This window comes from Saprospiraceae bacterium (assembly GCA_016709995.1).
Classification (GTDB): domain Bacteria; phylum Bacteroidota; class Bacteroidia; order Chitinophagales; family Saprospiraceae; genus JADJLQ01.
The window spans coordinates 1,315,757-1,373,427 of record JADJLQ010000001.1 but is presented as its reverse complement, the minus strand read 5'-3'; the positions used below and the strand labels follow the sequence as shown (position 1 = coordinate 1,373,427).

Genomic DNA, 57,671 nt, shown 5'->3' with positions numbered 1-57,671 from the left:
TGAGATCATTATCATAAAAGCGTTGAGCTTCGTTCTTGCTACTGTTAGCACTCAGGTGGGTAAGGTCGAAACCGACTTTAGTGCGTTCGTCATTTTTAAAACTATAGGAGAGGCGACCATATGCCTCTTTTGGAAAACCATAGCCGGCTTTAAGGTAAAAAGGATATACTGGCACAGGTTCAGCTGATTTCATTGCTAAAGGCCTGATCTGGGGTGCACTATAATTGAGTGCCTGCACACCAGGATTGACCTGGTATTGGTATTTGATCGGACTGGCATCTGTAGGGGTGACTTCAGGATTGACTTTTATTTTTTCAGCTTCAATCAGCCTGGCGTCGAAATCTTTTACGACCTGGATTACATCTACGGGCAGATCTTGCTGTCCAAAAGAAAATATCCGGTAGAAAATGACCAATAAAATTATACTTATTTTTTTCATGCGCTTACTATTAATGGGTCACTTAGTTATTGTCAAAAAATGAATTGATTTTCAGACTATCTTGTTTGAGTTTGCTTCCGGAAGCTTGTTTAGATTTGACAGCATCCAGCTTAGTCTGTGCCACTTTGGTAAGGGCCGGGTCCTCTTTAAAATTCTCCAGTACTGCTTCTAAAGCTGCTCTTGCATTAAACAAATCATTTTTATCCACAAAAATATCGGACAGCAGGATCATACTTTTTGCTACCCAATAGGGATAATCTGAGTTTTGAGAAATTGCATTGCGGGTGGATGTTTCAGCAGCCGCTGTAGATTTTTGTAAGTAGAGGATTTCTGCGAGCAGGTAACGGGCTTCTGCAGTTTGCTCGTTGTCACTAAGGTCCACGACCGCTTTGAGGTATTCATTCGCTTTGGCATAATTTTTTTGATCGTATGCTATTTTGCCCAGGTAAAACCCGGCCGTAGATTTTTGATCATTATTTACTCTAGGAGACTTGTAGACTTTGTCTCCATATAAGGTCACATCATTGGTGCGACCAAGACGGTACGCTGTACGCATAGCACCAAGTTGTGATTCGAACAAAGTGTTTTCATCCAATCCTCCGCCATTATTAGCCAATTCGCCATAGTATTTTAATGCTTTATCAAAATTTTGTTGAAAATTATAAGCCAGGGTAGCTGCTTTAAAAAGGGATTTATCATAAAATTCACTTCGCCCTTTTTGTATCACAGATTCGTAATCTGCGAGTGCAGGATCATATTTTTTGAGCAATACATTGGATTCGGCTCGTTTATACAAGGCAGGTATCAGACTCAGTCCCCGGGGGAATTTCTGCATATAATCTGTAAAAGCCGTTATGGCTCTTTCATACTGACCATCTTCATAATACCGAAGTGCAACTCCATAGTTGAGGGAATCTCTGGAGTAATTGGTGAGATTGTACCCGGGGATAGATTCCACAAATTTGATATACTCATCCGGCTGGCCCAGGTCGTCGACATAGATCTCCTGAATGGCAGTCATGGCTTCCTGAGATTCCTGAGGCGTAGGGTTGTGTTTGAATACCTCTTTATAATCATTGAGGGCCTCGGTTTTGTTTCCTTCATTATAAGTCATCAATCCTAATTGGATGAGGGTGCGGTTGTAGATATTAGTGCCGGGATAATCTTTGAGTAATTTTTTTAGACTGGCGATGGCTTCATTGGTCTGATTTTGCTCAGAATAAGTGAGGGCTATTTCATACAAGGCGTCATCAGCAAATTTTGAAGTAGCTTGTTTTTTGATCAGATCATCCAATAACCTGATTTTCTCTTTATTGTTATTTTTTAAGCCCTGGATGATGGCAGTCTGGTATTGTGCATAGTCGTTGCCGGTAGATTTATTCTTAATCACCTGATTGTATAAACCGATAGCCTCATCATACCTGTTTCGTTTAAATGAGCAGTCTGCACTGCGTAAATAGGCATCTGCCAATAAGGTGCTTGATGCTCCCGTACTGTTTTTTTTCAATTTGTCGATTGCTGCATTGAACTGTTCGCCGGCTGGTAGAAAAGCTTCTTTCTTTAATTGATTATACCCTTGCAGATAATTAGCCATCGGCAGTAGCATCGGATCTTTTAAATCTTTGCCTGTGCCAGCCGCATTAGTGAATTTGTCTACAAGCTGTGCACTGAGGTTGAAATCTCCCTGGCGATGTGCGAGGTCAGCTTGCCAATACATCGCTGATAGACTTATATTTTTATCAAATGAGGGTTCAATAGCTTTGGAGAGCAGTACACGGGCTTCGCCAGGACGATCTTCATTGATCAATTGCAATGCCCTTCGGTACGCCAGTTGTTGATAAGCAGCTTTTAATCGCTGGGACGGATTTTTAATGGACTCTATCGTGCGTATAGCATTGTCGTAGTCTTTGGTTCTATCCAGCACATCGCCAATGATATTTTGTGCTTCATCGTAATACTTTGACTCCGGGCCAAAACCGTTGAGCGCTGTGATGCTCTCTCGCTCAAAACCTAATTCTGCAGATAATTTGCCATAATTGAACAGCGCTTCTTCCCGGATATTGTCCTGGTAGGGTAGTTTACTAACATTGTAAAATGCAGTCCTGGCGCTCAAAGTATTACCACTTCTCAAATAACAATCAGCAAGGTAATAATTTGAATTCTGGCCTATTTGGCTTTGTTGTGCACTCAAGGTGCTGAAGTAAGGGATTGCTTTCTCATACAAACCGGATACATAATTGCAATATCCAAGGGCATAATAATCTGCTTCTTCCAAAGTCTGCCCGTTTTTTTCAAAAGTGCTCAAATGGACCAGCGCTTTGGCATAATCTTGTTTGAGAAAATAGGCATGTCCTACCATCCTTCTGATGAGTTCGACTTTGTCTACTTTCTGGGTCCCATCCAATATTGGCTGCGCATACGATATAAGTTTATCATATTGTTTTTGTGAGAAGTAGATTTGAGTTACGTAGTAAGGGATGAGATCGGAGTATTTTTTGGACTTGGCAGCTACCGCAAAACTTGCGATCGCCTGATCATATTTGCCATTAAAATAATGACTCATCCCCAGGTAATAATTGGTAGGGTAATAATATTCTCCTTTAGTATCTTTTACCAGGGTGAAAGAAGTGCTGGCATTTTTAAAATCTTTTTTTGCAAAATAGGAGTAGCCTTCTTTGAACTTGACTTCACTCAGGGTCGATGCAGGCATACCGCGGGTATCCATTAATTTATAGTAGATCAAAGCATCTGTATAATTCTTTTGATCAAAATGATAATTGGCAACTTCCAGGTTAGCTTTTTCGGCTATCGGGTCAGGGCGATTCTTTTTAATGAATTCTGTCACCATGAGGTCAGCATCTTCCAATTTTAATCTCAATGCCGAAATGGCGCTATAATATTCGGCATACAGGTGAAGGGTCTTATACTCAGGTTCGAAGCTTAACCTTTGCTCTTTAAGCACTGTTTCAAATTCTTTCCTTGCAGCTACATAGACTCCCTCTGAAAACAGCCGGAGTCCTTCTTTATAATGAGCATTGATCTCAGAAAAAACAGAAGTCTCCTGACTGAAAATCACACCACAAGAAAGAAAAGATATCAATACAATAAATAAATGCCTCATTATAAAATTTTTGGTGATATAAAAATACTACTTTATAACTCAACTTAGCACCTATATATGTGTAAGTCAGCGACAAATTTATGAAAAAATTAACTCATATGATAACTCACACTGATATCTGCCAGGATCAGTTTTAAATATTAGCCAGGACGGTGGATTACATTAAATTCTGAGGGAACCGGCTCTACGCCTACGCTCTGATTATTAGACCAATCGTGACCAGAAATTATCAACCTTAACAGGAGACCTTACTGTTTTATTGGCTGATCTCTGGCTATTTATTATTTATTAACTAACACATCCTGCTAGGCTATAGCCATATGCAGCATCATCACTTGTTTGATGATGTCCATCGCTTCTTGCAACTCTGTTGGACTGATGGTCAAGGGAGGAGCCAGTCGGATGATATTGCCTCGGGTAGGTTTAGCCAATAAGCCCTGCCGAGCCATCGCGACGCATATATTCCACCCAGCTTTGCTTTCTTTATCATCATCGAGCTCGATAGCATGGAGAAGGCCTTTTCCTCGAGTGGCTGATATCCAACTGCAATCTGCCTTCAATATCTGGAGTTGAGTAGCCATCTCTTGTCCGAGAATCATAGCCTGCTGATCCAATTTTTCATCAATGAGTACATCCAGTGCCACACAGGCTACCCTTGCTGCCAATGGATTGCCGCCATAAGTGGAACCATGCTGACCGGGTTTGATCACCTCCATGATATTTTTGTCTGCCAAAACCACAGATACCGGCAGCATTCCACCGGAAATGGCTTTTCCTAACAGAACCATGTCAGCTCTGATACCATCATGATCACAACAAAGCATTTTGCCAGTCCTCCCCAGGCCGGACTGAATCTCATCAGCTATAAAGAGAATATTATTATCCAAACATAGCTGTCTTAAAGCCTTTAAATAACCTGGAGGAGGTAGAATCACCCCTGCTTCACCCTGGATCGGTTCGATAATAATACCTGCGATAGTGGGGTCACTGGTGATATATTCTTGCGCTGAATCAAGATCCCCGTAGGGAGCGACGATGATGCCGGGTAAGTATGGGCCAAACCCTCCAGTACTGCTCGCTTCTGTCGAAGCAGAAATGGCTCCCATGGTCCGACCATGAAAATTAGATTCAAAAAACATGATTTTAGCCTGGTTTGGTTTGATCCCTTTTACCTCATAGGCCCATTTTCTGCAAATTTTTATGGCAGACTCTACCGCTTCTGCGCCGGTATTCATTGGTAGGGCCATATCATAGCCAAATATATCATGTAGCTTTTTTTCAAACAGTCCCAGCTGATCATTATAAAAAGCTCGTGAGGTCAGAGTAAGTGTCTCTGCTTGTTCTTTAAGTGCAGCGACAATTCTTGGATGACAATGACCTTGGTTTACTGCAGAATAGGCGGATAAAAAATCATAATATCGTTTACCAGACACATCCCAGACATGGACTCCTTTGCCCCTGGTGAGGACGACAGGCAGTGGATGATAATTGTGAGAGCCGTATGCTTCTTCCAAAGCGATATAGTCATTTGCAGTCATAGCTTATATTTAACTACAAAGGTACTTCAGAAAGCCTGATTAGTTCATGATGGATCTTATACACCTGGGGGATGATAGGGTTTTGGCCATCATTTAATATAGTGAAGTCAGCATATTTTAGCTTTTCTTCCTGGGGCATTTGACTATTGATTTTCTTTAAACTTAATTCCCTGGAGATATCATCCCGATGCATCAATCGTTCAATCCTTATTTCCAGAGGAGCATCTACTACTATCATCTTGTCCAGACGAATATGGTTTTTACTCTCAATCAGGAGAGCTGATTCCTTAAGGGCATATGCAGATCCCGCTTCATCACAAGCTTGGTACCAATCAAAAGAGTGCTGTAATACCAGAGGATGGATGAGGTCATTCAGCTCTTTTTTAGCAACAGAATCATTGAATACGATCGAGGAAATATATTTGGTATTGTAATGTCCATGTTGATCATAGGTTTGAGTTCCAAACCTGGAGATCAATCTCTTTTTTAAAGCTGGATTGTTTTCGATAATCAATTTTGCTTCGAGGTCGGCATTGTAGACAGGTACTCCTAAATACTTAAATATCGTGCATACAAATGATTTGCCGGTAGCTATGCCGCCGGTGATACCTACTTTTAGCATGTTAATTTCGTTTTATCAGATACTGGACAGGTTTAAATTTTGATTATTACTAGTTCAAACTTAGAGATTTCAATTAAATTTGAGGCATACTTTTTATAAGGTTGTTTTCACGAAAATTATTCAATATCAAGCAATTATAATATATTTTTAGTTAATGAGAATTTCCTTGATTTGCTTCGTTGTTGGATTTTGGATGTCATCACCAGTTTACGGACAGTTGGCCGCTGATTTTGAAGCAGAACAGACCTCAGGATGCGGTGTATTTCAAGCCAAATTTAAGAATTTATCCATTGGCCATATAGCCTCTTATCTGTGGGACTTTGGCAATGGCTCCACATCAAAACAAGCCACACCTTCTAAAGTATATGTCACTCCGGGATTTTACACTGTTTGTCTTTCGGTGACAGATTCTTTAGGCGTGACTGACAAAAAATGCAAAGACAATTACATAGAGGTGAAATCAAGTTTTGTAGCAGATTTTATTGTTTCCGACACCTTAATATGTGCTGGATCTACCGCAAGATTTGAAGACCTGACAGTATCACCCAATGGGAATATTGTAGATTGGATTTGGGACCTCAGCGGATCTGTAGGGGTCACGCAGCAGTCTGTTAAATCACCTGTAACCAGCCGGTATGATGTTGGAGGCCAATATTCGATTACACTGAGTACCAGGGATAATAAGGGGTGTGTTTCTACAGTGACAAAGCCGTTGTTGAAAGTACTGGATAAGCCTGTAATAAATGTAGATTTTGGCGGAGGGGTAGTCTGTAATGCCCCAGGGGCTTTGAATTTTACCAATTTAGGGCAAAACTTGCCAGAACTGACCTATCAATGGGATTTTGGCAATGGTAGTTCGTTTGCCGGGTTTAATCCACCTCCGGTGCAGTATGTCTTGCCGGGCGTATTTGATGTAAGTATAAAAGTTTTAAATGCTGCCTTGGGTTGCACTTCTGAAAGGGTATTCCCCAAAGCTGTAGTCGCAGATAATCTCTCTTATTTTACTCAAGATAAAAATCAAATATGTAGCGGCGAAGCCATCCAGTTTACTTCAACCAAAACAGTGACACCTGATGCGCAATCCTGGGATTTTGGTGACGGTAATACTTCCGTGGAAGCTGATCCACGCCATACTTATACCACTCAGGGTTGTTATTTTGTGAAACATGTAGCTATTTACAAAGGTTGCCAGTCTGAGATTATCTCCAGTGCCTGTATCAATGTGTCCACAGCGCCTATAGCGGACTATGCATTGGATAGAAATAACGGGTGCAAATTTCCATTCGATATCAATGTAACCAATCGATCTACCAATGCCACCAGTTATAGTTGGACGCTCAATGGCAATGTAGTATCTACCGGACCTCAACCATCCATTAGAATCCTGAGTGATGGTCAATACAAAATCGGTTTGACTGCCACTAATCAGCTTGGATGTTCCGCCTATATCGAAAAAGAGACTATCAGTGGCTATAAAATCAAGCCGGTTATATCGTCATCATCATTCAGTGGATGTGCTCCATTGCTTATTCCTTTCGAGCAAAAATCTATTAGTGCTGATCCAATTACTTCAGCAAGGTGGACTGTTTTTACTCCTGTCCCAAAAGTGATCAATGGACTGACCGGATCATTGTTCTTGCCTGATGTTGGGAATTTTAACGTTAGATTGGTCGTAGAAAATTCGGCCGGTTGTATAGACTCTTTGGATTTTCCTGATTGGATTCGACTTGGGGCCAAGCCCAAAGTCGGTATAGATCTGCCGGATGAATTGTGCTTTGGTACTCCTATTACAGCAAAAGACAATACCAATGATAATGTGACAAGTTATAGTTGGAGATTTTTGGCTACAGGGGCAACCTTTACTTCAAAAGATATTACTATTGACCAATATGACAAACCCGGCACTTATAAAATAGGTCATCGGGCTTTGTATAATGGATGTCCAGGGGATGAGGTCATTGATAGTGTTAAGATCTTAGGTATTAAAGCGGATTTTGATATTCAAATGAATTGTGATTTACCCTTGTCGCGCGTATTTGTCAATAGATCTCCTGATCTTGATTCGCTTCATTGGGATTTTGGCAGTACGGATACCTTGGTGATCAGTCGAAAGGATTCTACGGAATACACTTTTCCCGGCACAGGAGATTATAAAGCCCGGTTGATAGCGATCAGTCAGAATAATACTTGTGCTGATACCATAGAGAAAAAGATATCTGTCAGAGAACTCAAACCTGCCTTTGACTTGTCGGGAATTGAAGGATGTGCCCCTCTTACCATCCAGATTTTAAATAGGTCGGTGGACGCAGCCATTTATGAGTATATTTTTCCTGGCTCCCAGGAAAAAGTCTCTGCAAATGAGGCTCCGGGATTTACATTCACCACTCCCGGATCAAGTACAGGGGTGTTGATAGCCACGGATGAATTTGGTTGCAGGGATACGGTATATTCAGATACCATTATGGTACATCAATTGAAGGCAGATTTTGATTATGCCGGTGGTCGTTTTTGCCAGGACTCCACGATCTTTTTTAAAAATAAATCCTCTGCAATGAATGATCAAATCACTGAAACAACCTGGCGTTTTGGTGGTCAATCGTATACCAATATAGATACAGTTTTGGTTAAGTTGGATCAAAATAGCACATTTAACATCAAATTGAATCTAAAATCAGCTTTTGGATGCAGCTCCGAAAAATCGTTGGATATACCTGTCAATAAAATCGGCGCAGAGATCCGTACTGACTCCTTGATATGCTCTGTTGAAGCTGCTGTTTTTACTCCTACACTGTCAGGGCAGTGGACTGATTTGGTATGGGACTTTGGTAGCAGTCAGTCTACCGATTTTAGCCCAAGTCATCGATATACTGCTGACGGGAGCTATGATGTAAAGTTGTTAGTCAGAGATTCTGTATCAGGTTGTAGTGTTCCTTTTTTGTTTTCTAATGTGGTTAGAATTTCAGATCCGAAAGCAGATTTTTCTTTAATCGGGGGAGCAATCAATTGTGTGCCATTTATTGGAAAATTTAACAACAAAAGCATTAATGCCGATAATTTTTTCTGGACTTTTGGTGATGCTTCCAATGGCTCAAGGGAAATTAATTCCTCACATTTATATACAGAAAAAGGCTTTTTTACTGTTTCTCTTATCGCAACATCCAGTCTTAAATGTAAAGATACCACAGTGATGGATTCACTGGTTTTTGTGGATGGGCCTACCGTGTTTAGTGGCGCTCAAATAGACAATTCAGTCTGTGCTCCTGCTATCGCTTCTTACCAGGCCACTTTTGCAGGTGCCGAAGATGTGCTGATAGAGTGGGGTGATGGCGCCCAGGATGCTTTAAAAAACAGTGACAGTACATTAATTGTATCTCATGTGTTCAATGAGTCAGGGGTTTTTTTCCCAGTCATTGTCGTCACTGATAATAATGGCTGCCAGGATTTTGCCATCATGGATACCGCAGTGATTCATGAAGCTACCGCCGATGTAAAAGTGAAAGATCGATTGCTCTGTGGATTTGATGGTCTTTTCCAATTTATTGATTCCAGCATCTCTTCTTCACGGATTTCAGGATTTAAGTTTAGGATTACCGGTGATTTTACAGATACCACTTTCGCGCAAGTGCCTTCGACATTTTATACCGACCAACCCGGAAAATATTCGCTCCAATACATTTTGTCTAATCAGTATTGTTCAGATACCTTATTAGCTACCGATTTATTCCAACTGGCATATAAACCTGTGGCAGATTTTACCATCAACCAAACTGATTTTTGTCAGGGTGATAAAATCAAGCTTAGTAATAGAAGTTTGTCCATAGGCTTGCCGATCGATTCAGTGCGCTGGATTTATGACAACAAACCTTTTTTGAATGATACCTCAGGTCTGGTGGTAGATAGAGGCAGCCATACTATTCAGCTCATAGTAAGTGATGAGACTACTTGTGCCGATACTTCTGTGCAATCCATTGAAGTAAAGTCTTCTATTTCGGCAGATATCAGCCCGGTAGCTCAGGTATGTGCCGGATCTATGATCAAGTTGTCTGCCAAAATAAATGATCCTGTAGCCGGCATGATCACAAGATGGTATACTAATGCCGATACCCTATGCGAGGATTGTGTAGAATATTCGATTAGACCGTTAGGATCTACTTTATACCATTTTGAGACCGTAGATCCCAGCGGTTGTATCCTCAGGTTTGACCAATCCGTGATCACTACACCCAATCGTATTGGGCCTATCACGATCTCCCAGGACACTTCAATATGCCAGAAGGAAGGGTTGCCGCTTTCTGCAAGCACGATCAATGATATCTACGCATACTCCTGGGATACGACGAGACCCGGGCTGACTTGTTATCAATTTTGTAGAAACCCGATCGCCCAGCCTGGTGTGTCCACCACTTACGTAGTAACTGTCTCAGATGGGTCTGGTTGCGAAAGGTTGGATTCAGTGACCATAACAGTTGTGCCTTCCGGTGTGATTGACCTGGGTCCGGATAGAACTATTTGTGCCAAAGACAGCTTTCAGATTTCGTTGCCTGGTCTTACAAATGCCAGATGGACTGGGGCATCAGGCATATCCTGCACTAACTGTACGGACCCCATTCTCCGGCCCCTGGGATCATCTGCTTATTTTTTAGAAGCACTTAGCCAGGGATGTCCGGTATCTGATACGATTCGAATCAATGTGCTTTCTGCCAGGATCGTTGCCGGCCCGGCAGATACTACAATTTGTATTGGCTCACAAGTCAGGTTAAAATCTAATTACCCTATGGTCAGATGGGGACCGGGTGATTTTCTGGATAATCAGGGCGCTGATGAGCCTTTGTCTATTCCGGATAAGTCTATCACCTATACTGTGACCCATCAGGAGGACCTTTGTATGGTGACTGATACTTTCAGAATAAATGTATTATTAACTACTTCCATAGACGGGCCGGATCGCACAGTCTGTCCCAATGATATCGTGTCATTAGGTGTGATCGGCGAAGCCGATAGCTACCAGTGGAAAGGTCCTAATATTGTTTCCGGCCAAAATACCTCCACCATTGAAGTATTGGCCAAACAATCAGGTCTGTATCAAGTCATTGCCCGCAATAAAACCTGTCAAGCGGATACGCAGCAAATCCAATTGAATGTAATAGACTTTGTAAACATCAAGGACACCATTCGTTTCAATGCCATTGCCAACCTTCCTGTTAAAATCAATAGAAATTTTAATCCGGGCACGCAATATGTCTATACTTGGTTTCCGGGCACAGACTTGTCTTGCACAGATTGTCCGGGTCCTGTTTTTTTCGGCGATAGCAGCCACCAATATGTTTTCACGATTCTGGATCCCGCGACAGCATGCATACTCGAACAAACTGTCTGGGTAGATATCGTGGAGTCTTGCGTTGTCTCTGATTTTTTTGCAGTGCCTAATGTATTCACCCCAAATCAGGATGGCATCAACGATATTTTATATGTCATCCCTAAGGCAGCTGATCAAATCCTTTCATTTAAGATTTTTGATCGGGTAGGGGATCTTGTATTTGAAACCTATGATTTGGATATTGGCTGGGATGGTTCTTTTCATAACCAGGTTGCACCCAATGGCGTCTATGTTTACCTGATAGAAGCCGAATGTCCCCAGACCTTAGAGAAAATATATTTGCATGGTGACATTACTTTGATTCGTTAGTGTCGATCTTCTCTTAGGTATTCACACTGTATTTGTTCAGGCCATTGATACTCTGTGTGATGTCGGTCCAAAGAGGGTAAAATCATTTCTTTTGTTGAAATCGGAAAGCATATTACAGAACTAATTTGTTCAGCATATGCTTTTTCCAAAGCCAGACCATCCATTTTTGTTATCCAGGAAACCAGATATTTTTCCATTGGATAAGAATAGGTCAATTTAAAATAGACATTGCGGGATAAGGTGATGATTTCACCATGTTGAGTGGCATCCAATGCAGCTGATTTGTAAGCCGTGCCCAATCCTGAAGCACCCAGCAGCGTACCGCCAAAATACCTCACTACTGCCAGGAGTACATTTTCTAATTGATGGCTTCTGATTTGGCCGAGGATAGGTTTGCCGGCGGTACCACTCGGTTCTCCATCGTCCTGGTGACGGGTGTAATCCGGGTCAGGTCCCCACTGATAAGCATAACATATATGTCGGGCTTTTGCATGTTCTTTTTTTAATTCAGCGAGTATGGGTTTTGTTTTTGACTCATCCAACAAAGGATAAATATAGCTGATGAATGAACTGCCTTTTTCTTTATAGATTCCGGTAGCGGGAAGATGGATCGTTTTAAAGGTATCAGAGGGTATCATGGTCGGATAAAGATAAATCATGTGGCACGACCGACTCGTTAAATAATTATTTTTTTTAGAACCAAACCTGGCTATGTTTGTTTGAATATTTATGCTGCTCATCATACATGGAACCAACCGCCAGGCCAGTCAAAGTAAACCTATCAGCGACTTTGTATTTGAATACAGTAAATCTCGCTACGAGGAAAAGGTTGAACTGCTGGACTTGACTAATATAAAAATGAATGCGTTTGAATCTGTATCGATGTATGAAAAGGATACGATTTCAGCGGAGATCACTCATATAAAAGATACTTTGCTGATCCCTTCTACCAAAATGGTGTTTATCGCCCCTGAATACAACGGCAGTTTCCCCGGCATCCTTAAGTTATTTATTGATGCATGCTCTGTAAAAGATGCCAGGGATTCATTTTATCACAAAAAAGCCTGCCTGATTGGGGTCGCTTCTGGTAGAGCAGGCAATCTTCGGGGCATGGACCATCTGACCAGTATCCTGATGTATATGAATATGATCGTTTTTCCAAATCGCCTCCCAATCTCAAAAATCGAATCCTTGCTCAATGCTCAGAATCAGCTTGTGGACCCCACTACCCAGCATACCTTGGGTACTTTGTTAGATGATTTCATCCGATTTTGACAGCCACTCATCCAGAGACATTGTATTGGACACAAAGAATTTTCCGGCAGCACTTTTATTGACGATGCCGACTTCGTTATGTACATCATGTTCAAAAAATAATGCAATGTTTTCCTCGTATACCCTTTCTAATACTTTTTCTTTTTCCATGAGGGTGACGAGTGGCTGCATATCATAAGCCATGATAAAGGGTAGGTGGACATGATGAGTCGATGGGAAAAGATCGGCGGTATATAAAATCTTTTTGTTTTGGTCAAGATGGATCAACGGCAATATCATGCCCTCCGTGTGGCCATCTACCCGAACAAATTCTATATTTTTGAAATTTTGGGTTCCATTAATAAATTTGATTATTTCAGAAAGGGGTCGAATATTTTCCGAAAGAAATGAAGCCTTTTCTCTCTGATTGGGTTGGAGCGCATTCAACCATTGAGCTTCGAGCACCCAGTGATTGGCATTTTTAAATACGAGCTGGAGTTGATGATCTGCTGTCCTGGAGACAGCACCGCCTACGTGATCAAAGTGCAAATGAGTTAAAATGACATCGGTGATTTCATCAGGTGAAATCCCATTTTTTCGCAATGCATCCGAAATCAAAATATCTCCAGCAGGTTCATAATGCGCTAAAAACTTTGGATCTTGCTTGTTCCCTAAACCGGTATCGACTAGTATTTTTTTCCCATCATCTTCGATGTACAGGCAGCGCATCGACCAGGTACATAGATTTTGATCGTCAGGAGGCATGAGTTTGCTCCAAATTTTTTTGGGCACTACCCCAAACATTGCACCTCCATCTAATTTAAGTGTACCTGCCAGGATGGGCTTAAGCATCATATTTTTTCATTAAAATAAGCCATGTGCAAAGCTGCCAATGCGGCCTCAGCGCCTTTATTTCCGTGTTCACCCCCGGCACGGTCCATAGCTTGATCCATATTGTTTGTAGTCAATACTCCAAATATCACGGGTACTCCTTTGTCAATATTCAGCTGCATGATGCCTTGAGATACTGCTTCACTGAGGTATATATCATGTGGGGTTTCGCCTTTGATGATGCAGCCCAGGCAGATGACGGCATGTGGATCCAGCGCTTTGATCACTCTTTTGGCAGCAAATACCAATTCGAAAGCTCCGGGTACGGTCACGACAGAGATATCATTTTTCAAAACCTTAGCTTTTAACAAGGTTTTGATTGCCGCCACTTCCAGCTTTTCAGTGATTTTCCTGTTCCAGGCAGTATTGACAATGACGATACGGTAACCCTCCATTTCCGGGAGTTCTGGTAATACTTCTGAAGTATGATTTGATTTATGGCTCATTTGAACTATTTTTTACAATTAAGAATTCCATTCCCAAAGTACGATTTCCCATATCTCTGCGTCATCTCCTTCATGCTGCATGATCGGTCTAAATCCTACTTTTTGATGTGCTTGCAAAGATCGGATGTTTTGAGTGGATATTTCAGTTACACAATACGTATACCGAACATTGAGTTTCTGCATATGCCGATAAAGTCGGCTCATGAGGTTTTGGCCACGATAAGCTTTTGCAATACAAATTTGGCCACAAGCTATATAAGTTTGCTCCCCAAGGCTCTGACCATTAACTACCAGGTGGTCCAGCTGTTCAAAAAACAACTTTAGTTCGGGTACCTGTTGAGAAAAAATTTTGTTCATACAGATTGCATAGCCCACCAGATCCTGCCCATCATAGGCTACGACGGGTGCCTCTTCGCTGCAAATCTTCGAAAGGGTGCCAAAGTCATGCTCCACAAATACAAATCCCTGGGATGCAGCTTCTGCCTGGCTCAGGTTTTTCCTTAAGTTTTTTCTTTGCAGCTCGAGGATTTTCCTGACAGTTTCCTCTTCCCGGTCAAACCTGATATCCAATATTGCCATCATGTAGTTGCCTGCAATATTATGAAATGAGCTTGATTTTAGTCGGCTTAAAATTTTTTACAGTTCAATCTCCGATGTAAAAGTGAAGTCTGCATTCGCAATACAAGCTAAAAGTCTTAGATTTGCAGCGAAAATAGGAGGCTCCGTAGTTCAATGGATAGAATACTTGAATTCGGATCAAGTGGTAGGGGTTCGATTCCCTTCGGAGCTACTTTTGTTTTTGTATAAATGCCTGTAAATGAGATATTTGCAGGTTTTTTTATTTGTAGGAGTGGCTAAGGAATAACACAAAATACCTTTTTATCATTCTTTGTGATGAGTTTAAATTGCTTAAGGTACCCTGCTTTGAACCAATGGACTTCCAATGGTCCTTTTCGCTAAAAACCAGGCTGAAATTTGGATTAATTGCTTTATAATCATGGCGACAGTAACTACTATCCTAAAATGGGCTTCCTATCAGCCTCATCTAAAATCGTTAAAGGCTTTTTATCACGCTTACCTCCGGGTGTCCCAGGCATAGGACAAACTCACCTCATGCGTATTGCCAAATGGGTTGGCTATGGCATTGAACCCGTCTTCATAGGAATAGCTGATGCGAATAGGGGTTTCCAACCCAATATTGGAATATAACACTACCCCTGCCTCGAGGTGAATGACTTTTGAATTGGAGGCTCCTACTCCCAGCCATAAAGTTTGATCCAATTGATATTTTAAGTTGGCATCGATATGGATGGGTACATTCTGAATATATCTCACCCACCCGGTAGTCTCCAAAAAACTATAATCGTTGAGATATTTGATGTACCCTACCATGCCATAATAATGCGGAAGTGCAGTGATATTGGCATTGGTTGTTGAATTTAACCCATTGATTGAAAAAAGTTGTGGCATGGATAAGCCGGTATAGAAATTGTCTTCATTGGCCAGGCGGGCGTGATAATAAATGCCAATACCTATGTCTGGAGTGTAGCTCTTGAACACATCTATAGAAGCCAGGATCTCCGGAAGGTTTTGGGCCCGGAGTTTATCTTTCTGGATATTCATCTGTTTCAATCCAATCGTCAAGGCGGCCGAAAATCCACCATATAAGGGATCCTCGGAAAAAAGCACTCCTATCTTGGCATTCATACCCAAATAATTTATAGGGCCGGTTTTATCAAATATCAGGTTTCCTCCCAAGGTCAGTTTTGTAGTGCTTTGATCACCGATATACGTACCATGCAATATGCCTGTGACCGGTGAACCGTCACCAAATCTATTCCATTGGCTACGGTAGGAGAGCCCGATCTGAGCGTTAAGGTCTTCCCTAAAATAATCATGGGGCAGGGAGGCCGGGTTTAGAAAGGATTGATATTCACGGTATAATCCAAAATCGGGCAGCTGTTGTGACAAACAAATAGATGCCGATAGTGCCAGAATTACCAATAAAAGGTGTTTCATCTAATACAATCTCTGGTATAAATATAGTAACTATTGGAAGATAAACGGCCTCTAATAGTTTGCTCATCAAATACCGCTTGTGATCCTTTTCATTTTTTTACGGTATAGAACACCTGATCCCTGGTAGCAGGATTTTTGATAGACAATATTCCCCCTGACCACCGCATTCCCCTGTTATCAAGGGCTTTGAGTGGAGCACATTGTAAGCGGTTGACTACTGACACCATTGCAAATTCGGTCGAAGAAGATGGCGTTACTATCTTATATGCTTCTCGATTCCAATATAAATCAATCGTATCGAGGCGAATTTTTTTCTGCTGCAAAAGAGGATCGTTGAATCCAACAGGTTTCTCAACAATCTCCGGGTAGCAAGCTGGTGAAGGATTGGGTATAATACCTAAGTTCCTATTGATTAATTCCTTCAGCCAGGCCGATTCTATACCTTTAAACTTCCTGACAGCCTCATTTCGTTTATTTTCAATCAATAATATCGTTCCCGATAACATTTGGAGTTGTTCTCTTTCTCTTTTTGAGGCAAACTTGACTTCAATTTCTTTGATCATCTGTTTTGCAAACTCCAGCTCATCTGCCAGTATTTTCAGGCAAATGAGATTGTTCCAAAGGGTAAAGGAATTTGGATTATACTCCAGGGATTTTTTGAGTTGTATATCAGCTTTTTTGAATAAAAGTTCTCTTTTTCTGATCATTTCCGGCTCATAGTCCTTTTGTCCGGGATCAAGTCCTGGTTTTTCAAGGCGAAGATTCCAACTGACTTCAATGGGCAGGGAATACTTAAAATAATTATATGCCCCGAGATTTATGGCCTCCAGGATATAAGAGACTGCAATATTGGAGTTGACTTCTGGTGAGGGATAGTATTGGGATATTTTTTCAAAAATTGATCCCGCGCTTGAATAGTGTTCGGCCAATAATAATAAGTTGGCAGCTTTAAAAAGTGCTATCAGGGATTCAACTTGCTCTCGCACCAACAAAACAGACTCGATGCGTTCTGACTTATCTGGGTATCCTTTTAGTTGCGGACTCAGGTGATATTGACTGTACAATACTTCAATGGTCTCGGCAATCAAGGGGAGACAATTATAGCCGGAAATATAGGCTAGAAACGCGCCCTGAATATCAGCATTTTGTTCGTTGAGATACGTGGCCCCCTGCGATTGGTCATAAGCAAGAAAATGAGTATCATGTCTATCTTTTTCAAGTGCATGGCAAAGCTCATGACCCACGACAAAGGCGATGGCATTTGATTCCAGTTCTTTAAAAGCAGTAAAACTTTCTAACAACTTTTTATCAATGCTGATGGTGTGGGATAGTTTTGAATAAGAAGCTCCAGTACCAGTTTCGTTTTTAATAACCAGTCTGGGTCTTCTTCCTTCAGGTACTTCTAGTTCAGCACACATTCTATTGAATATTTCGGTGACCAAAGCCTGTTTACTCGTTTGACCAAAAGCGATAAAAGGAATGATAAAGAATACTGGAAATATAGTACAGGCTCTCATAATGATAGCTGGCTCAGAATCGAAGTTACGATTTCAGAAGATTGACAGGCTGGGTTTTGTTTTACATCATTTATAACATCTCGGGTGGCTTTATTATGCTCACCTTGTGTAAATGCTGAAAGTAGTCGACACAAACATCGATCCCCAAGCTGTTCACCTTTGTCAAAAGCCTTTTTTGCACTTTTGATATCCCCGGCTTTGTAATCGATGAGTCCCTCACTGAGGTAAAACCCAGCATCCTTCGGTATATCCAGGTAATACTCCAGGTTTGCTCGCCGGGCGCTGTCAAATTGGTGCTGATCTATCAAATCAAACACCCTTCTTTGGTGTGTTCTGATAGATTGATTAGGATCTGCCAGGCCAGCAGTATTGGAGCCTAACCTGATGGATTCATAAGCCTTGCTCATGGCCACCCCCCAGCTGGAGTCTTGAGAAATGCGTTTATTGACAAAGTAAATCCCCAGGCTGAGTATGAGCAAAATAGAGGCGGCAATAGAGAGGGACCTACATGCTCGGAGTGAAATTATTTTAGCCTGGGGACTACCTATCACTTTTTCCTCAGAATCGACCCTGGTGCCAGCCAATCCTTTAGTAGCCTGTTGGATTTCTTTACGTATTGCTTCTTGATTTTTAAGTTGTAGTGACCTGGAAAGATCTGATTCAAAATTTAACTCCGAGTAAATGGAAGGCATTATTTCGTCATGAATGGTAGCTACTTCCTGCCTGATTTTATCGATACCAGCCATCTTGATACCCGCTATCACACTTTTATGAAAATCAACCTCTTTTTTAAACTGCTCATCCTTATTATAAAATGTCTCAAAAGAGGTCATTTCATTCGGAGTCAATTCATCCTGGAAGTATTTATTGAGTAATTCTTTTTGATTCATTTTTCAATTAATTGAAGGTAATCGGGATGCTCTTCTACGAGTTTTTTCAAACCATCCATACATCTGGATTTCTTGACTCGTATAGAGCCCTCCGTATAGTTCATTTGATGGCCAATGTCCTTAAGTGCTTTTCCGTCAAAATAAAATCCTGAAAGAATCTTTTGACACTCCACGCTGATTTTGTCAAACAGCTTGGCTATCAATGCATGTTTTTCCTCAAACACCATGATCTCAGGTATTGTGTCCTCCATATCAGCTACTTCCATAGTTTCTTTGAGTACGAACGGACCGGTTTTGATCTTCCTCAGTCTATAGAGCCACATATTGTTGCTGATGGCATACAGATAGGAGCTCAGTTTGGAGGTCAACTTAAAATCAGTACCTCTCGCTTTAGTAATAAATGCAACCAAAGTCTCCTGAAAGATGTCTTCTGCATCTTCTTTTGATCCACTATTATTAATCACCAGGTCTGCTATCATTTTAAAATATTGATGATACAATTGTTTTATTCCCTCAGAATCTCCAGACTGAATAGCCTGAATCATCTGTGTATCTGACATGTAATCCTTCATATATAGCGATTCTGGTAAAATGTTAGCAATCAAAGTAAAAAATAAAAAAGACCGGCGCTGTTAACATCTGGCATATCCTGCAATATACCTGTGTTCACAATAATCTTCACAAAACAAAAATAAACAACATGAAAGTACTTTTTACTTTGATTATGAGCTTGACATTAGGTGCAGCGATTGCACAATGTCCGGATCTAAAAATCACCAACGCCAGCATACTGAGCGATATATCAAAAGGAATCCGATATGCCATCAATATCAGTAATATCGGCAATCAAGATGCCAACCTTCAAGGCGCGACAGCCTCTGAGGAAGATAATGTCACTATCCAAAGTTACCTATCCAATGACCAGGTGATTGATGCACAAGATAAAAGGATACAGGATGTACTATTGGGAGTGTCACCCTTGACGGTCATTAAACCGGGCGAAGTATTTAGTATCGTCAATAAAGATTCCGTGGTGGCCACAGGATATCGATTTTTGATCATCAAGATTGATCCTTTAAATAAATTGAATGAGTGTGCTGAACTAAATAATGTGTTCGTCCTGGAATTGTACAACAACCAACTCACCCTGGAGACCACTATGATCGAAGGATTTAAGGGCCAATCCATAGAGATACCGGTATACGCATCTGACTTTTACAATATCCTGGGTTTTCAATTTTCTATGTCATTCTCCAATCCATCCCTTTTCAGGATCGACTCCGTAGGCAATCTTGGACTTAATGATTTAAATAGAAATGACATACAGGTGAAGAATGACAATCGGGTAGGGGTAGTGTGGTTTAGCCCGTTACAGTCGGGGCTTTCTTTTAATGGGCGGAGAAAAATATTTAGCCTTTATGTGACCTTGACGGGTGAACACGGCCAATGCACTGATATTCGATTTGATGACTCTTTTTTAACAATTGAATTTATAAGCTCCACCCCGCTAGGTGATCCTATCAGACCGGCCTTGATAGATGGTAAGGTATGTATTCAAAACCTGGTAGAATGTTCTGGTAAAGTCATACTTGCCAATAACACACCAATCCCCAACACCTTAGTAAGCGCCAATCAATCAACCGCATTGACTGACCTGAGTGGCCGCTACCTGATCAAAGATCTTATACCCGGTATCAACTATACAGTGAGTGCTTCTAAGTTTGATTCGTATGCTAGTGGCCTTAGTGTCATGGATATAGTATTAATCAAAAAACATTTGCTCCAGATTCAATTATTGCCAACTCCATACCAGATTATTGCCGCAGATGTCAATGGTGACTTGACGATTAGCGTCCAGGATATGGTACTGATCAGGGATTTGATCCTGGGGTTCGTGCCAAATTTTGGCAAAACTCCTGTATGGCAATTTATCCCAAAAGATTATAAATTCAAAAACCCGCTCAACCCGCTGGCTGAGAATTATCCCATAGCCTATTCTTTGCCAAACCTGAAATCGAATAAAATAACACTTGATTTTATCGGTATCAAGACTGGAGATGTCAGTTTGGATTGGACCGGACAGCTGACTCCTTCCCTGGAGTCCAGAGCAGCCACCTATTTTATACTTGCTTTGCAAGACCAAAATTTAATGGCCAACACGGAATACACTTTGCCTGTCTATACCAGGCAGTTTAATAATATCTCTGCTTTCCAATTTGCATTAAATCTGAACCCTGATATCCAACTTGAACAGGTGATGGCGCCTGCTCTGCCGGATTTTACTGTAAGCAATTATTCAATCAATGACCATGTGCTCAGGACACTATGGTACGACTCCAGGTCAAATGGTGGCCGATTTGTAAAAGATAATGATACTTTGTTATTAATACGCTTCAAAACAACCAAAGCGATGAATGCTAAAAACCTATTTACGATTGATCCAAATGCTATCAATCCGGAAGGTATTCACCAACAAGGATGGTATTTTGATATAAAAATGGAAATTAAGCCTGCATTGACGCATAAAGTGATTGCGGCCTCCTTTATAGAATTATCCATGTATCCCAACCCGGTATCAGAAGTACTACACCTTACTTTAAATAACAATGTGCCGGATAATCTCCCTACTTCCATTCGAATTACAGATCAAAATGGCAGGACAGTCTCAGTTCAAACATTGACACCAGGTCAAACTCAGGCTACTATAAATACAAGCGATTGGATATCAGGCAGGTATATAATCACCGCCGTCTCTGGTTCAAGAAGAATAAGTAAAAATTTACTCTGCATTCATTGATTATAGTTTGGGGCTCGGGTTTATTTTGCCATAGATCATTATGGTATCAGCACATACAGAGTATTCTCGTTAAATTTGACCACTCGCTATGAGATTATTGATAATCATTTGCTGCATTTTGCCGTTCATCGCGCGCGCCCAGGTGTACCAAACTCCGGTGCTCGATTGGTCTAGTTTATTGGGAGGCGGAGGTCAGGAGGAAATCATGGATATCACTCAGCTTCCGGATGGCCGAATCGCCGCCGTGGGTTTCACTACCTCCAAATTGTACAAAAAGGAAGACCAATATTATTTTATTGTGGATGCCGATGGAAAGAAAATCGTAGAAAGAAATTTTGGATCAGAACAAGATGACCGGGCTCTTGGTTTGACGGGTACCTATGATGGCAGACTAATCTATGTTGGATATGTACAGATTGCAGGGAATTTTAAAACCCATAAAATTCCCACCTTAAGAAAAATCGATCAAAACGGCAACCCAGTATACTCTGTGATCGCATCTACTATGGACGGGTATTACAAAGACATAATAGAATTAAGACCACGGCAATCAATAGTAATCGGACAAGACAATGGAAAAGCTGTCATAGCGCAATATCATAATGATTCTATTGAATGGCTTAATATCATCCCTGCATCAGTCGAATTAAATACCATACAGGCGGTTTCTGATTCTACCTTCCTGGTGGCAGGAGTGGCTTTGGCTGATGATTTAGCCTGGTACGCCTTATACAACGACCGTGGTGTGCAACTCTGGGCTAAAAAAGGCCAAAAATATTATGGAGCTGCCAAAGCGATCGCACTTGAAAATAATTGGGTGGCCTGGTTAGGTGGATCTTATAATGACGCTCGCACGCGTGAAGATGCATATATCATGAAGATCAGCCTTAAAGATGGGGCTATACAGGCCAAGACCAATCTCGGAGGGCGGTATGATGATGTATTTACCTCCTTTGTCCTGACACCTGATGATAAAGCTTACATCGGAGGCAAGACCTACTCTCATCTCCGTGGTGGAGCTAAAAGATCTAAAGCCTGGATGGTCCAGATAGATGCCTCATCATTAAAGCCTATAGGAGATCAATATTTATGGGGAGGAAAACAAAATAATGAAATCACCAGCATGATATTATCCAGCGATCAGAGGTTGATCCTGGGAGCTTTTACTACATCAGGGGAAGCAGATCGCCAGGATGCCTGGGTCATGGAAATCCCCACCATCGAAGATCAATCAGAGATGATGGTGCCGGGTCTACGCATGCAAGAATTAAAGGTGCTGGACGAGAACGGTGATGGTAAGATAGGATATACCGAATCTTCCACTTTTCAATTGTCCTATCAAAGAACAAAAGACCGGATAGCCGGATTTCCCAAATTCATAGTTTATATCGACGGAGAAAAAGTAGCCTACGATGTATTTCTAAATCCGTCCCTTCAAGAGGATGTGTTCAATATACCTTATTACAGAGAGTCTGAGCTCATAGGATCCCATCAAGTCAAAATAATCTTGCTGGATGGCAAAAACCAAAGATTGGATTCTATCGAAAAGACCGTTGAGTTTTTACCTTCCGACCAATCCAGGATTCAGTTTGCTTTTGGTGTTCCGGTGCTGAGGAAAACGCTGGATCATGGCCTTCCGGTCATCTCTGTGCCTTTGAGTATTAAAAACATCAGCAGTGGCAATTTGTCTGATATCAAGCCAAATATCATCTTGCAAGAGGAGATACCTTATACTATAGCCGATACGCTGCTGTCTATAAAATCCAAGGAGTCTGTCACCACCATGATTGAGCTCAGGCCCCAGGAAATTCTTACTACCGATTCTGTAGTTTTAAAAGTCATGGCGCAATATCAGGCACAGATATTTTCCGGCGTTACGACGCTTCCGGTAAAAGAACTTTTGGATCCCTGGGTCAAAGCCCGCAAAGAACAGACTACGGTCTTAATCGCTGAAAAACTTGCCTCCAAATCTTTTGAACAAACCGGTTCCATCTCACCACTGGCATCGGAAGATTACAAAAAGCTCCCACTGGATTCATTTTTCTTAAAGCAAAACACCTGGAAACTCGAACATGGCACTGTCAGCTCAGCGCTCAAATCGTTTGACCCTGACAAACTAAATATATTATGGATAGACCCCGATCCGGTCGTTACTAAAAATTATTTTCTCGCCAAAAGAAACAAACATGCCCTGCTCCTCAAGCTGATCACCCAAGATCAAAATGCAGATGGACTGGAACCAAAATTAATTATAGAAAGACCTGGCAGAGGTATCATAGATACTGTGGTGATGCAACTGGATCAGGGCGTCTTATTGGGCTCTTATCAATACAATTTGCAGGCGGACATACCCTTAGTAGAAGGTGAAAATAAAATCTCTCTATCCCTGTGGTATAGGGATGAATTGATCAAATCTTCCGTCAAGATGATCTTCAAATACGAGCCCCCTAAAAGTAATTTGTTCGTGATGGCTTATGGCATCCCAAGCGGGGGACTGGCGCAAGTGAGTAAAGACGCCGCTGACCTGGCCGCAGCATTTAGTACCCAACAAGGCAAATTATTTTCAACGATTCAGACACAGGTATTCAACACGCCGGCACAAACTGCTACGCAGGAAATAAAGAAAAGTATCCGGTCTATTGCCAATGACTATTTTGACTTTAAACGCATTAAGAAAAACGATGTCATCCTGATCTACATTTCGGCACATGGATCTCTGATCCGCGATATGCTCCATATACACGCATCTGATTATGATCCTATCTACGAAGACGAGACTACACTCAGTTTTCAGAAAGATATCCAGGACAAACTCAAAGACATTCCTTGTAAAAAGATCTTTCTCATAGATGCGTGTCACAGCGGAGCTGCCGGCCAGGTGGCGGCTATAGCAGACGGGATAAAAGGTACAGAAGAAGACGACCTGGCTACTGCTCTGATCAAGCTGAGTGATGCCTCCAATGATTTTTATTATCTGTTGTCGTCCAGTGCCGGCGAAGTATCTTATACCGATGACAGTTGGGGCAACAGTGCTTTTACCAAGGGCATTCTCGAAGCTTTGCACGATCAGTCAGAATCCACCCTGCAGGGCATTCAGCATGCAGACGAAGATGGAAACAGAATCATAGACCTCAAAGAAATATTTGAATATCTCCAGGAAAGGGTGCCGGTGATCATTCAATCTAAAAAGAACCTGCGATCTACCCAGACACCGTATACTCCTAATAGAGCGGCACTCAAGGAGATTGCTATCTATGTGCTTGAAAAATAATATTTGACTGGTTGCATTGGCCACAAAACAGTCACAAGTAATAGATCATCAGGCCAATTGTATCCTTATATATTGTCGAATAAAAACTTTCTTTTAATGGTTCTTCGACAAAAAAAGTTGCTGAATTAAATTCATATCATTTATATTCAGACTATTACGTATTATATATTATACAATATGTAATTTTTATTCAGAAATTCGATGTTGACTTGTTAACATTTCCAGATTCCCGCAATCTATTTACAAATCAACTTATCATGAAAACATTTGCTTTTTTCGCCACCTTATGCTTCACCACACTTTTTTATTCAAAATCTTATGCTCAGGGAGGAGTATCGATACTGATGGGTGTAAATCCCAGCTCAAGAATTTATAATGGTGTTGTAGGTACCCACACTGCATTACAGTACAATATTGACACCTACCAGGATATCCATTATGGAGTCATTGCACAATATTCCAGGTTTGCAGCTCCAAATGGAATAGCTGTCAGCAAGCCATCCCAGGTGAGTTCTTTTAATGGGTTTGCATCCTATTCATTGATTAAATCAGGCCCCTTCAAACCATATATCAAACTAGAACTTGGAGCTGCCCTGAACCGCACCAGGCCGGAATTAGAATCAAGAGCAGGCAGTGTACCCCAAACCTCCAATTTCTTTGGTGGACAATTAGCACCCTCTATTGGCACTCAAATCAGCCTGACCAGGGCCTTTACACTACAATTAGAATACAAAAAGACCGTACAATATGGTCACGCCTACGCATCCGACGGCTCCTACAATTATACGGGCTTTGATATGGGCATCACCTACCAGTTTGCTCATGATCAGATCTCCAGAAAAGGCCGATACCGACCTTCAAAATACCGATGTGTGTATAATAAAAAGACAGGTGCTACGAGTTGCTTCAGGTTTAGATAGTCTTAGTTGGTCTTGATCTAATTCCAGGAGAATCACAAGATTGATTAAAAAAAGAAATATAAAAAAACAATATAAATCCTTAATAATGAAAACATTAGCGCTTATCTGTCTAATCACACTATTTGCTTGCACAAAGTCCCCTGATGGTGATTGTCAATTCACCGGTACCTGGCAGCAAGTAATCAAGTTCCCAGGCGAACCTGAAGTCTACGGTCTCAAAATGGAACTCCTCAAAGATGGAAGCATGATCATGGGAGGCATCACCGGATTAAAATGGAGGGTGAAAGATGAATGTTCCATATTTGAATATTGGGGTAAAGAAGCCAAAAATATAACCATAGAGCTGAAAGTGCTGGCTTTTGATGGACAATACCTTTCTTTGGAATTCTTAAGTGGTGCGTTGGCTACAGATCCGTTTTCCCTCCTTGGATCATGGGATTTTAAAAGAATAGAATAATCATCATACTCTCCTCATATCTGGTCTGATGCTTTATGCCAAAAAATGTTATTAAACCTTCCCACTCTTACAAATACAAAACAACAACCATGAAAACCTCATTCCTTCTTCTTTTACTGCTCGCTTCTACCTGGATCCGTTGCACCAAAATCCCTCTACAGCCTACTATTATAGGAGATTGGCAGGATCAGGAAGATGGCTATATGATGCAAATCAAAGATGATGGAATTCTGATCCTGGAGGGCACACAAAATCTATGGCATATCAACCCTCAAAGTACTGAACTGACTATATCCTGGCCTCACGAAGAGTCACAATTTACCTATCAAATCATCACACTGAATGATGAAAAGCTACAAATAAAACTGGTGTCACACAATACGGACTATCCGTTGTCCACGAGTCCGCAAAACTTTAGACGACTCCCCCGTACTGGCTATATGGGTCGCTGATACAATCCTCCATTTCCATACTGCGACTGAAGTGGCGGGTACAGGTCTTAAAAATTTCTTATAAACAACTTTAAATCATACCTTTATATCATGCGCCTCCTGGTCATCCTAACCCTAACTATTACGACTTTTGCATACGGCTGGATACATCTACAAATCAAGGTGTCTCCTTATGCTTCTTCCACAAAAAATCGATCTGTGGTCTCCAAAGAGGCTAATCAATTAACCGAAGTTCAAAAGTTATCTCTTGAAAAGCTAAATTTTGTTTGTGACCGAAGGTCTGATAGTTTAGAGTTGGTGAAGTTTTATAATGCGACTGGAGGACAGAATTGGATACATAAATGGGATTTAAATAAATCATTGGACTCCTGGTATGGAATAGGGCTTAACAATGCGGGATGTGTAAAGTACATCGATATGGATGGCAAGCCAAATGGAATCAAGGATAGCTTTCTAACTAATAATTTAACAGGATTGTTAATATCACTAGACTTAAATCAGTTGGAAGGTTTAATTGTCCCAAATAATAAGATCTCAGGATCGATTCCAGAGTTTTTAAATCTTCCTAATTTGACAACACTGGTATTAGAGGCCAATCAATTCAATGGGGAGATACCTGTTTTTTTAAATTTACAAAACCTCAAATTTTTATGGTTAAATGATAATAAGTTGACAGGCAATATTATCAATTTCAACCTGCCTGCCTTACAAGAATTAAATCTATCTAGAAACCTTCTCACGGGCACCATACCAAATTTTGATAAAATTCCTAATCTCTATTGGCTATTTCTGAATGAAAATCAATTAACCGGAACAATACCAGATTTTATTAAGCTGCCATATTTATCTACATTATGGCTATATAGCAATCAATTAAGTGGCACCATTCCCAATTTTAATCACCCTAATCTCTATGGGATATTATTAGGGAACAATAACTTGACTGGCCCAATTCCTAATTTTGACAAGGTAGGTTCCTTGCAAGATCTTAATTTATCAGGAAATAAACTTTCAGGCAATATTCCAGTATTTAATAAAGTCCCTTTTCTTAAATACCTTTTGATTGCTGATAATGATCTTTATGGGGTCATTCCGGATCATACAACAACTAATATTCATTTAGATCTTTACTACCTAAACAATAATAGATTAACCTTTTCAGGCATCATCCCGAATTTGGAAAAAGTAAAAACTTTGACGAATATTACGAATAAAGAATGCCCCACCTGCACGTATGATACACTCATATACACACCTCAACAAAAAATATACCATGACACAACGATCCTAATTTCCCCCAACACCTCCTACACCCTAGACCTCCTCATCGATGACACCGTCACCACTAATACCTACACCTGGTATAAAAATGGTACACTCTACAAAACCATAAAGGGAAGCAATAAGCTTCCGTTTACTCCTTTCACAAATGCAGACGAGGCTACCTATACAGTAAAGATCACAAATCCGTTAGCCTCACAACTGACATTGGAGAGCTGGCCGATCAGGTTGAATGCTGGGCCTAGCTTGGTTTGTGACCGATGGTCTGATAGTTTGGAATTGGTGAAGTTTTATAATGCGACTGGCGGACCTAATTGGTGGAAGAAATGGGATTTAAGTAAGCCGATGGACTCATGGTGGGGAGTAACTTTAAATACTGGAGGCTGCGTAAATACTATAATCCTTTATGATACGAGCAACACCAATTGTATGGCTTGTCTCGGCTCAGGAAATAATCTGATTGGCCCTATACCAAGCATAAATTTATCCCAGTTATCTACTCTCAATTTAAGTAATAATAAAATATCAGGTTCAATCCCAAATTTTAATCTTCCCCAATTATCGTCCTTAATTTTATTATACGACAATTTATTTGGTACTATTCCGAATTTTGATAAATTGCCAAATCTTGATTTTTTATATTTAATTGGCAATCAACTTGAAGGACCTATTCCTAATTTTGACAAAATACAAAATCTGCATGTTTTAGTATTAAATGACAATAAAATAACAGGGACAATTCCAAATTTTAATAAACTGCCTAATCTTCAGGTATTGTCTTTTTCAGATAATCATTTTACAGGTTCAATTCCAAATTTTGATAAATCGCTTAAGCTTATTTCGATAGTTTTATCAAATAATAAATTATCGGGGACAATTCCGAATTTTGGTCCATTGCAAAATTTACAATCCATTGGATTGCAGAATAATCAACTCACCGGACAAATTCCTAACCTCGATGAACTTAAAGATGTAATCGGTATTAATTTTAGTCAAAATCAATTATCTGGACCGATTCCTGAGTATAATACATTATCTAAATTAAGAAGTTTAATACTATCCTTTAACTCACTTACTGGATCTATTCCATCCTTCAAATTGAATCCTGAGCTTGAACTTATCCAAATAAATAACAACCAATTAACCGGTAACTTACCCAAATTCGTTAATAATAAATTTTTATTTAGAATTTGGCTTCATAATAATAATCTTTCAGGCACTTTACCTAATTATAATCTTGATAATCCTAAATTATCTTATTTGACTACGCAAGAAAATAAAGTCACGTTTTCTGGACTTTTATCAAATCTAGCCAGTATTAAAAATTTGACGGATTTAATAAATAGGGATTGCCCAACCTGCCTTTATGATACCTTAATATACGCCCCGCAAAAAAAAATATACTCCGACACCACCATCCTCATCCCCTCAAACACCCCTTACACCATCGATCTCCTCATCGATGACACCGTCACCACCAGCACATACACCTGGTATAAAAATGGAGCACTCTACAAAACCATCAAAGGAAGTAATAAGCTCGCATTTACACCTTTCACAACTACAGATGCAGGCACTTATACAGTGAAGATTACAAATCCATTAGCTCCGCAGCTGACACTGGAGAGTTGGCCGATCAGGTTAAATGCTTTGCCGATGTTAATATGTGACCGAAGGTCTGATAGTTTAGAGTTGGTGAAGTTTTATAATGAGACTGGTGGGCCAAATTGGTGGAAGAAGTGGGATTTGAGTAAGCCGATAAGTACATGGTGGGGAATTACAATAAACAATGAGGGATGTGTAACGGAAATTCGTTTGAACGATACTGCTATCAATGGATGTTGCTCCGGAAACAACCTGATTGGTACCTTAATTATTATCAAATTGCCTTCACTGACTTACATTAATTTAAGAGCCAATAACTTAAGCGGTACTATTCCTGATTTTCACTTTCCATCGCTAGAGAACTTAAGGTTGGAAACAAATAAATTAAGTGGCAGTATACCAAATTTTAAAAATTTACCTAAGTTAGGTTACCTTGCTTTGGAGGGCAATCAATTAACTGGCGATATTCCCAATTTTGACATGATGCCACTCTTATATCGCTTGGGTTGTTATGATAATCAATTGACTGGGCCTGTTCCTAATCTGAATAATTTACCTCAACTGAATAGAATACACTTAAACGACAATAAATTAACTGGTTCAATACCTTCGTTTGACAATAACCCAAAATTAGAGACAATAAATTTATATGATAATGAACTGACCGGAAGTATTCCTGATTTTAAGAATCTTCCTTTGTTAAAAGTCCTTGCTCTGCATCATAATTTTTTAAGCGGATCTTTGCCAGGATTAAAAGGATGCTTGCTTCTTGAAAACTATGAAGTGCATAATAATAGGATGGGTGGCATGATACAGGATCTATCACATCTAAAAAATTTAGGAACACTGACCTTAAGTGATAATAATTTCTCCGGCCCTTTGCCAAAACTTGACAAGTTTCCTGGTTTAAAAGAAGTATGGCTGGCCAACAATAGTTTTACAGGATCTTTAGAGGACTATACTATATCTAATCCACTACTTAGACGAGGGACATTTGAAGGAAATAAACTCACCTTCACCAATATCATAAAATATCATGATAAGATAAAGACACTGATAGAGGTTACTAATAAATGGAGTCAAAGTCTATTTACTTATGCACCCCAAGATACTATTTACCGCGATACGACCATCTTCATTAATAACAATACACCCTATACTTTAGATCTCCTGATCGATGACACCGTCACGACCAGTACATACGCCTGGTATAAAAATGGAAGCCTTTATAAAACCATGAAAGGGAATAAACTACCTTTTAACCCATTTACGAATAATGACGCCGGCACTTATACAGTCAAAATTACTAACCCATTGGCTCCACAGTTGACACTAGAAAGTTGGCCGATAAGGTTAAAGACCAATGCTGCAAGTGATGAGCAAGATTGTTCTAATGCGCGGGTCATCACTATTACTCCCTGTTATCAAAAATTTATTATTGACTCTATGATTGGCCCTGGTAGTGTATTGGATGAAGCTGACAATTCTTGTTTGGACTTTAATAATTTTGATCTTAAGAATAATCAATCCGAATCTAACTCCAAATGGTTCAAATGGACCGCCAATGAAAATTTAAATATCACCTTTACGATTACACCGTTAATCTCTAATGAAGATATTGACTTTGCCGTTTTTGAACTACCTGATGGAATAAATGGATGCGCTACCAAGCGTCTCATCCGGTGTAATGCTACAACATGCAATTTAAGTAGCACAGGATTAAATGAATCCTCTACAGATATTGAGGAGTCTCCAAACTGCGACCCTGGGGAGGATGGATTTTTAAAATCATTGGATATGGTCAAGGGCAAAACATATGCCATCATGGTCAATGGATTTGAAAAGCAAAATGCTTTTTCGATAGAGTTTATGCTCAAAATAATAGCCCTTAAACCTGATTATGTAAAAGTAAAACATTCGACGCCTACATTATTCGATGTATTGGCAAATGATACCATCTCAAAGGGCGCTTCCATAGATGTGATGATCCAAGAGCCTCAAAATGGTACCATGATTTACTCCCGTACATCAGGAAGGGGTACTTATACTTCTAATCCAAAATTTTCAGGTAAAGAAATTTTAAAGTACACAGTTTGTTCTACGATCTGTCCTACTGATTGCAAATCTTCCACCATCGAGTTCGAGGTAGAATCTCCCTGTTCCGATCGAAACAGCCTGGTACTCCCGAACGTTATTTTCCCAGATAGCCCATCAAGAGATAATCGATATTTTATCGTCGAGGCATTAATAGATTGCCCGGATGCCTTTGGTCCAAAACCTACCAAACTTACAGTCTATAACCGATGGGGCGACCTCGTCTACCGCAATGATGATTATAAAAATGATTGGGATGGTACCAATACGCAAGGTCAGCCATTGCCTACGGGCACATACTATTATCTGCTGGATTTGGGGAGTGTCAGTGCGCCGATCAAGGGGTATGTGGTGATTATGAGGTAGGGGAGTGTGATTAATCAAAAGGATTTGGATTTTATAATAAGAATATAAGAATTGGAGAGCGCTGATACTGTGATACCTCCCCTTATTAAAAACATACACTTGATGTAACATTCAACCGCACTGCCCAGCAATCCAGCAATTGGAAGCTAGAGCCTGCGCCCATGAATTGAAAACGCCTAATTTTTCTGGTATTCAGCCGCCACCAACGGTAGAAACTTCTATCAGCTTATCCAGGGCCTTTACCATGCCATAATAATACATAAATACAGTGCTATCCGGCCAGGACTATGCAGTTTCCATTGAATGACCATAGGATCAATGACTGGGACCATACTCCTGGCAAAATCGAAGGATAAAATATAGGACGCTATCTGCTAACATTTACATCAAACTGCAATATATCCTTGAAAACAATTTAAATAAAACATTATCATGAAAAAAACAGTATTCATTTTTGCACTGACCTGTCTGACATATTTTTCTTCACTAGCTCAAAATAAAAGGGACGGTACTCCCGACATGCGATATCGGGCAAACAAAGAACTATTCAGCGTGCAAGGCAGCTATACCATACCGCGATATACCATTGAAAATACAACTACCACCTACCAAAACGGATATATCAAAAGTACTGGCACTTATGTAGATGGGCATTATAAAACCATGCCTAATGCTACGAATATTGATAATTATTCAACCACAGGCAATCTCAATTCTTATACCAATGAGCCAGGCAGCCGTGCCCGTGACTATAGTCCTGAGGCATATCAGTACGGGAGTGGCAGGGCCATACAAACAGGCAGCCGGGGCGGACAATATTATATCAATGACCATGGCAATAAAGTATACGTGCCAAAAAGAAACTAACTATCATTTTTATTCATCAGCTTTTTTCGGTCCTGGGAGCAGGTCACTCAGTGTCTAAAAGCTGCAAAAGTTCAGAAAAATTTGACCATGAAATACATCTTAGCGCTGCTTATCACCATTTCATTTTTGTCGACTCGATGAGGAATACCTGGAAATGGAAATGATCAGCAGCCATTTATCAATTACAGATCTCATAGGCCTGGCGCTGGGCTTAGACAGACTCACTTTAAAGAAAAGTAAGTAACGCTTCAACCTCTCTTAATCCAAAAAAACTTTGTGTCATGAATAAGACAATAATAATCCTGGTATTATCCACTTTGTGCTGGTCATCCTATGCACAATCCAGCCTGTCCGCGATGATCGGATATGATCAAAACACTCAATATTACGAAGCATACTCAGGTATAGACCTCACTGTACGTTACCAGATCGGCCAGGTCGAAAAAATAAAGTATGGGCTGGCCCTGCAGTATGATCACTTCCAACTGGATGTAGCCGGCATCTATACCTCCTCCACCTCCCTGCTCTCCCTCGGCCTGTTTTCAGAATTTTTACCCTTTAAACTCAAGAAAATAGAGCCTTATCTCTCCGCATCCTTAGCGCCCACCTATTGTACCGCCAAAGGGGAGGTTGATTTTATTTTTTTCGGGTCCGCAGCTGAAAAGGTTAGCTTCCTGGCAGGGCAGTTTTCAGCCGGCATAGGTTCACGATTCTCCATGACCGAGCATGTCGCCTTGCAGATAGATATCAGGCAAGTACTCAATTACAGCAAAAAATTCGATGCAGATGGCTTTTATAATTATTCCTGCATCAACCTTGGAGTAAATTTCAAATTGTAAAACACTGCCTGCCCTTTTTATTATGACCAGACTTTGACTCTCTCTCTAAATCACTGATGGTCAAGTAAATATTATTACAACAACCTTCTTCTAATTCATTATTAATCATACCTTTACCTTATGCGCATCCTGGTCATCCTAACCCTAACTATCTCAGCTTTTGCATACGGCTGGATGCATCAAGAAATCAACGTATCCCCCAATTATTCTTCCACAAAGCATAGACCTGCGATCTTCACGGAAGCTACTGAATTGCCTGACGGTGATATGCTATCTTTTGAAAAGCTGAATTTTGCTTGTGACCGAAGGTCTGATAGTTTGGAGTTGGTGAAATTTTATAATGCAACTGGTGGGCCTAATTGGTGGAAAAAATGGAATTTTAGTAAGCCTATGGATACATGGTGGGGTATTACTCTAAATTCTATAGGATGTATTCTATCCATAAATTTAAGTGATACAACCACAGGATCATGTTGCAAAGGAAACAATTTAACTGGTCCAATTATATCACTCGATCTTCCGAACATGGAATATTTATTTTTAAATAATAATCAACTAAGCGGCGGTATTCCTGATTTTGATAAAATTCCAAATTTAAAACAATTATATTTAAATAATAACTTTTTAAGTGGCAATATTCCTAATTTTAGTCATATTACTAATCTTTTTTCATTAGGATTATCAAATAATAATTTGAGTGGATTTATTCCAGACTTCAATATGTTACCCAATCTATCTGCTTATTTATACTTAGGCAATAATAATTTAACCGGCAGTATCCCAAATTTTGATAAAATTCCTGAAATAAGTCAAATATTTCTTGACCACAATCAGCTTAGCGGAAACATTCCTAATTTTGCTAATTTAACTAAACTTAGAGATCTAGATCTGAATAATAATAGATTGGTGGGACAATTACCAAGTTTCGAAAATTGTTCAAGCTTAAAAAACTTATTTTTAAATGATAATCTTTTAACTGGCAATATTCCTAACTTTGAAAGCAATAAAAATCTTGTTACTATTGATTTAAGTAATAACAACTTAGTTGGCAATATTCCAAACTTCAATAACCATTCTGAATTATTTAATATTATTTTATCGAATAATAAATTATTTGGTTCTATTCCGAGTTTTCTCAATTGCACAAATTTAACAAATTTATATTTAGATAAAAATAGATTGGATGGTAATATACCAACATTTGATCAAAATTTAAATTTGAGCAGACTTCTTATAAATAATAATCTGTTAAAAGGATATATAAGTGATTTTACAGTTACGAATCCTAAGCTATCATGGCTCCGGTTTGATCAAAATAGGTTTAGCTATTCTGAGATTATACAAAATCTAGAGAAAGTCAAGAAATTAGTTGATTCAACCAATATGATTTGTTCAACTTGTAAATTTGATACTCTATTATACGCTCCACAACAAAAAATATACTTCGACACTTCTTTCCAGATCCTTACTAACACCCCCTATACCCTCGACCTCCTTATCGATGACACCATCTCCACCAGCACTTATACCTGGTATAAAAATGGAACGCTATATAAAACCATTAAAGGAAAAAATAAGCTGCACTTTGCACCTTTCACTACTACAGACGCGGGTACGTATACAGTAAAGATTACAAATCCACTCGCACCGCAGCTTACATTGGAGAGTTGGCCGATCAGGTTGAATGCAGGGCCTAGTCTGGTTTGTGACCGAAGGTCTGATAGTTTGGAGTTGGTGAAGTTTTATAATGCGACCGGAGGGCCAAACTGGACCATCAAATGGGAGTTAAATAAAGCAATGAATACTTGGTATGGAATAAGTCTGAGCGCTGATGGGTGTGTACAAAAAATTGACTTCATAGGTATCTCAAACAATTTATCTGGAATTTTAATTCAGTTAAATCTAAGTCACTTAACTTTCTTAAATCTAAGTTACAATCAATTATCTGGATCAATCCCCAATTTTGATAAACTGCCTAATCTGCAAAATTTATATTTAGACAGGAATCAACTTACAGGATCAATCCCTAATTTTGATAAACTGCCTAATCTGCTAAATTTAAGTTTAACTGGGAATCAACTTACAGAATCAATCCCTAATTTTGATAAACTGCCTAGTCTGCAATTTTTAAATCTAGGTTACAATCAACTAACAGGATTAATCCCTAATTTTGATAAACTGCCTAGTTTGAAATCTTTACATTTAAGTGGGAATCGACTTATAGGATCAATCCCTAATTTTGATAAACTGCCTAATCTGGAATCTTTAGGTTTATTTGAGAATCAACTTAGTGGCTATTTACCTGATCATACTCTAACCAACCCAAAACTAGATGGATACAGGATTGATCAAAATAAACTTACATTTTCAAGCTTTATTCGGAATATTAAAAAGGTTAAAACTCTTACTGATGTGCTCAATAATCTATGTCCAACTTGTTCTGGTGATACACTCACCTATGCTCCTCAAAAAATGATATATGTAGACACATCAATATTTATTCCCGTTAACACCCGCTACACCCTCGACCTCCTCATCGACGATACCGTCACCACCAGCAGCTACGCCTGGTATAAAAATGGCACACTCTACAAAACCATCAAAGGAAGCAATAAGCTGCCGTTTACTCCTTTTACGAGTGCAGATGCGGGCACCTATACGGTCAAGATTACGAATCCACTTGCTCCACAGCTGACTCTGGAGAGCTGGCCGATCAGGTTGAATGCTGGCCCTAGACTTGTTTGTGACCGAAGGTCTGATAGTTTAGAGTTGGTGAAGTTTTATAATGCAACTGGGGGCTTGAATTGGTGGAAGAAATGGGATTTAAGTAAGCCAATGAGTACATGGTGGGGGATAAAACAGAGCGGTGAAGGTTGTATTACAGGTATATACTTAAGTGATACCGCCAACCTGACAGATCTGTTTGTTGGAAATAATCTCTCAGGAATTATGATTGACTTAAATCTTCCACATCTTTTAGAACTCAATCTAGCTTCTAATAAACTTGGAGGGAATATCCCAAATTTTAATGGTTTTCCTTCTTTAACTTCGATCCATTTATTCAATAATAAGTTTAATGGCCTTATTCCGGATTTTGATAATTTGCCCTTATTGCTTGACTTAAATTTTGGGTCTAATAGTTTGAGTGGAAATATACCAAGTCTTAATAAGCTCACCAAACTAAGAAATATATCACTTTTTAGTAACATCTTGTCAGGACCTTTACCAGCCTTTGACAAGGCACTAAGCCTGGAGTCTATTCAAATTCAATCTAATAAATTGGATGGATCACTCCCCAGTTTAAAGAATCCTATTCTTCGATTGATATATCTACATCATAATAATTTTTCAGGGCCTATTCCTTCATTTGATTTTACCCCAAATTTGGAAACATTAAATGTGACAGATAATAAGCTAACTGGAATTATACCCGATTTCAAAAATCTTCCTTTGCTAAAAGACTTGCTGTTACAGCAAAATCTTTTAAGTGGCTCTCTACCACAATTAAAAAGTTGCTTACTCCTAAAATACTTTGGGGTTCAAAATAATAGGCTGGATGGCCAAATACCGGACCTTTCGCATCTAAAAAATTTAGTAACACTGACCTTAAGTGATAATAAATTTTCCGGCCCTGTGCCAAAACTTGACAAATATCCAAATTTGAAAGAGGTATGGCTGGCAAACAATAATTTTACGGGATCTTTAGAGGACTATACTATATCTAATCCCCTACTTAGTCGAGGGACATTTGAAGGAAATAAACTCACCTTCTCCAATATCATAAAATATCATGATAAGATAAAGACACTAATAGAGGTTACGAATAAATGGAGTCAAAGTCTATTTAGTTATGCACCCCAACAAAAAATTTATGTGGATACGGCAATCACCATTCCGCCTACTCCAATTACCCGCTTGATCTTAAAATAGATGATACTGTTACTACTAGTATTTACACTTGGTTTAAAAATGATACCGTATATAAAATCATCACAGGAAAAAACAAACTGCTTTTTTCGCCGTTTAAGCCTGAAGATGCAGGTATCTATACTGTAAAAATTACAAATCCGAAAGCCCCTCAACTGATCTTGGAGAGTAGGAAAATAAACCTGATGGTTGGCCCTCAGAATGGATGCAACAGGTTTGCGGATTCTTTAGAGTTAAGAAGATTTTACGATTCAACTGGAGGAAACATGTGGCAGAACAAAACAAATTGGATTTCAGTTGCACCTATAAATACCTTGAATGGAATTAAACTTAATACAGAAGGATGTGTGCTGGACATACGCTTAGATCAAAATAAACTCTCAGGAACGTTGATAGATCTCAATTTGCAAGGTCTAAGCACATTATATCTTCCTGAAAATAATATCTCAGGAAATTTACCTTCATTCAAATACTTGAAGAATCTTACAGATCTTACGTTAAACCATAATATGTTTACCGGATCATTTCCTAATATTGATTCATTAAAGGATCTCGTGGTGTTAGGAGTGCTGGATAATAAGCTATCTGGCCCCTTACCTATATTAAATAATAATAAAAAAATCAAAGATTTAAATTGGGGACACAATAATTTTGGTTCATCGCAATAACAAGTACTTTTTTAAAAACCAGAAAATCAATATCTTAGAGTAAAAAAAGCTATGGATTCAAAAATATTGGAATTAGGATATGGCATAAAAGGGGTTGATATTACAAAAGTTGAAGAGGACAATGGATATATCGGAATACATATAGAAACCAAGAAGGGCAATTTGAAATGTGGAGAATGTGGTAGTCGGAATGTGATAAAACGAGGCTATACAATTCGGGAGTTCAGGGATGTTCCGATTGGCCTAAGAGCTGTGCGACTAATAGCAAAGGTGTATCGACTGGAATGTAAGAATTGTCTGAAACTAAGACAAGAGAAACTATCCTTTGCTGAGAAAAAAAAACTACACGAATAACGTAAAGAATCTGTGTTTAAGTTTATTGAGCTGTATGACAATAGAAGATGTATCAAACTACACAGGACTGCACTGGCATACGATTAAAAAATGGATAAGAGTATCTGAAAAGACGGTACAGGAAAATGGATTTTAGAAGAGTTAAATATATAGCGATAGATGAATTCGCGGTGAGCAAAGGTCACCAATACATGACAGTAGTAATGGACCTGAAACGAAACGAGCCTTATATGTCAAAAAAGGCAAAGATGGAGCTAGTCTGAGGGAGTTTTGGAAGGAAATCAAAGAAGCAAAAGTCAAAATAAAGGCAGTAGCAATAGATATGAGTCCTGCCTATATCAAATCGGTCACAGATCATATAGGGTATGACAAAATAGTATTCGATTGGTTTCATATCAAAAAGAAAATAAATTTTGAAATAGATGAGTTACGGCGAGAGATGTACAATGAGGAAAAGAGGCTTGGTATCCGCCAAGTAATGAAGGGCAGTAGATGGCTATTATTAAAGAATTCAGAGAACCTAAATGCCGAAAAAGATGAGAAGCAGAAATTGGAAAAGGTGCTACAAATGAATAAGCCATTGGCCACAATGTACTATATGAAAGAAGAATTAACAACCATGTGGTGGTTGGGTGGAAAAGCAAAATCTGAAGCATACTTGCAAACCTGGGTTCTCAGGGCTATAAATAGCGGAATTAAGCAGCTGATAAAAGTTGGAAATATGATAGGCTCGTTTAGAACAGCAATCTTAAGATGGTTTGATTTTGATATTAGTTTATCAACTGGACCGCTAGAAGGATTTAATAACAAAATCAAAGTACTAAAAAGAAAAGCTTATGGTTATCGAGATATTGATTACTTCGGATTGAAAATATTTGATTTGCATAATTATCGGTTGAAGTATGCATTAATGCGATGAACCATAATTTTAAAGGCTTATTTCCTGATAATAGTGTACTACATCCCTCCTTAATTTCGAATACAATTGATGACAATAAACTAACCTTTGAACATCTAATACAAAATCTATTGAAAGTACAGAGACATATAGAAAATAATGGCGGATTTAATCGGTTTGTTTACGCTCCACAGCAAAAAATCTATGTCGATACCACCATCTCCATCCCCTCCTGCACTGACTATACGCTTGACCTGAAAATCGACGATACGGTCACTAGTTCTACCTACTCCTGGTTTAAGGATGGCGTTCCATTCATTTCAATCAAGGGGAGTAATAAACTTCCATTTATAGGCTTCAACTCCACCAACACCGGCACTTATACTGTAAAAATAACCAATCCGTTAGCTCCACAGCTGACCCTGGAAAGTCCCCCAATACGATTAATTTCATCCGGCACTGCTCCTCAAATTAACAATCCCCGAGACACTGCATTATCTTGTGGATCATCCTATATATTACCCACACTTAAAGGGATTAACTTGACCGGCAACGGACTATATTTTTCAGGCCCCGGTAAATCTGGCATGAGTTATAAACCCGGCGATAAAATAATTTCTACCACTACATTGTATGCTTTTGATGGGTCCGGTTCTTGTTTTGATGAAGATACATTTACTATTTCTTTCAGTATAAAGCCTGCGTTCATTCTCAAACCAGATCAATATAAGGTCCCATACAACCAATCCATCTTATTCGATGTATTAGCTAATGACATTATCCCTCAGGGCTTGAATGTCATGGTCGTCATAGACAATCCGGTACATGGAAAAAGCTTTTATTCTCAAACTTCAGGTAAAGGCACCTATACTCCCGACTTAGGATTTATTGGTAAAGAGATTCTAAAGTATAAAGTATGCCCTGTCTCCTGTCCTAATGTTTGTGACTCCTCTACAGTAGAATTTGATGTTCTCCCTCCCTGCTCCGATCGCAACAGCCTCGTCCTCCCCAATGTGATTTTCCCCGATGGACCCTCCAATGACAATCGATATTTCATCGTCCAAGCATTAATAGATTGCCCCGATGACTACGGACAAAAACCAACCAAACTCACGGTATTTAACCGATGGGGTGACCTCGTCTACCGCAATACTGAATATAAAAATGATTGGGATGGTACCAATACACAAGGGTTACCATTGCCTTCGGGCACATACTATTATCTGCTGGATCTGGGGAGTGTGAGTGCGCCGATCAAGGGGTATGTGGTGATTATGAGGTAGGTGACTGCGATTAATCAAAATGAATAATGATACTATCACAAGAATAGAATGCCCTGATACGATGATACTCCGCCTTGTTTTTTGATTTTAATTTTTTCTTTAGGTGGCATCGAAATGCTGCAAGCACAAAGACCTGAGGCTATGCGCTTCGAAGGGACGCTGGGCAGATCTACGGGATTTCGATCTGCTCCTTGTGCAGGCACTAGTGCCGGCACCTTCAAAATCACCCGTAATGTGCTAAATAAGTCTAAAAATATAAAGTATCTCTGTTTTGGAGATCGGTTGAATATCGTACATAATAAAGTGGATGTTTTGTTCCAGGATCCCAAACCCGCTACGATCCCCGGCATTGGTTATGTATTTTATAACTGCAAGCCTACCGTAGATGGCCCCAGTCTATCAGCAGTCATAAACGATGCCTGCATTAATAAAAAGTCTCCGATCATCGTTAATGGCTCTCCAGTGAACCAGACTCAAGGTATGTGGCTGGCTAGAGGAGCTGCCAATGGGGATATAGAATTTAATAATGACGGTTATCTTCAAAATGCCTACAACAATGGAAAACCGGTTCAGTTTTGGTTTACTCCCATTACCCTGGATCAGTTTGCTACCAATCCCTTTTTCGAACCAAATGCTTCCAATGTAGCTGGAGCCTGCATAGCAGTCAACAAAGACTCTGCCTTTTCAATAGTTTATCTCAATGCTCTTGTCATGACCAATGTGACAGCTTCAAACAATGGACTTAACAATTACACAGGTACTTTCACAGTCACAGGGGGACTACCAGAGTTTGACCCAATAGCTACCTATACCCGAATCTCCATCGTCAACAATAAGGACGCCAATCTCAAGGGTCGCCTCACCAATGGACCTGCCACCAATGGCAAAGCCATGACTTTCTCCGTACCTCAACCCGGCACTTATGATATCCTCATCGAAGACATCAATGGCTGTTCCATCACCGAAAGGATCACCATCATGGAAGATCCGGGCCTGATCAAACTAGGGTGTATGGATGGGCAGATCGGTCAGGAAGTATGTTTCCCAATATCTATCGGTAGAATTCCAGACCTTACAGCAGCTCAATTTACGGTAGGATTTAATCCTCAATCATTAGAATATGTCGGTGCTAAAAATCTTAATCCTATTCTCCAAACAACTGTGGATAATACCATTGTCACCAATTCAGTAGCTCAGGGTTTTATCAAATTTTTCTGGGTGGATTTTAATCTCAATTCTTATGATTTTACAAACGAATTACCTTTAGTGGAATTATGTTTTAAAATAAAAGGTCCTCCTGGTCCAAATACTGTTAGGATATTGCCTAATCCGGGCCCTACATTACCCCGACTCGAACTCTCTGATGCGGATGGCAATTCTATACCGATAAACACCGCTACCGGTAGTGTATTCGATTGTACGATGAATATTACTCCATCCTCTGACCTGGATGCTAATTATTTACAATGTGGGCAGACATTGTTCGGACAGGTTTTTGGAGGTGCCGGCCCCTACGCCATCAGATATAAATTGATCGCCAACCCTGCCGTCACGGACACCCTCAGTTTTGCACAGGCTTTGGCACCTACTCCCATATTTTCTAATCTTGCCTCCGGAGCCTACGAGCTTATAGCCAAAGATGCGACAGGCTCTTCGGTGACGGATACCTTTACCATCAGTTCAGCCATCACAGATATTTCGATAGATTTCAGTAACCGGGCCAATATATCCTGCAAAGGCAAGGATGGCCGCATTTTAGCTGCAGTTACTGGAGGGACCCCTGCTTATCGATTTGAATGGTCTACCAATAGCGTAAGTGATCGAATCACCAACCTCGGTCCAGGCACTTATACGGTCAAAATAACCGATGCACAAGGATGTGTAAAAACGGATAGTGTGACCTTAATCAATGAAGGCGTGCAAGCAGCCTATACCATCGATAGACTGCCCCGGTGCAGCGGAGTCAATGATGGAAGAGTGCTCGCCAACCCTTCCGGTGCTTTTCCTCCATTTCTAGCCAATTGGGAAGGAGCAGGGACGCAGATCGGTAATAATTTTAGTTCTGTAAGTGAAATTCCAATTCGTTTGATAGTGCGAGATGCCAAAGGGTGTTCCGATACTACACCTTATTTTAGTTTGGCTGTTCAAAAGCATATAAACCTTTCGCTCACTATTGATAATCCACGATGCTTTGGTAATACTGATGGCCGCTTGACGATTGGAAGAACCTTTTCAGATGGCTCTTTGATGACTGGCGATCAGGTATCCCTATCGTCTGCATCCATTGGCACTAAATCTGATAATTTGAGACCAGCCATATTTAATAATCTGCCGGCGGGCATCTATAATGTCCGGGTAGCAGAAAGCTCAGGCTGTTTTATCGATACGGTAATCAATCTTGTACAACCCAAACTGCTGGACACCATCAATGTAGTATCCAGGTTTGAATCATGCTACCCCGCCAAGGATGGCCAGATCTCTTTGGCGATGACTGGCGGCACACCCCCGTACCGCTATACTTGGAGCGATACGCCAATAAACCTCGGAAGTCGCACCGGACTCTCTGCCGGGTCATATAAAGTCACCATCACAGAGACCAATAATTGCCGCACAAAATTTAGCGCCTTAAATGAATTGAGTATCAACTTAAGGCAATCTAACACCGGGGTGATCATACCCATTCAACCGGACTTTTATAAATTAAAATATCTTACTGCTCAGTTATTTGATGTTTTGAGCAATGATAACTTATTGCCAGGAACACCGGTGGTAGTGACGATCGACAATCCCCAAAATGGCGCTATCATCTACTCTCAATCTACTGGCAAAGGCACCTTCACCCCAAGTCGAACCTTCTCCGGTAAAGAAGTATTAAATTACAAGGTTTGTCTACAAGCATGTCCTGAAGTATGCAGTTTCTCTAAGATTGAATTTGAGATCGAATCACCTTGCCTGGATCGTAACCATTTAGTCCTGCCCAATGTCATATTCCCAACCGGGCCAAGTGGTGAGAACAGATACTTTTTTGTCGAGGCTTTACAAAACTGCCCTGGAGCTTTCGGCCCAAAACCTACCAAACTTACTGTATACAATCGGTGGGGCAACCTGGTTTTTCATACGGATGATTATAGAAATAATTGGGAAGGCACCAATACTCAAGGGTTACCATTGCCTTCAGGCACATACTATTATCTGCTGGATCTGGGGAGCATAAACGCCCCGATAAAGGGGTATGTGGTGATTATGAGGTAGGGGACTGCGATTTAAATAAAATGAATTTGGATTTTATAATAAGAATGGAGTGCGCTGATACTGTGATACCTCCCCTTATTAAAAACATACACTTGATGCAGCATTCAACCGCACTGCCCCGCAATTGGAAGCTAGAGCCTGCGCCCTTGAATTAAAAACGACTAATTTTGAAATCCCTATACCTTAAGCTGCCATCCCATTCACAAATACTTCCACATACTCCTTCATCTTCTGTATGATCCGCTCTCCGATCTCCCTTGCGACAAGGATGCTCGGCCTGTCACCCAAACACCTCAGGACATCGTCACGCAGGGGATCCTGGCCGCTGAATATATAGGCTTCTATGAGGGAATTAAATTGGTCTTTGTCCAGGTGTTCGTCGTCACATAGCTTGGCCAGGGCTAATACTTTTTGATCTTGCCAGTATTTTTCAAATTCATCCTGGATATTATCTGCATCCTCTATATGGGGCAGGTTTTCTTCTATAAACTTCTCTATAAGTTCACGTTTGCTCCTAAGCAGTAGGTCACCACCCAGTAGATCTATGATGGCTTTCTTTTGTTTTGCTGCTTCAGTGGTCCTGGCTTGTTTTAACCTGGCCATCAGCTTGATGATATAAGTCACATTGACGAGGTCACGATGTATCAGTTCGAGCTCAAAATCAATGTCTTCCAGGATGGAGGTCTTGTCTTTGGCGTTTTCACGTTTTACTTTGTCGTAGAGATCCAGGTATTTGCTCTTATAGTTTTCAAAAGTCTGCTCGTCGATACCCAAAGTCTCCCAGCTAAAATCAGCATAAGAAGCCAATACATTTTTTATTCGCAGTAAGGCGCGGAAGGCTTTGACAAAGGACTGTTCCTCCTCTTCGGTTTCGAATGCATCCACGATCTGGTAGAAGGGGGCCACGGCCAACAGATTCTTCAAAGCTTCCTCAAACTTTTCAGCGAGCTTCTCATACGGTGGGAGTATGATTTCTTCGATGGCTTCTTTGTTAGAGAACAGGGTGATGGCTTTATCCGTAGACTCTTTGAGATTGCGAAAGCAAAGGATATTTCCCTGGGATTTCTGCTCCCCAAAGGTCCGATTGGTACGGGAATAGGCCTGGATCAATCCATGGTGTTTTAAATGCTTGTCTACATACAGCGTATTCACTTTCTTGGCATCAAATCCAGTCAAAAGCATATTAACCACCAGGACGATGTCCAACCGATCCTTTTCATCGTTAAAAGTCTCTTTCTCCCGTTCCTTTAGTCGTTTGCTGATATCTTTAAAATAATTCTCAAATTGCTGACTATCCTTAGTAGTAAAGGAAGTACCATACAGTTGATTGTATTCTCTTATATATTCCTCCAGTTTGTCCCGGGTGTGACTCGGCTTACTAAAGGCTTCAGGATCTGATATTTGCCAGTCATCGTCAGGTAAAAAATCGCCTGCGTCATCATCTTCTTCGTTGGTACCAAAGGTAAAGATGGTCGCTATCCGAAGGTCGTGCTCTCCTGCAGCTTTCTTCCTCCGGAAGATTTCATAATACTTTATTAAGGTATCTATACTGGTCGTGGCGAAAAGTGCTGAATACGCTTTATTAAAAGTTTTTACCCCGTGATAGGCTATGATGTAATCCACGATCTTCTCCAGTCGTTTGGTATCGCTATACACCTCAGCCCTATCGATATCCTCCACCTCAATATCAATAAATGTATTGCCTTTTTGTTTGTATTTGCCTATGTACTCTATACCAAACCGAAGTACGTTTTGGTCACGGATAGCATCAGTGATCACATATTTATGCAGGCACTTGCCGAACAAGTCTTTGGTAGTCCGTTTGCCATATTCATTTTTATTGGCATTGTCTGCAAAGATGGGGGTGCCGGTAAAACCAAACAATTGACTCTGATGGAAATAACTGGTGATCCGCTCATGGGTAGCACCAAACTGGGACCGGTGGCACTCATCAAAGATGAACACGATCTTTTTATCTTTTAAATGCTCCAACCGATGTTCATAATAAGCCTTCGAGATCGCATTGTTTAGCTTCTGGATCGTAGTCAGGACCAATTTGGTATCATCTGTGAGTTGCTTCACCAGGGCCAGGGTATTGTCAGTGACATCTACACTTCCTTTTTTAAAGCTGTTAAACTCCTGCATGGTCTGGTAATCCAGATCTTTGCGATCTACTACGAATATCACTTTGTACACCCCGGGTATATCCATAATGATCTGACTGGCTTTGAAGGAGGTGAGCGTTTTACCAGATCCTGTAGTGTGCCAGATATACCCATTGTCACGGCTGTTGATGACCTGCTGGATGATGGCTTCGGTAGCAAAATATTGATACGGTCGCAGTACCATCATATTCTTAAAGGTCTCATTCATGACGATAAAATGAGAGAGGTACTTACCCAGGTGGTTTGTATGGAGAAAAGAAGCTGCAAAGGCAGCTAAATCGGTCATATTTCGATTGTGCTCATCTGCCCAATAAAAGGTTTGTTTTACGGACTGGAGTGGATTATTGGCCAGATACTTGGTATTCACACCATTGCTGATCACAAATATTTGCACATACTGAAATAAGCCGTGATTACTCCAAAATGAATGTCTCTGGTACCGGTTGATTTGATTGAATGCTTCTTTGATCTCGATACCGGTACGCTTCAGTTCTATTTGTACTAAGGGTAGACCATTCACCAACAGCGTGACATCGTACCGGTTAAAAAATGATCCTTCCTGCTGGACCTGGTTGGTGACCTGGTACCTGTTTTGGGACCAATCTTCATTATTAAAGAATCGCACATAAAACGAAGTGCCCTGCCCGTCCGGCAGGCTACCATCTTCTTTGACCAGGTGAAACCGATCTCGTAACGTTTTGGCCTTTTCAAATACATTGCCCTTGGCCAGGTGGTTGAGGATAGCGCCAAATTCTTTTGGTGTGAAGGAAGTGTTGTTAAAGGCTTCTAACTGCGCTTTAAGATTGGCAAGTAGGGCCTCCCCATCATGAATTTGAATTAAATCATACCCCAAGCTAGTTAACTGCTTGATGAGATTGTTTTCTAATATGGCTTCGGATTGGTGCAATGTTCTGTGTTATGATTCTTATGATTTTTTTGATTCCTCTGATTTGAATTTCTTGTTGGTTAATCGCTTGAAATTTAGGCTTGTTTCGCCAAAATTAATTAATAAACCTACCTCTAAATTATAAGCTTCCAAATAATTAATGGCCTGAGCCAAATGAACATCCTCTAATTTGGTAATGGCTTTTAACTCCACCGATATGGTATCCTGTACCAAAAAATCCACGCGCCGGGTACCAATATGCAAGTCTCTGTAATATATGGGCATTTCAAATTCACGACCAAACCAAATATCAGCCAACTCCATTTCAATAGCAAGTGCACGCTGATAAATCACTTCCTGAAACCCATTACCCAGGGCCTTGTGCACGGTCATGGCACATCCAATAATTTTGGAAGTCAATTCTGAATATTTGTACTTCTGGTCAATCATCTGAACTGTGATTTTTTTGATTTGTGTGATTGTGTGATTTCATTTGGTCGATCTTTTCATGTGTGTATTTAAAATCATATAAATCATTTAATCACAAAAATCATAGTTCAGATTTTTTTTTGATGGCTGTGATTTTCTTTCATTGATCATATCATGTATAAATTTAAAATCATATAAATCATTTAATCACACAAATCATAGTTCAGATCTTTTTTTGATTACTGTGATTTCATTTTCCTGATCTTTTCATTTATGCATCTATTAATCATAAAAATCATTTAATCACAAAAATCATAGTTCAGACAAACATCCCCTGCAACAACCCTTTTTTAAACGCTTGGGTTTGGGTGATTTGGTTAGCTACGCTTTCTATTTTGGTGTCGATGGTGGATAGGTAGTTGGCGATTTTTTGTTGTTCTTCAACGCAAGGGATTTCGAGTTTAACTTTTCCCAAACGACCTGGTGAAAGACTTAGGACTTTTGTTCCTTGTGCAATCGTCATAACCTGCTTTCGAACATAAGGGGCTTGAACCAAATAACCTGAAAACCCAATATACATTTTTGTTTTATTGGGTCTAGCCAAAAATGTGTGTAAGCCTGCAACTACTTTTTCATTATTCAATTTAATTAGCTCAATCGACTTTCCAATGTCAGCATAGTCTTCTGAAGCATCAGCAATTACTAAATCACCTTCTTGACAATAATTCTCGTCTTTCAATTTAGATAAATCAACATTTGGATTTACATAAGGCACGACCTCTTCAAGCACCTCAAAACGTGATGAAAATTTAGTATGAATATCTCCATAGTGAATATTCTTGACCTTACCACTTTCATAATTTAGATTATCTCTTGAAAAGAATTTGTGGTATAGAATGAAAAAATATCCTCATACAATTTCTCCTCCCACTCCGGAAACGCCTTCCCATTTTCAGATTTAAATCTCAATTTTCCAGAAAAGATCTGTTGCATCACCCCCTTTTTATATTGCTCCAGCAATTCTTTTTTTCGGGTGAGCTGGTGTATCTTTTCGTCTATGGAGGATAGGAAGGAGGCAATTTTTTGTTGTTCGGGTAGGGTGGGGATGTTTAGTGTTAAATTGGATAAGCGACCAGTAGAGAGACTAAGTACTTTTGTTCCTTGAGCAATAACAATCACTTGTTTCCTGAATCTTGTTGATTGAACTAAATATCCAGCAAAACCCTTGGCCATTTCGTGTTTATTAGGTCTCGCTAAGAAAGTATGGAGTCCCGCAATTACTTTTTCATTATTGAGATTTATTAGTTCAATTGTCTTGCCAATGTCAGTATAGTCTTCAGATGCGTCAGCAATGACTAAATCCTTTTCTTGACAATAACTATCTGCTTTAATTCTACTAATATCGACATCTGAATTTAGGTATGGTATGTCTTCCTTTTGAATATTAAATTGAGTAGAAAATTTTGTATGGATGTCACCATAATGGATGTTTTTAACAAACCCACTTTCATAATTCAGCTTCTCTCTTGAATAAGAATTCGTAGTATAAAATGAATATACATCACCGTATAGTTTACCCAACCAAACATCATCAAAATCCTTAAATCTTAAGGCTGGCATATTTTTATTTTTTACTGTCATTTATTTCGTTAGTTATATGGCTTGCCTATTTTTTAAATGTTTCGATTGTTATTACTTAGCTAAGACTTTTCTCCCTTTTTATTTTATCCGCCAGTTCGTTCAATTCATCCATATCCTGTGTATCTGCCTGTCGGGCTTCCTGTAGTTTTCTATTTGCATCAAATTTTTCATAGCGTCCCTCTACCAGTTTTTCCATTTCAGTGTTACTAATACTACCTTTATGATGAAGTAGTACTTTATCATTCAATGCAATGATTTTGTCTGCACTATCTGGCCAAAAATCTAGGGTGATACCCTGCCTGTTTTTGGCCCGTAGCTCTGCCGTCTCTAAAAATACAGTGACAAACCTGTTGAGACTATCGAGTTCGTCCTGGTTTAAATAATTTTTGGCGATATAGATATCCTGCTTCCTTACGATGGTACCTTTCCAGGAGGTCAGGGCCATATTGGGCTCATTGGGGTCTGCCCTGCTGACCACTATCTCCGCAGCGGTTTGGCTAGTAATGGCATAGAGCAGTTTGTTTTGTGTCTCGGCATAAAACATCTGAGTAGCCTTGTCCGTACTATCATAGTCGCTGCTCAAGGCAAACAGGTCGCGCACTTTTTGATAAAACCTTTTCTCAGACGCGCGTATATCACGGATGCGCGCGAGTAGCTCATCAAAGTAGTCAGGTCGGCCATCCGGATTTTTGAGGCGCTCGTCATCCATAATAAACCCCTTGACCATGTACTCTTTTAAGTGGCTGTTGGCCCATTGCCTGAATTGTGTACCTCGTTTGCTCCGCACCCGGAATCCGATAGCCAGTACCATATCCAAGGAGTAGAAAGCCACCTTATAGTTCTTGCCGTCAGCGGCAGTACTTAAGTAATCCTTAATAACTGAATTTTTGTACAACTCATTCTCTTCCAATATATTAGATATGTGCATGCTGATATTGGGTACAGAGGTGTCAAAAAGTGTTGCCAACTGGTTTTGGTTCATCCATACGGTTCCATCATCAGTCATGAGGGATATGGAGACTTTGCCGTCCGGGGTGTGGTATATGATTATTTTATTTTCTTCTGGCATGCTGTTTTTCGAATAATCATTCTAATTCTCCAATCGGTGCTGAGAGTTGAATACCTTTTTAAACTGTAGACTCTTTCCGTCAAAGTTAATGAGCAAGCCCAAGGGCATACCATAGGCCACCAGATAGTTCTTAGCTTGCGCTAGGTGCACATCTTCCAGATTGATCATTGCTTTCAATTCTACAATGATCAGTTTTTCTACCACAAAGTCAGCCCGCCGCGTGCCTACATGCATGCCTTCATAAAAAATATCTTGTTCCTCTTCACGCACAAAATTCAGATTTGCTTTCGCAAGTTCTATAGCCATACATCGCTGGTAAATCACTTCCTGAAATCCATTGCCCAGGGTATTGTGCACTTTCATTGCACAGCCATTAATCTTATAAGTTATGTCTTCAAGCTGCATATTTCCAAAAATAAAGTCCTACTATTTTTTCTTCATTTTCAAATCCTGTTCATCAAATCCTGCTCATCCTCATATCCTCATATCCTGTCGCTCCTCAAATCCTGCTAATCAAATCATGTTAATCTAATCCTGCTAATCCTAAAATCCTGAAAATCCTGATTCTGACAATTAAAAAGGTGTATCTATTCCTAGTTCTTTACAAAACTCCGCAATCGTAGCATCCGTATCTTTCATATCCACCTCTAGTTTTTTGAGTGCAGCAGATACCGCTTTTAAGTTCACCGCTTCTTCTTCTTCAAAGGTATCTACATAGCGGGGTATGTTCAGGTTGTAGTCGTTCTCAGCTATTTCGCTGAGGGGTGCTTCATAGCTGTACTTGTCTTCGGCAACGCGGGTTTTGTAGGTGGCAATAATTCTGTCAATGTCCTCCGGCCGCAATACGTTTTGTGTTTTTACTTTTTCAAAATGCTGGCTGGCATCTATGAACAATACGGTATCGGCATGTTCGCGTTTTTTCTTCAGCACGAGTATGCAGGTAGGTATGCCGGTGCCGTAAAAGATGTTGGCGGGCAGACCAATCACTGCATCGAGGTAGTTTCTTTCTTTAATCAGGTACTCGCGGATATGTCCTTCGGCGCCACCTCTGAACAACACGCCGTGAGGCAGGACACAGGCCATGGTGCCGGTATCAGACAGTTGATATATCATGTGCTGCACAAAAGCAAAGTCAGCCGTGCCTTTAGGAGCAAGTCGTCCATAGGGGGCATACCGGTCATCACTCATAAATAGTGGGCTGGCACTCCATTGTGCGGAGAAAGGAGGATTGGCTACTATCGCCTCGAAGCGCTGGTCGATATGCTGAGGCCGCTCCAGGGTATCTTCATTTCTGATGTCAAATTTTTTAAAGTGCACACGATGCATGATGATATTCATGCGACAAAGGTTGAAGGTAGTAGGGTTGCTCTCTTGTCCGTAGAATGCACCTACTTCTTTTACTTCCCTGGCTACCCGTAGCAATAGAGATCCGGAACCGCAGGTAGGGTCATACACCGTTTTCAGTTTGGTTTTACCCACAGTAACCAACCTGGCCAGCACCATACTTACTTGCTGAGGGGTGTAGAACTCGCCTGCTTTTTTACCGGCTCCACTGGCAAACTTACCAATGAGGTATTCGTAGGCATCACCTAAGACATCATGTTCCACATTCTCAACCTCAAAATCTACCTGATCCAGTTGCTGCATGATACGAACCACCAGTTCATTTTTAGCACTTTCTGTTTTGCCGAGTTTGCTACTCGTTAAGTCGAGGTCTTCAAAAAGATTGCTAAAGTCTTCTTCACTAGCGGTGCCAAGCGTACTCTGTTGGATATTATTCAGTATTCTGGTCAAATCTGCCAGGATAAAATGTGCTTTGCCTTCAGCATTTGTTCTGGAAGCCAAAGCTCCAAAAAGTTCCGACGGCTTCAGGAAATACCCCAATGAATGCAATGACTCCTCTCTCACATAATTGAGCATTTCTCTATCATCTTCATTGTCTTCGTCAATGGCCAGATAGGTAATGTTGTTCGGTTTAAGGACATAATCTGCGTAATGATGCATCTTCTCACTCAGGTACTTATAGAAGATAAAGCCCAGGATATAATCCCTGAAATCGTCCGCATCCATCTTGCCCCGGAGAGTATCTGCGATGCTCCAAAGTTTTTGTTCAAGTAGCTGTTTTTTGTCTTCTGCCATGTAGGTTGCTCTATAGGGTCGCTAAAATACATCTTTAAGTGATGAGTTGGGCGATGGGGTGGAGGGTAGGAAATATCAAGTGCCATTCAATGCATTACCAAAAGGTAGGGCACAAAGTATGCTTTAAGAGTATATTTCGATCAAAAAATAAATAGATTTTTAAACATCCTCCCCGCCCAGTACCCCCCTAAATCCCCTTCCTACGTGAATTTTTTTATTTTCCAAACCTTTTAAAAGCAAAGTGTTTTCTTTATGATCATACTTGCTGAGGTGAATTACATTGATGATGGTTTGTCTCCTGATCTGTATAAACTGTTTGGGTAATGCCTCTATCCACTTAGCAATAGATTTGTTTACTATCAAAACTTCCGAGAGCAAGCCTACTCTCGTTGCGTTTTTGCTTTTCTCTTCGATTTTAATAAAATAGAGATCATCTGGTTTTAGATAATAGGTTTCGTTTTTGACTCGAAATGATATTTTCTCCTCATATTTTTTCTTAAGTTTAGTTAATTTAATCTCTTTGATTTTTTGGGCAATTTCTTCTTCAGTGGTCGCCCAATGATCCCAAAAGGGTTTGCTCAAAATGGTGACAACTTCATCTTTGTATTTGTTAATACTTGCCCCGCAACTCTGCCTTATCGTGTGTTAACACAAATTCCTGCTTACGGCCCACCTGATCGAGCAGTTTAATACGGGCTTCTTTAGCGAAGTTTTTTAAGTTGATGGTTGATGGTCGTTGGTTAATACAATCTGGTGAATCGATCATGAATTAGGTTTTTGTATGCCCCTTTCATTTCGTCATTTAAAAAGCTGATGTCGATGAAATCAAACCAAACTGATTTTGCCTTTTCCATTTTCTTAAAAATATTTGCCTGCTGTTTTGCATCCAGTCCAAGTGTGGTAAATGCCACTATAAAGTCATTTCGGTTGATTTTTTTCTTTTTACCATTTAGCGTTAATGCCAAATCTTCGTCATCATCAGGATTTACCAATGCAGTGGCTACCAAGTCGTTGGCCGGAGAAAAAACAGGGCCATTGATAGGTTGATGAATCAACGAAAAATTTTTAAGGTGCATGTCTGCATTTCCGGTAAGAAAGGAGAACAAAACCAATTCAAAAAAATTGATGACATCTAAACCAGGCGTTGCAGAAAATTTTAAAATGGCCTTTGCCACTTGTTCATGAGATCCTCTGTATTTGTTTTCTGTCAATTTATCTGTGAGTTGACACATGTCTTCCATGTGAAGCTTCTCCTTCTTTACCCTATCTATTCGTTTGGTGATATAGGCCAGATTTCCAGATGTTAAGCGGATGAGGCTATGTGGCACAACTCTAATTTTTGCAAGGTTTGCCAAATGCATGCTAAGATCTTCTACTTCCGGAAGGTGTGGGTAATGAGGTGAAGGGGGTTTTAGAATATATCCACCCCACATGCCTACAATCGTGAATCGCTTGGCAAACTTTGGTTGTTCTGCTGATGCCAGATGAAGCGATAATTTTGGTTGCACTCCGGTAACTGTAGTTTGAGATTGTATGATTTGAGCTGCCAACTCATTCATATTTTCTTCCGAATAGGGTAATACAGGCGGAATGGGTACTCCAAATATCTTTTTGCTGCAGGTTGCATGAAAATCAGTTTCATTTTCCTGCAGGATTTGGTAACAGTATAGGCAACGTTTACTCATGTTTCATTTTCATTTATTGGATGAACACTAACTGCACCAATACAATCTTTACAACATGCAAGGAGTAAGCCCATTCGGTCTCTGGGGTTCAGTTTCCAATTCTTTTCAGCAATGTTCAGTAGCCATCCTTCTGGTATTAATCCATCAAAAAACGAGAACAATACTTTGCTTGTAAATTCATTTTCCTGAAGCGGCAGTGTGAGGCTAACAGGCTTCGGATCCTTCATTTGAAGGTAGGCACGTGCATATTGAAAGTGGTATCCATTTTCATCTTCATTCAGCCAACCGGCCAGTTCGTTGTGCACTTTTATTTCAGCCCTTCTCATTGTTGGTTGTTAGTTGCTGGTTGTTCGGATTTTACCGGTCCCATTTCGTAGCCGAACAGGTTCAATACCTGGTTTACTTTATCGAGCCTCAGCGTTTCCTTGCCTTGTTCCAGCTCTCTAACAAAGCGTAAACCAACCCCGGCCTTCTCAGCCAATTCCACCTGTGTGATACTTGATGTATTCCGTAATTGCTTTACAAAAGATGATAGATTCATTTTTATTATACCCTTTAGGGTGCAAATTTAATCAATTCAATTTAATTTATACCATAACGGGTATAATTTTATTCTTTAACTTCATTTTATACCTTTTCGGGTATAATATTGGTATAATATTTCGCTACTTACATCCCCATCAACTATCAATCATCAACTAACCAACCAAACACTGCCAACTAAAGCGAAATGCGTTTGTCTTCGTCAAAAATTCTTAAATACTGTTCTTTCAATGCAGCCAAATATTCTTCCACTTCCTGCTTGGTTTCCAATACCGGTTTGGTGAAGTTTATTTTTACACTCTCCTTTCTTACAAAAACAATTTTCGGTTTAGCAGGCTCATTGCTGCCGGGTTCATCTGTCTTTGGCGGGTTTGCCCAACGCACCGTTAACTCTAATTGCTTTTGATACAAATCGGTTGTTGCGTTATTTGCTTTTGTAGGGATATTACCAATGAACCTTTCCTGTTCAATTTTATTTATTACCCTCTCAAAGGGAGCAATAATTTCATCTTGTTGTTTGGTATCCAGTTTTGCGAAATCGACAAATGATTTCAGTTTATCAATGCTTTGCTGAATGGCTTCTGTGGCTGTTTTTCTTTCCAACTTTTGCTGTGCTGCCTCTTCCTTGTGAATGAGTTCTAAGGCAGCTTTGGCTTCCTGCATTAAAGTGCCTTTGTAGGGAGCAGAACTTTCAGCTACAGTGCTTAACTTTTCAAGGCTTTCATTGCCGATATAATCAAAATTGGCATTATTGCTTTCGAGATATAGTAATAGATTTTCGAAAATGCCACGCTGAGCACCATTCATGAATTTTTTAACAGATTCTAAAACATTCTCTTTGTCATCCAGCAAATTGTCCGGGAATGGTCCTTTCCCCTAAAACCTGGCTGGTATTTGGATTAAAAATCGTCCGCATCCATTTTGCCCCGGAGAGTATCTGCGATGCTCCAAAGTTTTTGTTCAAGTAGCTGTTTTTTGTCTTCTGCCATGTAGGTTGCTCTATATGGTCGCTAAAATACATATTTAAGTGATGAGTTGGGCGATGGGGTGGGGGGCAGAAATTAAAAGGTTGGGTGGTATGGAAGAGATAATACAATAGGGATTGGGTTGGGCTGACATTTTAAAGGACTCGAGTGAAAGTCAATAACAGATTTCTGTTTATTTGCTTTCCTCATTTTTCAATAGATAGAATTTACTGTAAATAACACATGAAAGTTAAGTTTATTAAAAGTCTTTGAAAATGATCTCGGTCAGGTACGATCATTAAATGTCTGAATGTTGGACTCTCATATATGAAGCTAACAAGCCCAATCTCCAATACTACAATTCCTATAAATGGATATTAATTATGTACTTCTTATGACCACTGTCAGTATTTTCCTTTGACAGTTATGGTATATTTAATAATTAACATGGACATTAAATCAATGAGTTATGGAAGATTACCTGATTGTTGCATCCAATGGGCCTTGGTATAACCTAATTTATAATCTGGCATTTTTAATTACCCTCTGTATTTTGTTATACGAGGGATACCGCCGAAAATTCCCCCTATTGAAGTGGATTTTTATAATCTTAATTACACATCTGCTATTTATTTCCGGTACAAAAATCGGAACCTATTCAGCAAATGACTTTTACTTTTTGTTTTCAAGGTTTCAATTGCCCGAAACTTCATCCAAGTCGCTTTTGGGCGGATTATTATTTATCGGAATTGGTCTGATGGCCGTACGCTATGTGTTTCGGTTCAAACATAATATTCTGGATGCTTTCGCCGTGGCGATACCTGTTGGAATTGCCATTCAGCGAATAGGTTGTTTTGTTACTGGATGCTGCTACGGAAAAATATGTACTTTACCCTGGGCTGTAAAATATCCGGTATACACATTGCCGCATTTCCATCAGTTCAACGATAAACTGATCAGTACCCACGATTTATTATCGCTTCCGGTGCATCCCGTACAACTCTATGAAATGGCTGGATTGATCGTTGTTGTATTTCTTATCCTTAAATTCCGGAAAACGTTTAAAGCGGCAGGCAGTTCGCTCCTGCTTTCAATGGTTCTGATCTTTGTCGTCCGGTTTGTGTCTGAATTTTTCAGGGATGTACATGCGCACACGGTTGGCGGCGAAATGGTTTCGGTTTTTAATGTCACACAACTGGTTCTGGTTCCGTTGATTCTTATACTTTCCTTGATGCTCTGGAAAAAGGAAAAGCTAGCATTCAATCTGTTCCGAATATACAGGCATCTGATGTAGGTCTGGCACAGGCGTTTTTCGTGTTCTTCCTTCTTTTATGTTGCTTCCGGATGATGCAATCCTGGTTTGTTTTTCCTGAAATAGTAGCCTTGCTGATTACATTTTCGGTGGCAGTTGTACTGCTTGGATCCTTTGTGATCCGCCACTTTTATTATTCTCCTTATCGCCTGGTTTACGCCACAGCTATTGTTTTGCCGTTCATCATCATGGCACAAACGTTTCCCGCCGGACAGCAGGATTCGGTTCTCGTAAATAAGTACAAATCGATTAAAATTGGTTTTGGCTCCGGAAATTTCGAGAACAGCCATACTATCGGACAAGGTAGTGGATGCGACAGGGTAAGTTCGACCGAATATTTTAAACAGGAATATACTCTGGGTGCTGTTGCGTTTGAATTTACAGAAGATAATCCTGAACAAAAACAACTATTTCGATACGGGGCAAAAGCAATGTCGGGCAACCATCGTGAAACCCGTTTATCAGATAATAATATTACAAACACAACCATGTTTGGAGTAACACCTTATTTTGGTTTTGAAACCAACTGGCTAGGTTTCGGTGGAGGTGTGCACCTGGGAAATCTTACCTATATTACTGAAAACTTACGAGAGGATGGAACAGGTATCCCAACATCGGGAAGTAAAAACAAGAATGTTATTCCACAGGCTTATTTCCGTGCTGGCCCTGAAAGATGGATCTTTGTCGATTATCATTATGCCGACTTTTTTCCTTCTGCGCTCCCGGGTTTCAGGCAGCAGCTAGGTATTGGCACTGGACTGGGTACCAATAACGGAACAAATTTGCGGTATGGTTCCAATACCGATAAAATTAATTATCTGTCCGGATATTTCCCGATTGAAAACAAGTTAGTGCTAGAACCTATGTATTTATGGGGCACACGCAGATATGGCAATGATAAAAACTACCCCCAGTTCTCCCTCGGACTTAGTTATCGGTTTGGCTTTAGCGAAGGGAAAAGAAGGAAAGACTTCTGAGTAACTGTTTAAAACTTTCCCATAGGGGGAAGTCCTTCTGCCGGATGAGGGAGGGGCTGGGGATACGGCTTTCAACCTGTTTTACGATAACATCTTTCAGAAGTCT

42 protein-coding genes and 1 tRNA gene (1 of these 43 cut by a window edge) are annotated in these 57,671 nt (G+C 40.1%); 19 read left to right on the top strand and 24 right to left on the bottom strand.

Annotated elements, in window-relative coordinates; genetic code table 11:
* From IPJ09_05770 to IPJ09_05755, 4 genes are all read right to left on the bottom strand, one after another.
* Positions 1 to 439: the 5' end (the start) of a hypothetical protein gene (locus tag IPJ09_05770; protein MBK7370936.1), read on the bottom strand. The gene continues 1,172 nt to the left of window position 1, outside the view; the window shows 439 of its 1,611 coding nt (coding positions 1-439); the start codon lies at positions 437 to 439; its stop codon lies off the left edge, out of view.
* A 22-nt stretch (positions 440 to 461) separates the two neighbouring features.
* Entirely contained in the window at positions 462 to 3,560 is a 3,099-nt protein-coding gene (locus tag IPJ09_05765; GenBank protein MBK7370935.1) for a tetratricopeptide repeat protein, read from the bottom strand.
* Positions 3,561 to 3,865: 305 nt separating this feature from the next.
* Positions 3,866 to 5,098, bottom strand: coding sequence for an ornithine--oxo-acid transaminase (gene rocD / locus IPJ09_05760; GenBank protein MBK7370934.1), 1,233 nt, complete (start codon positions 5,096 to 5,098; stop codon positions 3,866 to 3,868).
* 13 nt (positions 5,099 to 5,111) lie between these two features.
* The gene (locus IPJ09_05755; GenBank protein ID MBK7370933.1) at positions 5,112 to 5,720 is read right to left on the bottom strand and encodes a dephospho-CoA kinase; all 609 of its coding nucleotides are present in this window, start codon (positions 5,718 to 5,720) and stop codon (positions 5,112 to 5,114) included.
* A gap of 154 nt (positions 5,721 to 5,874) precedes the next feature.
* Between IPJ09_05755 and IPJ09_05750 the strand changes: the two genes are divergently transcribed.
* Positions 5,875 to 11,406 carry a PKD domain-containing protein gene (locus IPJ09_05750; protein MBK7370932.1) on the top strand — a complete coding sequence of 1,844 codons (5,532 nt, stop codon included), beginning with the start codon at positions 5,875 to 5,877 and terminating at the stop codon, positions 11,404 to 11,406.
* On the opposite strand, the gene IPJ09_05745 is transcribed toward IPJ09_05750, so the two are convergent.
* Positions 11,403 to 12,065 carry a YigZ family protein gene (locus IPJ09_05745; GenBank protein MBK7370931.1) on the bottom strand — a complete coding sequence of 221 codons (663 nt, stop codon included), beginning with the start codon at positions 12,063 to 12,065 and terminating at the stop codon, positions 11,403 to 11,405. The genes IPJ09_05750 and IPJ09_05745 overlap by 4 nt on opposite strands.
* 70 nt (positions 12,066 to 12,135) lie before the next feature.
* Here IPJ09_05745 and IPJ09_05740 point away from each other — a divergent pair, with 70 nt between their 5' ends.
* Positions 12,136 to 12,681, top strand: coding sequence for an NAD(P)H-dependent oxidoreductase (locus tag IPJ09_05740; protein ID MBK7370930.1), 546 nt, complete (start codon positions 12,136 to 12,138; stop codon positions 12,679 to 12,681).
* Here IPJ09_05740 and IPJ09_05735 read toward each other — a convergent pair.
* The 3 genes from IPJ09_05735 to IPJ09_05725 are packed head-to-tail and all read right to left on the bottom strand — an operon-like array spanning position 12,658 to position 14,579.
* The gene (locus tag IPJ09_05735) at positions 12,658 to 13,515 is read right to left on the bottom strand and encodes an MBL fold metallo-hydrolase (protein MBK7370929.1); all 858 of its coding nucleotides are present in this window, start codon (positions 13,513 to 13,515) and stop codon (positions 12,658 to 12,660) included. The genes IPJ09_05740 and IPJ09_05735 overlap by 24 nt on opposite strands.
* Entirely contained in the window at positions 13,512 to 13,997 is a 486-nt protein-coding gene (locus IPJ09_05730) for a 6,7-dimethyl-8-ribityllumazine synthase (GenBank protein MBK7370928.1), read from the bottom strand. The genes IPJ09_05735 and IPJ09_05730 overlap by 4 nt, the downstream gene beginning before the upstream one ends.
* Positions 13,998 to 14,015: 18 nt before the next feature.
* Positions 14,016 to 14,579, bottom strand: coding sequence for a GNAT family N-acetyltransferase (locus IPJ09_05725; GenBank protein MBK7370927.1), 564 nt, complete (start codon positions 14,577 to 14,579; stop codon positions 14,016 to 14,018).
* Positions 14,580 to 14,715: 136 nt separating this feature from the next.
* On the opposite strand from IPJ09_05725, the gene IPJ09_05720 reads away from it, so the two are divergent.
* Positions 14,716 to 14,787, top strand: a tRNA-Arg gene (locus IPJ09_05720).
* A gap of 284 nt (positions 14,788 to 15,071) precedes the next feature.
* Here IPJ09_05720 and IPJ09_05715 read toward each other — a convergent pair.
* From IPJ09_05715 to IPJ09_05700, 4 genes are all read right to left on the bottom strand, one after another.
* Positions 15,072 to 16,016, bottom strand: coding sequence for a PorP/SprF family type IX secretion system membrane protein (locus tag IPJ09_05715; GenBank protein MBK7370926.1), 945 nt, complete (start codon positions 16,014 to 16,016; stop codon positions 15,072 to 15,074).
* An 89-nt stretch (positions 16,017 to 16,105) separates the two neighbouring features.
* Positions 16,106 to 17,533 (bottom strand): hypothetical protein, encoded by a 1,428-nt coding sequence (locus IPJ09_05710; GenBank protein ID MBK7370925.1) that lies wholly within the window; start codon positions 17,531 to 17,533, stop codon positions 16,106 to 16,108.
* Entirely contained in the window at positions 17,530 to 18,423 is an 894-nt protein-coding gene (locus tag IPJ09_05705; GenBank protein ID MBK7370924.1) for a hypothetical protein, read from the bottom strand. Before IPJ09_05705 ends, IPJ09_05710 begins: the two co-directional genes overlap by 4 nt.
* Entirely contained in the window at positions 18,420 to 18,995 is a 576-nt protein-coding gene (locus tag IPJ09_05700) for a sigma-70 family RNA polymerase sigma factor (protein MBK7370923.1), read from the bottom strand. Before IPJ09_05700 ends, IPJ09_05705 begins: the two co-directional genes overlap by 4 nt.
* A 128-nt stretch (positions 18,996 to 19,123) precedes the next feature.
* On the opposite strand from IPJ09_05700, the gene IPJ09_05695 reads away from it, so the two are divergent.
* The 14 genes from IPJ09_05695 (at position 19,124) to IPJ09_05630 (ending at position 43,754) form a co-directional block, all read left to right on the top strand.
* Complete coding sequence (locus IPJ09_05695) at positions 19,124 to 21,220, top strand: T9SS type A sorting domain-containing protein (GenBank protein MBK7370922.1); 2,097 nt, start codon at positions 19,124 to 19,126, stop codon at positions 21,218 to 21,220.
* 88 nt (positions 21,221 to 21,308) lie between these two features.
* A complete protein-coding gene (locus IPJ09_05690) occupies positions 21,309 to 24,491 on the top strand; it encodes a caspase family protein (protein ID MBK7370921.1) in 3,183 nt (1,060 codons plus the stop codon).
* Between the two features lie 257 nt (positions 24,492 to 24,748).
* A complete protein-coding gene (locus IPJ09_05685) occupies positions 24,749 to 25,411 on the top strand; it encodes a hypothetical protein (protein ID MBK7370920.1) in 663 nt (220 codons plus the stop codon).
* Between the two features lie 85 nt (positions 25,412 to 25,496).
* Complete coding sequence (locus tag IPJ09_05680; protein MBK7370919.1) at positions 25,497 to 25,868, top strand: hypothetical protein; 372 nt, start codon at positions 25,497 to 25,499, stop codon at positions 25,866 to 25,868.
* A gap of 89 nt (positions 25,869 to 25,957) precedes the next feature.
* Positions 25,958 to 26,320, top strand: a complete 363-nt coding sequence (locus IPJ09_05675) for a hypothetical protein (GenBank protein ID MBK7370918.1) — start codon at positions 25,958 to 25,960, stop codon at positions 26,318 to 26,320.
* A gap of 90 nt (positions 26,321 to 26,410) precedes the next feature.
* A complete protein-coding gene (locus IPJ09_05670; GenBank protein ID MBK7370917.1) occupies positions 26,411 to 31,666 on the top strand; it encodes a leucine-rich repeat domain-containing protein in 5,256 nt (1,751 codons plus the stop codon).
* Between the two features lie 432 nt (positions 31,667 to 32,098).
* On the top strand, positions 32,099 to 32,533 hold the full coding sequence (locus IPJ09_05665; GenBank protein ID MBK7370916.1) for a hypothetical protein: 435 nt from the start codon (positions 32,099 to 32,101) through the stop codon (positions 32,531 to 32,533).
* Positions 32,534 to 32,814: 281 nt separating this feature from the next.
* Positions 32,815 to 33,372 carry a hypothetical protein gene (locus IPJ09_05660; GenBank protein MBK7370915.1) on the top strand — a complete coding sequence of 186 codons (558 nt, stop codon included), beginning with the start codon at positions 32,815 to 32,817 and terminating at the stop codon, positions 33,370 to 33,372.
* A gap of 120 nt (positions 33,373 to 33,492) precedes the next feature.
* Positions 33,493 to 37,302 carry a leucine-rich repeat domain-containing protein gene (locus IPJ09_05655; protein MBK7370914.1) on the top strand — a complete coding sequence of 1,270 codons (3,810 nt, stop codon included), beginning with the start codon at positions 33,493 to 33,495 and terminating at the stop codon, positions 37,300 to 37,302.
* Positions 37,303 to 37,484: 182 nt separating this feature from the next.
* Complete coding sequence (locus IPJ09_05650; GenBank protein MBK7370913.1) at positions 37,485 to 37,967, top strand: hypothetical protein; 483 nt, start codon at positions 37,485 to 37,487, stop codon at positions 37,965 to 37,967.
* A gap of 51 nt (positions 37,968 to 38,018) precedes the next feature.
* Positions 38,019 to 38,321, top strand: a complete 303-nt coding sequence (locus IPJ09_05645) for a transposase family protein (GenBank protein MBK7370912.1) — start codon at positions 38,019 to 38,021, stop codon at positions 38,319 to 38,321.
* A 163-nt stretch (positions 38,322 to 38,484) separates the two neighbouring features.
* Positions 38,485 to 39,240 carry a transposase gene (locus IPJ09_05640; GenBank protein ID MBK7370911.1) on the top strand — a complete coding sequence of 252 codons (756 nt, stop codon included), beginning with the start codon at positions 38,485 to 38,487 and terminating at the stop codon, positions 39,238 to 39,240.
* 110 nt (positions 39,241 to 39,350) lie between these two features.
* Positions 39,351 to 40,502 (top strand): gliding motility-associated C-terminal domain-containing protein, encoded by a 1,152-nt coding sequence (locus tag IPJ09_05635; GenBank protein MBK7370910.1) that lies wholly within the window; start codon positions 39,351 to 39,353, stop codon positions 40,500 to 40,502.
* Positions 40,503 to 40,583: 81 nt separating this feature from the next.
* The gene (locus IPJ09_05630; GenBank protein MBK7370909.1) at positions 40,584 to 43,754 is read left to right on the top strand and encodes a gliding motility-associated C-terminal domain-containing protein; all 3,171 of its coding nucleotides are present in this window, start codon (positions 40,584 to 40,586) and stop codon (positions 43,752 to 43,754) included.
* Positions 43,755 to 43,937: 183 nt separating this feature from the next.
* Here the strand turns inward: IPJ09_05630 and IPJ09_05625 are convergent, their stop codons facing one another.
* The 12 genes from IPJ09_05625 to IPJ09_05570 form a co-directional block, all read right to left on the bottom strand.
* Positions 43,938 to 46,826: a type I restriction endonuclease subunit R gene (locus tag IPJ09_05625; protein MBK7370908.1), complete on the bottom strand. Its 2,889-nt coding sequence runs from the start codon at positions 46,824 to 46,826 to the stop codon at positions 43,938 to 43,940.
* 18 nt (positions 46,827 to 46,844) lie between these two features.
* On the bottom strand, positions 46,845 to 47,255 hold the full coding sequence (locus tag IPJ09_05620) for a GxxExxY protein (protein MBK7370907.1): 411 nt from the start codon (positions 47,253 to 47,255) through the stop codon (positions 46,845 to 46,847).
* Between the two features lie 298 nt (positions 47,256 to 47,553).
* Complete coding sequence (locus IPJ09_05615; GenBank protein ID MBK7370906.1) at positions 47,554 to 48,024, bottom strand: restriction endonuclease subunit S; 471 nt, start codon at positions 48,022 to 48,024, stop codon at positions 47,554 to 47,556.
* A 71-nt stretch (positions 48,025 to 48,095) separates the two neighbouring features.
* Positions 48,096 to 48,875, bottom strand: coding sequence for a restriction endonuclease subunit S (locus IPJ09_05610; protein ID MBK7370905.1), 780 nt, complete (start codon positions 48,873 to 48,875; stop codon positions 48,096 to 48,098).
* Between the two features lie 55 nt (positions 48,876 to 48,930).
* Complete coding sequence (locus IPJ09_05605; protein MBK7370904.1) at positions 48,931 to 49,944, bottom strand: virulence RhuM family protein; 1,014 nt, start codon at positions 49,942 to 49,944, stop codon at positions 48,931 to 48,933.
* Between the two features lie 21 nt (positions 49,945 to 49,965).
* Positions 49,966 to 50,349: a GxxExxY protein gene (locus tag IPJ09_05600; protein ID MBK7370903.1), complete on the bottom strand. Its 384-nt coding sequence runs from the start codon at positions 50,347 to 50,349 to the stop codon at positions 49,966 to 49,968.
* A gap of 168 nt (positions 50,350 to 50,517) precedes the next feature.
* Complete coding sequence (locus tag IPJ09_05595) at positions 50,518 to 52,083, bottom strand: type I restriction-modification system subunit M (GenBank protein ID MBK7370902.1); 1,566 nt, start codon at positions 52,081 to 52,083, stop codon at positions 50,518 to 50,520.
* 159 nt (positions 52,084 to 52,242) lie between these two features.
* The gene (locus IPJ09_05590; GenBank protein MBK7370901.1) at positions 52,243 to 52,665 is read right to left on the bottom strand and encodes a LytTR family transcriptional regulator; all 423 of its coding nucleotides are present in this window, start codon (positions 52,663 to 52,665) and stop codon (positions 52,243 to 52,245) included.
* Positions 52,666 to 52,823: 158 nt separating this feature from the next.
* A complete protein-coding gene (locus IPJ09_05585) occupies positions 52,824 to 53,768 on the bottom strand; it encodes a HipA domain-containing protein (protein ID MBK7370900.1) in 945 nt (314 codons plus the stop codon).
* On the bottom strand, positions 53,765 to 54,094 hold the full coding sequence (locus IPJ09_05580) for a HipA N-terminal domain-containing protein (protein ID MBK7370899.1): 330 nt from the start codon (positions 54,092 to 54,094) through the stop codon (positions 53,765 to 53,767). Before IPJ09_05580 ends, IPJ09_05585 begins: the two co-directional genes overlap by 4 nt.
* Positions 54,091 to 54,309, bottom strand: a complete 219-nt coding sequence (locus IPJ09_05575) for a helix-turn-helix transcriptional regulator (protein ID MBK7370898.1) — start codon at positions 54,307 to 54,309, stop codon at positions 54,091 to 54,093. Before IPJ09_05575 ends, IPJ09_05580 begins: the two co-directional genes overlap by 4 nt.
* Positions 54,310 to 54,488: 179 nt before the next feature.
* Positions 54,489 to 55,163 (bottom strand): hypothetical protein, encoded by a 675-nt coding sequence (locus IPJ09_05570; GenBank protein MBK7370897.1) that lies wholly within the window; start codon positions 55,161 to 55,163, stop codon positions 54,489 to 54,491.
* Positions 55,164 to 55,745: 582 nt separating this feature from the next.
* Here IPJ09_05570 and IPJ09_05565 point away from each other — a divergent pair.
* Together IPJ09_05565 and IPJ09_05560 are read left to right on the top strand one after the other, a co-directional pair.
* Positions 55,746 to 56,570, top strand: a complete 825-nt coding sequence (locus tag IPJ09_05565) for a prolipoprotein diacylglyceryl transferase (protein ID MBK7370896.1) — start codon at positions 55,746 to 55,748, stop codon at positions 56,568 to 56,570.
* A gap of 50 nt (positions 56,571 to 56,620) precedes the next feature.
* Positions 56,621 to 57,565, top strand: a complete 945-nt coding sequence (locus IPJ09_05560) for a hypothetical protein (protein MBK7370895.1) — start codon at positions 56,621 to 56,623, stop codon at positions 57,563 to 57,565.
* The last annotated feature ends 106 nt before the right edge of the window (positions 57,566 to 57,671 follow it).

Coding starts and splice junctions, on each gene's coding strand:
- IPJ09_05765 (MBK7370935.1), bottom strand. CDS start 3,560: ATGAGGCATTTATTTATTGTATTGATATCTTTTCTTTCTTGTGGTGTG.
- rocD (MBK7370934.1), bottom strand. CDS start 5,098: ATGACTGCAAATGACTATATCGCTTTGGAAGAAGCATACGGCTCTCAC.
- IPJ09_05755 (MBK7370933.1), bottom strand. CDS start 5,720: ATGCTAAAAGTAGGTATCACCGGCGGCATAGCTACCGGCAAATCATTT.
- IPJ09_05750 (MBK7370932.1), top strand. CDS start 5,875: ATGAGAATTTCCTTGATTTGCTTCGTTGTTGGATTTTGGATGTCATCA.
- IPJ09_05745 (MBK7370931.1), bottom strand. CDS start 12,065: ATGATTTATCTTTATCCGACCATGATACCCTCTGATACCTTTAAAACG.
- IPJ09_05740 (MBK7370930.1), top strand. CDS start 12,136: ATGCTGCTCATCATACATGGAACCAACCGCCAGGCCAGTCAAAGTAAA.
- IPJ09_05735 (MBK7370929.1), bottom strand. CDS start 13,515: ATGATGCTTAAGCCCATCCTGGCAGGTACACTTAAATTAGATGGAGGT.
- IPJ09_05730 (MBK7370928.1), bottom strand. CDS start 13,997: ATGAGCCATAAATCAAATCATACTTCAGAAGTATTACCAGAACTCCCG.
- IPJ09_05725 (MBK7370927.1), bottom strand. CDS start 14,579: ATGATGGCAATATTGGATATCAGGTTTGACCGGGAAGAGGAAACTGTC.
- IPJ09_05715 (MBK7370926.1), bottom strand. CDS start 16,016: ATGAAACACCTTTTATTGGTAATTCTGGCACTATCGGCATCTATTTGT.
- IPJ09_05710 (MBK7370925.1), bottom strand. CDS start 17,533: ATGAGAGCCTGTACTATATTTCCAGTATTCTTTATCATTCCTTTTATC.
- IPJ09_05705 (MBK7370924.1), bottom strand. CDS start 18,423: ATGAATCAAAAAGAATTACTCAATAAATACTTCCAGGATGAATTGACT.
- IPJ09_05700 (MBK7370923.1), bottom strand. CDS start 18,995: ATGAAGGATTACATGTCAGATACACAGATGATTCAGGCTATTCAGTCT.
- IPJ09_05695 (MBK7370922.1), top strand. CDS start 19,124: ATGAAAGTACTTTTTACTTTGATTATGAGCTTGACATTAGGTGCAGCG.
- IPJ09_05690 (MBK7370921.1), top strand. CDS start 21,309: ATGAGATTATTGATAATCATTTGCTGCATTTTGCCGTTCATCGCGCGC.
- IPJ09_05685 (MBK7370920.1), top strand. CDS start 24,749: ATGAAAACATTTGCTTTTTTCGCCACCTTATGCTTCACCACACTTTTT.
- IPJ09_05680 (MBK7370919.1), top strand. CDS start 25,497: ATGAAAACATTAGCGCTTATCTGTCTAATCACACTATTTGCTTGCACA.
- IPJ09_05675 (MBK7370918.1), top strand. CDS start 25,958: ATGAAAACCTCATTCCTTCTTCTTTTACTGCTCGCTTCTACCTGGATC.
- IPJ09_05670 (MBK7370917.1), top strand. CDS start 26,411: ATGCGCCTCCTGGTCATCCTAACCCTAACTATTACGACTTTTGCATAC.
- IPJ09_05665 (MBK7370916.1), top strand. CDS start 32,099: ATGAAAAAAACAGTATTCATTTTTGCACTGACCTGTCTGACATATTTT.
- IPJ09_05660 (MBK7370915.1), top strand. CDS start 32,815: ATGAATAAGACAATAATAATCCTGGTATTATCCACTTTGTGCTGGTCA.
- IPJ09_05655 (MBK7370914.1), top strand. CDS start 33,493: ATGCGCATCCTGGTCATCCTAACCCTAACTATCTCAGCTTTTGCATAC.
- IPJ09_05650 (MBK7370913.1), top strand. CDS start 37,485: ATGGTTGGCCCTCAGAATGGATGCAACAGGTTTGCGGATTCTTTAGAG.
- IPJ09_05645 (MBK7370912.1), top strand. CDS start 38,019: ATGGATTCAAAAATATTGGAATTAGGATATGGCATAAAAGGGGTTGAT.
- IPJ09_05620 (MBK7370907.1), bottom strand. CDS start 47,255: ATGATTGACCAGAAGTACAAATATTCAGAATTGACTTCCAAAATTATT.
- IPJ09_05610 (MBK7370905.1), bottom strand. CDS start 48,875: ATGACAGTAAAAAATAAAAATATGCCAGCCTTAAGATTTAAGGATTTT.
- IPJ09_05605 (MBK7370904.1), bottom strand. CDS start 49,944: ATGCCAGAAGAAAATAAAATAATCATATACCACACCCCGGACGGCAAA.
- IPJ09_05600 (MBK7370903.1), bottom strand. CDS start 50,349: ATGCAGCTTGAAGACATAACTTATAAGATTAATGGCTGTGCAATGAAA.
- IPJ09_05595 (MBK7370902.1), bottom strand. CDS start 52,083: ATGGCAGAAGACAAAAAACAGCTACTTGAACAAAAACTTTGGAGCATC.
- IPJ09_05585 (MBK7370900.1), bottom strand. CDS start 53,768: ATGAGTAAACGTTGCCTATACTGTTACCAAATCCTGCAGGAAAATGAA.
- IPJ09_05580 (MBK7370899.1), bottom strand. CDS start 54,094: ATGAGAAGGGCTGAAATAAAAGTGCACAACGAACTGGCCGGTTGGCTG.
- IPJ09_05575 (MBK7370898.1), bottom strand. CDS start 54,309: ATGAATCTATCATCTTTTGTAAAGCAATTACGGAATACATCAAGTATC.
- IPJ09_05565 (MBK7370896.1), top strand. CDS start 55,746: ATGGAAGATTACCTGATTGTTGCATCCAATGGGCCTTGGTATAACCTA.
- IPJ09_05560 (MBK7370895.1), top strand. CDS start 56,621: ATGATGCAATCCTGGTTTGTTTTTCCTGAAATAGTAGCCTTGCTGATT.